Below are 55434 nucleotides of genomic sequence, written 5' to 3' on the forward strand. Positions count from 1 at the left end.
CCGCCGCCGCCGAGCACGGCCGCTCGGTGCGCGGCGCGGTCTACTGCTGGGGCGCCGTGCACGCCGAGGCGGCGACCGCGCGGCAGCAGGCCATCGACGTGGTGAGCGAGGTCTACCAGCAGGACTTCACCCCGCTGGCGGACCGCTACCTGCTGCACGGCGACCCCGCCGGCGTGGTGCGTCGCCTGCGTGAGTACTACGACGCGGGCGCCCGCGACGTCGTGTTCAGCGCCGCCGCGCCGAACGCGCAGGCGCGCACCGAGATGCTCGAACTGTTCGCGTCCGAGGTCTTGCCGCAGGTCAGGACGTGGACTGACTAGTCTCGCAGCGCACCTTGAGGCTGCTCGCCTCCTGCGTGATGTAGCGCCGGGTCATCGACCCGAGCAGCGGGACGAACAGTGGCGCGAGCAATCCGGTGATCTCCGCGCTGAGCGTGATCCGGCACCGTCCGCCGGGCAGCGCTTCGAGCACGTGGTCGGCGATCGTGGCGACCCCCGGCGACCGGGTCACCCACTCGAACCGCCGGTGCGGCTCCCACACGGTGACCCGCCAGACGTTGCGCGGAAGCTTCGGCTGCCGAATCTCGGCAGCGCTGCCCGCGCCGAACAGCCCCGCCTCCAGCAGTCGCACCGACGTGGTGGTGGGACTCCACTCGGGCCACCGCTCGACATCGGTGAGCACCGGCCACACGGCCGCGGGCGAAACGTCGATCTCCTCGACCACCTCATACCTCATGTACCAAATGGTACATGCCTGTGCGACGCGTCTGAGGCGTCTCTCGCCACGACACCGCGCACCTTGCGTCCACACCGCGCTATGTGCACGATGCGCGGTGTGGACGGAGGGTGCGCGGCGTCGCCGGTGTTGATCACCATTCTTGTGGACCTTGTCGAGCATGGACGCAATACCTACTAGTAGGTACAGTGCAGTCATGGACGCCCGAGAACGACTGATCGAGAGCACCCAGGAACTGCTCTGGGACCGAGGCTACGTAGGTACCAGCCCCAAGGCGATCCTGGAGCGGGCCGACGCTGGCCAGGGCAGCATGTACCACCACTTCAAGGGCAAGAGCGACCTCGCGGCCGAGGCGATCCGCCGCAGTGCCGCCGAGGTGCAAGCCGGTGCGGAAGCGTCGCTCGGCAGTCCGGGCACCGCGCTGACGAGGATCTCGAAATACCTCAACCAGCAGCGTGACGTGCTCAAGGGCTGTCGCGTCGGCGGGCTGACCCAGGACCCGGACATCATTGCCGACCCGCTGCTGCGCGCCCCGGTCGACGAGGCCCTCGACTGGCTGCAGAGCCGCATCACCGAGGTGCTGAGAGAGGGCAAGTCGACCGGCGAGTTGCCGTCCAAGCTCAACGCCTCGCACGTCGCGTCCATGATCGTCGCGGTCGTCCAGGGTGGATACGTGCTGGCCAGGGCTGCGCAGTCGAGCGAACCGTTCGACGAGGCGGTGGCCGGCGCGCTTGCCCTGCTGGCACAGGTGGTGCGGTCCTGATGCTCGCGATGCAGTACGAGATCACCCTGCCCGCCGACTACGACATGTCGGTCATCCGCACCAGGATCGCGACCCGGGGTCACCTGCTCGACACCTACCAGGGCCTCGGACTGAAGGCCTACCTGGTCCGGGAGGTGGGCGTGCACGGCTCACCGGTCAACCAGTACGCGCCGTTCTACCTGTGGCGCGACACCGCGGGCACCGCCGGGTTCCTCTGGCGCGGAGACGGTTTCGGCGGCATCGTGCGGGACTTCGGCCGGCCGGTCGTGCGCACCTGGGTCGGCGGACGGTTCGGCTTCGGCACGGCACAGGGCGCCGAGTATGCGACCAAGGTCGTCTGCCCGCTCGAGCCGGATGTCGATCCGGTCGAGGTCGCCACGCGGGCGGACGCGGAGCTCGCCGAGCTCCGCACCCGGCCGGGTGTGTACGCCGCCGCGTTCGCCGTCGATCCGACGACCTGGCAGCTCGTCCGGTTCACGCTGTGGGAGCAGGCGCCCGCCGAGTGGGAGGGCACGCTCTACGACGTCGGACACCTGTCGAGCCCTGAGATCGCTGAGTTGTAGGGAGTGCGTCGAACCACTAGTCGTTGACACTTGTTGACCGATCTGGTCAATTTAGGAGCATGTATGGGCTGCGACTCACCCGGCGACGTCATGTCGACCTCGCCAGGGTCAACTCGCAGGGCTGTCGATCCTAGGTCCGTCCACGCCATCGGTGTGCGACGCAATCCAGCCTGACCCCACATTCTTCGACGATCAAACCCTGGGGGTTTGAAAGCCATGTCAGCGACACCAGGCACGGAACCGATCAAGTTCGCCTATTGGGTGCCCAACGTCAGTGGCGGTCTGGTCACCAGCACGATCGACCAACGCACCGACTGGGGCTACGACTACAACCGTGAGCTGGCCGTGCTCGCGGAGAACAACGGCTTCGAGTACGCGCTCAGCCAGGTCCGCTACATGGCCAGCTACGGCGCCGAGTACCAGCACGAGTCCACCAGCTTCAGTCTCGCGCTGCTGCTGGCGACCCAGCGGCTCAAGGTCATCGCGGCCGTGCACCCCGGGCTGTGGCACCCGGGGGTCCTCGCCAAGCTCGGCGCCACCGCCGATCACCTGTCGCACGGCCGGTTCGCGGTCAACGTCGTGAGCGGCTGGTTCAAGGGCGAGTTCACCGCGCTCGGCGAGCACTGGCTGGAGCACGACGAGCGGTACCGCCGGTCCGAGGAGTTCATCCGGGCGCTGCGCGGCATCTGGACCGAGGACGACTTCAACCTCGCCGGTGATTTTTATCGGATACGTGACTTCACGTTGAAGCCCAAGCCGCTGAACACCCCGAGGCGACCGAACCCGGAGATCTTCCAGGGCGGCAACTCCACCGCCGCCCGCCAGATGGCCGGGCGCGTCTCGGACTGGTACTTCAGCAACGGCAAGGACTACGACGGCGCGGCCGAGCAGCTGCACGACGTCAACAAGTCCGCCGCGGAGAACGGCCGGTCGGTGAACTTCGGGCTCAACGGGTTCATCATCGCCCGGGATACCGAGAAAGAAGCCCGCGAGACGCTGCGGGAGATCATCGCCAAGGCGCACAAGCCGTCCGTCGAGGGCTTCCGGGACGCCGTCACCCAGGCCGGGAAGTCCGCGCAGGACGGCAAGGGCATGTGGGCGGACTCCTCGTTCGAAGACCTCGTCCAGTACAACGACGGGTTCAAGACGCAGCTCATCGGTACGCCCGAGCAGATCGCCGAGCGGATCGTGAAGTACAAGGCGCTGGGCGTCGACCTCATGCTGCTCGGTTTCCTGCACTACCACGAGGAGGTCGAGTACTTCGGCCGCCGCGTGTTGCCGATCGTGCGTGAGCTGGAAGCCGCGCGCGAACCGGCCACCGTCTAGGTAGAACCCGGATCTCCGCGATCCGGGCCCTGCCTCGATCACATTGTTGAGGTTCCTGACCCAGTTCATCAGGAAGAAAGCTGAGTGAGATGAGCATCAAGGCGCACTGGTTCCTGCCGACCTACGGCGACGGACGGCAGCTGGTCGGCGGCGGGCACGGGGTGCCGGTCGGTTCGGCCGGTGGCGTGCGGCCGGCGACGCTGGGCTACCTGACCCAGATCGCCCGCGCCGCCGAGCAGCTCGGCTTCGAGGCCGCGCTGACCCCGACCGGCATGTGGTGCGAGGACGCCTGGCTCACCACCGCGATGCTGTCCCAGACGACCGAGCGGCTGAAGTTCCTGGTCGCGTTCCGGCCGGGCATGCTCACGCCGACGCTCGCGGCGCAGATGGCCGCGACCTTCCAGCGGCACTCGCCGGGACGGCTGCTGCTCAACGTCGTCACCGGTGGTGAGCCGACCGAGCAGCGCGGCTACGGCGACTTCCTGACCAAGGACGAGCGCTACGCGCGCGGCTCGGAGTTCCTGCACGTCGTGCGCGCTCTCTGGCGCGGCGAGACGGTGGACTTCGAAGGCGAGCACGTCCGGGTCCAGGGCGCCGAGCTGGAGCGGGTGCCGGACCCGGTGCCGCCGATCTACTTCGGCGGTTCCTCACCGGCGGCCGGGGACGTGGCCGCCGAGCACGCCGACGTGTACCTGACCTGGGGCGAGCCGCCCGAGCAGGTCGCCGAGAAGATCGCCTGGGTGCGCAAGCTGGCCGCCGACCGGGGCCGCGAGATGCGCTTCGGTATCCGGCTGCACGTGATCGCCCGGGACACCGCGGAGGCGGCGTGGGCGGAGGCGCAGCGCCTGCTCGACGCGCTCGACCCGGCCGCGATCGCCGCCGTGCAGGACGGCCTGGCGCAGAGCGAGTCCGAAGGGCAGCGTCGGATGCGCGAGCTGCACGGCGGTTCGATCGAGCGCCTGGAGGTCTCGCCGAACCTGTGGGCGGGCATCGGCCTGGTCCGGGGCGGTGCCGGCACCGCGCTCGTCGGCAGCCACAACGAGGTCGCCGACCGGATCGCCGAGTACCACGCGCTGGGCATCGACGAGTTCATCCTGTCCGGGCACCCGCACCTCGAGGAGGCCTGGTGGGTCGGCGAGGGCGTGCTGCCGGTCCTGCGCTCGCGCGGCCTGTGGTCCCCGCCCGCCGGCGCCCTGGCCTACGCGGGCTCCGAAACCGCCGCGGTCCCCTTCGCCCGCGCCCGCTAACCACCCGTGAGTGGCGAGTGGTCCTATCGGACCACTCGCCACTCACGGCCTTTGACCTGGGGTAATGCACATGACGACGACAGCTGAGCGGTTATCGCCCGCACCGGCTTCGAACCGAACGATTCTGCTGGCCAGCCTGGTCGGCACGACCGTCGAGTGGTACGACTTCTTCCTCTACGCCACCGCGGCCAGCCTGGTGTTCCCGAAGCTGTTCTTCCCGGCAAACGACGAGGTCATCGGGACGCTGCTGGCGTTCGGCACGTTCGCGGTGGGCTTCGTGGCCCGCCCGATCGGCGGGGTGCTGTTCGGGCACATCGGCGACCGGCTCGGCCGCAAACGGACCCTGGTCGCGACGATGGTGGCGATGGGTGCGGCGACCGCGCTGATCGGGCTGCTGCCGGGGGTGGCGACGATCGGTGTCGCCGCACCGGTACTGCTCGTGCTGCTGCGGATCGTCCAGGGCCTCGCGGTCGGCGGCGAGTGGGGCGGCGCCGTACTGCTGGCCACCGAGAACGCCCCGCCGGGCAAGATCGGCCGGTTCGGCAGCGTCCCGCAGATCGGGCTGGGCCTGGGCCTCGCGCTCGGGACCGGTGTGTTCGCGCTGCTCGGCGAGGCGATGAGCAAGGAGTCCTTCCAGAGCTACGGCTGGCGCATCGCGTTCGTGGCCAGCATCGTGCTGGTCGCGGTCGGTCTGGTGATCCGGCTACGGGTGCTGGAGACGCCGGAGTTCCGGGACCTGGAGTCGCGCGGCGAACTGGTCAAGGTGCCGATCGTCGAGGTGTTCCGCACCCAGCGCCACCGTCGTGGTCTGGGCCTCGGCATGCTCGCGCGCTGGGCCGAAGGCGCCTCCTTCAACACCTGGGGCGTGTTCGCGATCAGCTACGCGACCGCGACCGTCCACCTGAGCAAGATCGCCGTCCTGCTGTCGGTGACGGCCGGCGCGCTGCTCATGGCGGTACTGGTCCCGGTCGCCGGCTGGCTGGCCGACCGGTACAGCAGACGGTTCGTCTTCGGGCTCGGCGTCACCGTGTTCGGGGTGACTGTGCTGCCGTCGTTCTATGCGCTGAGCTCGGGATCGACGGTGCTGATGGCCACCGTGCTGGTGCTGCAGCTGGGTGTGGGCTATGCGCTGATGACCGGCTCGGAGGCCACCCTGTTCGCCGAGCTGTTCGATGCGAAGGTCCGCTACACCGGCATGTCGCTGGTGTTCCAGGGTTCCGGAGTGTGGGCGTCCGGCCTGACCCCGGTGTTCCTCACCGCGCTGCTCGCGTTCGCGGGCGGATCGCCGTGGGCGGCGGGCACCTACCTGACGATCGTGGCCGTGATCAGCCTGCTCGCGGTGTTCGGGATGCATCGCTGGCTTCCGGTCCACCACCCTCAGTAACCTGCCGTGTACAGGGAATGTGCAGTTGCTGTGCGTTCCCTATGAGAGGGCGTTGTGAGTGGTAATGGGCCGGGTTGCGCACCGATACTTGAAACATGGAACTACGGTCGAAGTTCATCCTCGCCTGGGGCGCTGTCGTCGCCACGGTCGTGCTCGCCGTTCACCATGCGACCTGTGGCAACGACTTCCTGTCGCTCGGTGCCGGCCTGGCGATCGTGCTGATCGTCCCGATCATCACGGTGCTCGGGGTGGCGATCGCGATGGCGGTCATGGACGGCATCAACGACGAGAGCGACGGCTTCAGCGACGTCCTCTGACGTCCGCTACAGGTCTCGGGCTCAGCAGCCCGCGACCGCCTCGGTCATCTGGATGTCGATCTTCCGGAGCTGAGCCAGGTTGGGTCGAAGGATGGCTTCGACGTCCTTGAGCTGCCAGTCATCGTCCACATCGGTCTTGGCGATCACGGCCTCGAGGTGATCGTCGAGGACACGCATCTGTAGACCCTGCAGGACGGTGGCGAGCTGGGCGGCCGCTCGGTTGCCCCCTCGGGTTCCGTAGGTGAGGAAGCTGGCCGGTTTGTCGTGCCACTCGTGGTAGAGGAAGTCGAGAGCATTCTTCAGTACCGCGGGGTAGCCCCAGTTGTACTGGGGGAGCACGAACAAAAATCCCGCGAAGGACGTGACGAGACGGCTCCAGGCTCGCGTGTGTTCGTGTTCGTACTGCTGGAGCGAGGCCATGAGCGGCTCGTCGAGGAACGGCAGGCCGACCTCGGCCAGGTCGACCAGCTCGTAGCGCAGGGAGCTGTGTGGCTGGGCGGCCGTCTGCGCCCAGGTGGCGATCTCGCGGCAGATGCGCGTGGGGCGGGTACTGCCGACGACCACGGCGATGCGTGGAGTGCTTGCCATGTTGATCTTTCTTGGTCATTTGTTCGTGCTGCGGACTGTTTGTGTCACGAACTAAAATAGTTGGTGACACGAACTCAGTCAAGCTAGGCTGTCTCGCATGGCGACGCGATCGACCCTGGCGGATCAGCAGTCCAACGACGCCGTCGTCGACCTCGGTGTGGTTGACGGGCTGGTCCAGCTTTCGTTTCTGATCCAGTCACTGCTCGGCCGGGTTGCGGCCAGGCACGGCCTGTCGATCATTCAGCTGAGGCTGCTCGGGGTGCTGCGGGATCGGGAGATCGGCATGCTCGGGCTGTCCCGCATCCTCGAACTGGAGAAGTCGAGCGCGACCGGGCTCGTCGACCGCGCCGAACGACGGGAACTCGTACGGCGTGTCCCCGTCGTCGGCAATCGGCGCGCTGTTCACGTGGCCCTGAGCGAGCAGGGTCAGGCCCTGGCTCGCGCTGTCCATGCCGAGGTCGCCACTGAGATCACCACGCTCACCGCTGACCTCAGTGCGCCCAAGCGGGACCAACTGTCCCGCCTGGCGACCACTCTCGTCCTCGGTGACGCGGCCGCACGCTCGCTCCGCCTCTGACCGACACCGTCGCGGGCCGCGCCCGAAGGTCCCGTCACGCGACCTCGCAGAGCCTGATGTCGCGTCGCAGACGCTGCAGTGTCTGCGACGCGACACGAGGCTCTGCGAAGTGGCGCGGATGTGACCAGTCGTCAGACGGTGGCGCGTTCCGCTTCGCGCTCGGCCTGCTTCGCGGCGCGGTAGGCCTCGTCGTCGAAACCCCTGCGCCAGTAGCCGGAGATGGACAGGGAGTCCAGGGTCAGGCCCCGCTCGTCCAGCAGGTGGCGGCGCAGTTCCTTGACCGCGAGCGCCTCGCCGTGCACGAAGGCGTGCACCTCGCCGTCGCGCCACCGAAGGGCACGCACGGCGTCCGGCAGGGTGTCACCGGAGTCGCGGTGCAGCCAGCGCAGGGTCAGGTCGCCCTCGGTCGTCAGTGGGAGTTCCTCGCTCGCGTCGGCGACCTCGATGATCGCCTCGACGGCCGTCCCTGCCGGCACCTTCGCCAGTGCCGCGGCGATCGCGGGCAGCGCCGCCTCGTCGCCGACCATCAGGTGCCAGTCGGCCGAGGGGTTCGGCGCGTACGCGCCGCCGGGGCCCGCGACCAGGAACTCGGTGCCCGGCTCGACGGTCGCGGCCCACGGGCCGGCGAGGCCGGTGTCGCCGTGGTGCACGAAGTCGATCACGATCTCGCCGGTCTCCCGGCTGACCTCGCGCAGTGTGTAGGTGCGCAGGGCCGGCCACTGCTCGCGGGGCAGCTGACGCGCCGTGGCCATGTCGAAGGGTTCCGGGTAGTCGACGCCGGGCTGCCGGAAGACGACCTTCACGTACGCGTCGGTGTACGGCGTCGTGGCGAAGGGCTCGATGTCCTCGGGTGACACCGGCGTCGAGGTGATGCGGATGAAGTGCGGGGACAGGCGCTCGGTCCGACGTACCACCAGCTTGGTGGTACGCGGCGCCTTCCGTGCTGGTCGGTCCGCCATGGGTGCTCCGTTCCGTGCCACTCAGTATTAGTTAGGTAAGGCTAAGCTTACTCATACTGAGAGGCGGCTGGCTCGTGACCACTTCAGCGTATGCCTGACCGAGCGCCGTCCGTCGCGCACCGTTCTCAGTCGGCGAGGAACTTGACCAGCAGGTCGCTGATCTCGTCGGCGTGCGTCCAGAGCATGCCGTGCGGGGCGCCCTCGATCTCGACGTACTGCGCCCTCGGAAGCCGCTTGGCGAACTCGCGGCCGGTCGCGTCGATCGGCAGGATGCGGTCGTGCGTGCCGTGCACGATCAGTACCGGGACGCCGCTCTCGTCGATCTTCGGCAGGTCGTCGCGGAAGTCGGTCAGCCAGCTGGGCACCACGGCCCAGGACGCCTTCGCTCCGGCACCGGAGGCCACCGCGAAGCTGGCGCGCACGACCTCGTCACTGATCCGCGAGCCCAGGTTCTCGTCCAGGTTGTAGAAGTCGTTGTAGAAGGCGCTGAACCAGGCGTAGCGGTCGGCCTTGGCGGTCGCCTGGATGCCGTCGAAGACCTCGGCGTCCACACCGGTCGGGTTGTCGTCGGTCTTGAGCAGGAAGGGTTCGAGCGAGGCGAGGAACGCGGCCTTGGCGACGCGGGACGAGCCGTGGCGGGCGATGTAGTGGCCGACCTCGCCGGTGCCCATCGAGAAGCCGACCAGTACGACGTTGGTCAGGTCCAGCGTGGTCAGGACGGTGTTCAGGTCGTCGGCGAAGGTGTCGTAGTCGTAGCCCACGCTCGGCTGGCTGGACTGGCCGAAGCCGCGCCGGTCGTAGGTGATGACCCGGTAGCCGGCGTCGAGCAGGGCCTGCTCCTGCTTCTCCCAGGATGCGCCGGACAGCGGGTAGCCGTGGATCAGGACGACGGGCTGGCCGGTGCCCCGGTCGGTGTAGTTCAGGTTGATCTCGACGCTGTTCTCGTGTCCGACGGTGATGTGCGACATGACCGGTCCTTTCGGGTTCGGGGTGCTGCTTGCGATGTGAATGAAGCTATTACCGAACGATCGGTAAAGCAACGTGAGTCAACCGACACTCGGCGGTCTTGCACCTTTACCGTCCGTTCGGTAATAGTGGCGGGATGCCCCGTCCACAGACCGTCATCGGCGAAGAGCTGCTCGGCAGGCTCGCCGAGGTGTTCCGTGCCGCCGGTTTCGAAGGCGCCTCACTCGGCGCGCTCGCCGAAGCGGCCCAGCTGCGCCGCGCGAGCCTCTACCACCGCTTCCCCGACGGGAAGACGCAGATGGCGCTGGCCGTACTCGAGTTCGTCGAGGCCCTGTTCGTCGAGGCTCTCGGGCCGATGCGGACCGAGCCGGACGTCGCGCAGGGAGTCGCGGAGTCGGCCGAGAAGATCAGTGAGCTCTACGGCAGGGGGCTGCTGTCCTGCGTCATGGAGGCGTTGACGCTCGCCGGCACACCGGACGCGGTGCGCAACAGGGCCACGCAGGTCGCCGCGACCTGGATCGGCGCGATGGAGGAGGCGGCGATCCGGGGTGGCACGCCGGCCGACGAGGCTCGCCGGGCCGCCCAGGATGCGTTCGCGCGGGTCGAGGGCGGGCTCGTCTACGGTCGGCTGTTCGGTGACGCGGGGGTCTTCCAGCGGGCGCTTGCCGAGCTGCCTGGGTTGTTGGTCGCGTCTACTACACGTGAGTGCTGAGGCCGCCTATAGCCGGTCTAGCCACTCACGACGGAAAAGCTGTCGTGAGTGGCTAGACCGGCTACGCTTCGCGCCCCTTCGGGGTAGACGGCCTCAGCACTCACGTGGGGCTAGCCGGCTTGGACGTCGCGGAGGATGGGCTGCCAAAAGCCGTCGGGCATGGGGTACGGGGCGTAGAAGCCGGTGCGGGTGAAGATGTCGCCGTAGCGGGCCAGCAGCTCGGCGGCCACCTTGTTCGGCGGGGTGACGATGGCGAACGCGTTGAGCACGTCGTCGTCGATCCGGCGGCCCATCTCGTCCCACTCGCCGCGCTTGGACAGCCCGTTGAGCTCCTCGCCCAGCTCGCCCCAGCCGTGCGCCTCCAGGACCGGCCGGTACGCCGGGGTCGAGCCGTAGAACGCGATCTGTTTGCGGACCGCGGCGTCGGCCGTCGCGACCTGCTCGTCGGTGTCACCGGTGACGATGAGCGGCAGGCCGCTGATCTCGAAGCCGTCCAGGTTCTCCTTGCCGGCGGCCTTGCGGCCGGCCAGCAGCGCGGGCAACGTCGTCTCCCGCAGGTAGCGCTCGGTGGTGAAGCCGTGCACGAAGAAACCGTCGGCGACCTCGCCGGCCACGGCGGTCATCCGAGGGCCGACACCGGCCAGCAGGATCGGCGGGTTGCCGTGCGGGTTCGGGCCCGGGTTGAAGAACGGCGTCATCAACGTGTGCGTGTAGTGCTCGCCGACGAACCGCAGCGACTCGCCGGTCTCCCAGTTCTTCCAGATCGCCCGCATGGCCAGCAGGTACTCACGCATCCGGTCGGCCGGCGCGGACCACGGCATGCCGAACCGCTTCGTGATGTGCGGCTTGATCTGTGAGCCGACGCCGAGGATGAACCGGCCCTCGGAGTACAGCTGCAGGTCGTTCGCCAGCACCGCGAGCGACATCGGGTTGCGCGCGAAGGCCAGCGCGATCGCGGTACCCAGCTCGACCCGCTCGGTGCGCGTCGCCGCGACGGCGAGCGCGGGGAACGGGTCGTGCTTGATCTCGCTCAGCCAGACACCGTCGTAGCCCTCGCCCTCGGCGGCCACGGCGGCGTCCCATTCGCCGGCTGTCCCCTGAAGTGTGAAATCGACCTTCACCCGAACCTCCTGATCCGCACCGACCATCGAGAACGTGACAGTACCGCTGTAACGTACCGTGCGCAGCATTCCTGCCGCTCGTCGACCGTTGAACGGCGTGAAAATGGCCTTCGTCGAGTCATATGCGGCTCACAGCTCCCCGGTTGGGTGCACTCAGTAGACATAAGGCAACCTGGTTACCGGCGTTGCGATAGTTGCGGGCGGCGCGCGGTGCGTCACGATGTGTGAGCAGGGATCGCGACCGGGCTGAACGGCCAGGTCTGTCAGACCGTAGGAGGAGCACGCAGCGATGTCGGTCGGTCATCCTGAGCGCACGTCCGAGGTGTCGGAACGCCCGGTCGACGTGCCCTCGGCTCAGGCGGCTGTAGCTGCGATGCCCACCACGACGGAGTCGTCGAAGGGCCGGATGCGGCAAATCGATGCGCTCCGGGTTCTGAGCTGCTTCTCCGTCGTCACCGTGCACGCCATCGGCGCCCCGTTCCCGCCGGACGACGTCGGCATCGGCGTGGCGAGCTTCCTGCTGCACTACAGCAGGGAGATCTTCTTCTTCGTCTCCGCGCTGGTGCTGGTGCGCACGTACCTGCCCCGCGTCGGGGAGAACGGCAGGCTGCCCGACGAGTCGGCGTTCCGGCGCAGGCGGCTCCGTCTGATCGGCATGCCGTACCTGTGGTGGACGACGCTGTACTTCGCGGTGTCGATCGTGCACAACCGCAATGTCGACCCGTGGGGCCAGGTCCTTGACGACCTGCCGCTGCGCTGGCTGTACCTCATGGTCACCGGCAACGGCAGCTACCACATGTACTTCCTGCTGGTCACGCTGCAGTTCGCGGTTGTGTTCCCGCTCGTGCTGCGGGTGCTGCGCAAGACGAAGGGCCACCACGGGCTCGTCCTGCTCGGCTCGCTGCTGCTGCAGGCCGCGACGCTGAGCGTCTACCAGTGGTTCTATCTGCCCGACGACGGCTGGCGCGGCATCCTCGGTGACGCGAGCCTGGTGGCCTACCAGTTCTGGATGGTCCTCGGGGCGGTCGCCGGGCTGCACATGCAGCGTTGGCACCGGATGATGATGACCTACTGGCGCTGGATTCTCGCGGCGTTCCCGGTGGCCACCGCGGTGCTGCTGTGGACGTTCTACGCGCAGCTGCCCACCCATGGCTCGCTCGGCGCGAGCAGCCCGCTGCAGCCGATCATGATCATGTGGTCGCTCGCGTCGCTCGGCGTGCTGTACCTGATCTCGGTCCAGATCATGGAGCGCGGCTCCGCGGCACTACGGACGATCTTCAGCTACGGCGCGCAGCTGTCCTTCGGCGTCTACCTGGCGCACCCGATGGTGCTGGACGTCGTGCTGTCGCTCATGCGCAGGCTCGGGCTGGCCCAGACGCAGTGGTGGTCGTCGCTGCTGGCGCTGGTCTGCACGGTGATCGGCGCGGTCGTGGTGTGCATGGCACTGCACCGGACCCGGTTCAGCCTCGCGTTGATGGGCCGTCCGAAGCTCGACCCGGAGCGCGCGCCCCGGCTGCGGCTGCGGATGCCCCGGCCCAGGATGATCGCGGGCCCCGCGCTGCTGCTGGCGATGAGCGTCGTGGCCGTGCTGCTGGTCGGCGGTGACCAGAGCCCGCCGTCGGAGAGTGGGACGCCGACGCCGGAGGAGATCGTCGAGGCGAGCAACCCGATGCTTCCGGCCGAGGACGACAGCACCGGGGCCGACGCCGGAGTCGATCCGGAGCCCGCGTGCGGCGACGTCTCGGTGGCGCCGCATGCCTGCTCGGTGGGCACTGACACACCACCAGGGGCCGTGACCCGCTGATCGGCCGTGTAGGCTGGTTGCTGAGCGCAACGGTAGATCTCTGCATCGCAGGCGGTGCTGAGACGAGGCTGACACTGGGCTGATACGCCGGGACGCTTCGTTGTCTTCAGACAATGGACCTTTGGCGGCGCCCTTTTGTGTGCCCCCGTAACTTCTCGAGAGAACAGAGCGAGACTCACACCTGTGACCATTGATGTCGCGTCCGAGTCGGCAACCGAAGCACCTGTTGCCGATGCTACTGAAACAACAGCCGTAACGACTTTCGCCGACCTCCCGCTGGACCCGGCCCTGCAGGCCGCCGTCGCGGAGCTCGGCTACGAGCGCCCCAGCCCGATCCAGGCCGAGGCGATCATTCCGGTGCTCGAAGGGCATGACCTGCTCGGGCAAGCAGCGACCGGTACCGGCAAGACGGCGGCGTTCATGCTGCCGATGCTCCAGCGTCTCGCCGACCGCCGCGCCGAGGCGCCCGGTCGCCGGGGCGTGTTCGGCCTGGTCCTGGCCCCCACCCGGGAGCTGGCGATGCAGGTCAACACCGCCGCCGCCCGCTACGGCGAGGGCCTCGGGGTCCGCACGCTCGCGGTCTACGGCGGTGCGCCGATCGGACCGCAGCTGGGTGCGCTGCGCAAGGGCGTCGACGTCGTCGTCGCCACCCCCGGCCGCGCGATCGACCTGATCAACCGCGGCGGGCTCAAGCTCGACGAGCTGGAGATCGCCGTCCTCGACGAGGCCGACGAGATGCTCGACATGGGCTTCGTCGAGGACATCGAGACCATCCTGGACGCGACCCCGGACACGCGTCAGGTGGTGCTGTTCTCGGCCACCATGCCGCGCCGGATCGAGAAGCTCGCGCAGAGCTACCTGCGTGAGCCGGTCACCGTCCGGATCAAGCGCGAAGAGGTCGCCGAGGGCACCGCGCCTCAGGTCAGGCAGAACGCCTACCTGGTTCCTCGGTCGCACACCACGGCCGCGCTCGGTCGAGTGCTGGAGCTGGAGCGGCCCCGGTCGGCGATCGTGTTCTGCCGCACCCGCGCGGATGTCGACGCCGTCACCGAGGCGCTGACCGGTCGCGGCCTGCGCGCCGAGGCGCTGCACGGCGGCATGGACCAGGAGCACCGGGGTCGTGTCGTCGAGCGGCTGCGCAGCGGTCGCACCGAGCTGCTGGTGGCGACCGACGTCGCCGCTCGCGGGCTCGACATCGACCTGCTGACGCACGTGGTCAACCACGACGTCCCGCAGACCGCCGAGGCCTACGTGCACCGCATCGGTCGCGTCGGGCGCGCCGGCCGTGAGGGTGTCGCGATCACGCTGGTCCCGCCGTCGAAGCGCTACATGCTGGGCGCCGTCGAGCGGCTGACCGGGCAGAAGATCACCGTGGCCTCGGTCCCGTCGCTGGGCAACCTGCGCACGGCCCGCCTGGCCAGGACCCGCGCCGAGCTGGTCGCGCACCTGACCCGCGCGGAGGAGGCGACCGCCGAGGCGGCTGCCGAGGCTCCGTCCGACGAGGTCCGCGCGATGATCAGCGAGCTCGCGCACGAGTACGACCCGCTGGCCGTCGCGGCGGCCGCTGTCCGATTGGCGCAGGACGCCGCGGGGGCGCCCGCCGACGAGGAAGAGATTCCGGTCATCAGCCCGAACCCGACGTCACGCGGCGGAGCCTCCGTTCGCGGCCCGCGTGGCTCGCGGCCGGAGCGTGGCCCTGGCCGGGAGCGCGGCGCGGGTGACCGTCCGCCGAAGGCCGGTACCGCTCGGCTGTTCGTCGCGGCAGGTCGCTCGGCCGGTATCCGCCCGCAGGACATCGTGGGTGCGCTGGCCAACGAGTCCCAGCTGTCCGGCAGGGACATCGGCACGATCCAGATCCACGAGCGGCACGCGCTGGTCGAGGTTCCGGAGTCGGCCGCGGACGAGGTGCTGCGCGAGCTGCGCGGCTCCACGATGCTGAAGGGCCGCCGCGCCAACGTGCGCCGCGACCGCGACCGCATCCGCTAGGTCTCGTTCCACACACCGTGAGTGCCGCGGCCGCCTATAGGTGGCCGCGGCACTCACGGTTTTCTGCTGTTCTAGGGTCGGGGTATGGCTATGGCTGAGTCGTTGCCGGAGGACTGGGACCGCTGGAAGGGCCAGGTCGATCTGACCGGCTACGACGAGCGTTGGCAGCGGATGGCGGAGGCGGGGGAGAACCCGCACGGCGAGGCCGATCTGGTCAGCAGCTTCCGGCCGTCCTCGGTGCTCGACGCGGGCTGCGGCACCGGCCGGGTCGGCATCGAGCTGGCGCAGCGTGGCATGCGGGTGGTCGGGGTGGACGCGGATGCGGACATGATCGCCGCCGCCCGCGCGAAGGCGCCCGACCTGGACTGGCGGCACGTCGATCTCGCCGCGCTGGATCTGACCGAGCAGTTCGACGTCGTCGTGCTGGCCGGCAACGTCGTGCCCTATGTCGCGGCCGACGACCGCCCGGCGGCGGTGGTGGCCTGCGCCCGCGCGTTGGCCCCCGGCGGACGGCTGATCGCCGGTTTCAGCCTGCGTCCCGACTGGCCCACCGCCGGTGACTACGACGCCTGGTGCGTCGACGCGGGCCTCGAGCTGGAGGACCGCTTCGCCACCTGGGCGGGCAGCGAGCGCTTCACCGACCAGCACGACTACCTCGTCGCGATCTACCGGGCGGCCTGAGGTGGCCGATCTCGAACAGCTGATCACGCCCGGCATGCGGATCGCGCTCGCCGACGGAACCGGCAGCCCGCGTTCGCTGCACGAGGCACTGAACCGCTCCGCCGCCCGCCACGGCGACCTGCGGCTGCTGCTCGGCTGGACCCCGTTCGCCGAACCTGGGCTCGACCTGACGCAGTTCGCCGACGTGCGCACCGTCATGTCCGGCTGGGGGCTGCGCGGCGCGGTCACCGCGGGCACGGTCACCCCGATCCCGGCTCGGATGTCCGCAGTCCCGGGGCTGCTCGCCGGCCCGTTGCGCCCCGATCTCCTCGTCGCGACGGTGGTCCGGACAGCCGACGGGCTGCGGTTCGGCTCCGAGGTGTCCTGGATGCGTGCCGCGATCGACGCGGGCATTCCGGTGGCCGCGGTGGTCAGCCGCACCACGGGGTGCGCCGACGCCGGTCCGCCACTGCGGGCGGACGCCGTCACGCTGCTCGGCGAGACCGACGACGCGCCGCGCGAGCTGACCTTCGCCACGCCCAGCCCAGAGCAGCTGCGGATCTGCGAGCACGCCGCCGGGCTGGTTCCCGAGGGCGCCCGTCTGCAGGTTGGCCCTGGACAGCTGGGCGCCGCGATGCTGAGGGCCGTGCGGGTCCCGGTCCGGATCGACTCCGGGCTCCTACCCGAGCAGGTCGTCGAGCTGGACGAACGCGGCCTGCTGATCGGCGAGCCGATGGCCGCGTACCTGGTGGGCAGCTCGCGGCTGTACGAATGGGCGGCCGGCCGCCCGGTGCTGCACGGCCTGGAGATCACGCACGACCTGGGACGGTTGTCGGGCGGCGAGCCGTTCATCGCGTTCAACACCGCGATCGAGGTCGACGTGGCCGGCCAGGTCAACGTGGAGGGCACCTCGTCTGCCATCGTCGGCGGCATCGGCGGACACGCCGACTACGCGGTCGCCGCGACCCGCTCGGTCGGCGGCCTGAGCATCATCGCGGTCGCCACCAGCCACAAGGGCCGCTCGACCCTGGTCCGCACGCTGTCCCGTCCGGTGTCCACCCCGTCTCAGGACGTGGACGTCGTGGTGACCGAGCGAGGCTGGGTGGACCTACGAGGCTGCACCCGCCCCGAACGCGCCAAGGCCCTCCTGGACCTCTGGGGCGAAGCCGGAGTCCGCGAGCCCTGACCATCCCGCGAGTCGGGACATTCCGCGGCGCGAGTCGCTGGATTCTGCCGCGCGAGTCGGGATATTCGTCAGGGTGAGTCGCGGAATTCGTCAGTAGGTTGGAGGCATGACCGCATTGCAGCTGCGCCCGGTGAGTTCGCTGTCCCAGACCCATCAGCTACTGGTCGGCCAGCAGCTCGACGGCTGGCCGGAGGTCGAGGTCGCCGACGACAAGGGCGTGACGGTCCGCGACGCCGCTGTCCGCTACACGGTCGAGGGCGACGCGGCCCGGTTCGCCGCCGAGGCGGGCCGGACGGACACGATCGACCGCAGCACCGGTGTCCGGGGCCGCGTGACAGCGATGAACCTCTACGGGGTCAGCGCCGGAACGGCGGTCGTCGTGGTCACGTTGCCCGACGCTCCGGACGCGGGCTCGCTGCGCTACGAGGTCAACGTACCCAGCTAGCGCTCGCTGGTGCGGGACATGCGCGGGCCGCGCCAGTACGCCCGTCGCACGACCTCGCAGACCTTGACGTCGTGTCGCAGACACTGCAGCGTCTGCGACACGACATAAGGCTCTGCGAAGTGGTGCCGGTGTGACCAACGGGAGGCGGCGCATGGCTCAGGCGGCGAGACCGGTCATGGTCGCGCTCTCCCGCCACAGCAGGTCACGTGCGTTGTCGTCGAGCGCCAGCTCCGAGGGGGCGGGGAAGGTGACCTGAGCTCTGACGAGCGAGACGTACACCCGCGGCGTGGGCGGGGACGTCGTGCCCAGCGTGAGCTCGGCGAGCACCTGGCCCGCACGTTCGACCGTCCCCGGGTAGAAGGCGGGCCTGAACCGGCTGACCAGGCGGAGCACCGGGAGAACGGCCACGCGCAGAGCGGTGCGGGCGGCGGCAGGTACATCGCCGGCGAGCCCGGTGTCCGGGGTCAGGCCGGGGTTGTACGCGACGACGGTGATCCCGCGTTCGGTGACGTCGTCCAGCACGGCCAGGGATCGCGCGGTCAGTACGTTGCACAGCTTGGACGCGGCGTAGGCCCGCATGCGGCCGGGTTTGGCGCTCGGGTGGGCCAGTGCCTCCGGGTCGAGCGTCGTGGGTCCCACCACCGGAATGATCTTCGGGTCGTGGGTGTCGCTGGCGGTGATGATCAGCCGGCCGCCGTCCGCGATGACCGGCAGCAGCAGCCGGGCGAGCAGGTAGTGCGCGAGGTGGTTGACCGCGAAGGTCACCCCGAAGCCGTCCTCGGTTCGCCGGGCGGGGTCCGGGCTGTTCAGTCCGGCGTTGAGCACCAGCGTGTCGATCCTGCGCTCGCCCAGACGCTGTGTCACCGCGTCGGCGAAGGAGCGGACGCTGTCGAGCGAGGCGAGATCGAGCGGAAGCACCTCGCTGCCCTCGGGCACCTGACGTCCGGTTCCTCTGGCGCCGATGATCAGGTGGGTGTCCGGCTCCTCGGCGAGCAGGCGCGCGGCGGCCTGGCCGATCCCGGCGGTGGCGCCGGTCATGACGATGATGCGGTTCGGGGGCATCGGGACTCCTCGTGGCGGTGACGGCTGATCTAAGATGCTCACGTGCATCTTAGCAGTTAAGATGCAGTCGTGTATCTTGAAGGGTGTTGTGGTGACCAGGCCGACTCGCCGCCGAGGCGCGGAACTCGACAACGCACTGCTCGCCGCCACGTGGGAGGAGCTGCTCGACCGCGGGTACGAGAACCTCACGATGGAGGCGGTGGCCGTCCGCGCCGGGACCAGTAGGCCGGTGATCGCGCGCCGATGGCCTGATCGGGCATCGCTGGCCATCGCGGCGATCCGGCACTCGTTCGAGCGCAATCCGCTCCCGGACGTGGACACCGGGACGCTGCGCGGCGACCTGCTGGCCATCCTCGAGGTCAAGGCGGCCACCCGGGCGAGCCTGATGACGACGCTGCCGCTGCGGATCGCAGCGCTCATTCAGGAGTCCGGCGTCGGGCCGCTGCAGTTCTTCGAGCAGCTGGGGATGGACCTGGCGGCCGGGCTCGAGCCGATCTGGGAACGAGCGGCACAGCGCGGCGAAGTCGACCTCGCCGCACTGCACCCGCGGATCCGCATCCTGCCGTTCGCGCTGGTCACGGTCGAGCTGTCCTACTCGCGGGGGCCGCTTCAGCCTGGCGCCATCGCCGAGATCCTCGACGTCGTCGTCCTGCCCCTGGTTCCCAGGAAATGAACTTTCAGCCGTCCAGCTCGGGATCGGTGAGCGCCGCGAGTGCCATGCGGCGCAGCATGCCGGTCGCGCGGTCCGGGCTGCCCTTCGACGTGCTGTGCGGCGTCGAGTTGAGCAGGCCGAACGCGCCGTGCGCGGCGACCCTCGCCGACTCGACGCTCAGGCCGGGGCTCAGCCGCCGCAGCGCGTCCACCCAGATTTCGACGTAGGCGCGCTGCAGCGTGCGCACCTGGCGGCGGTCCGGCGTCGGCAGGTTGGCCAGGTCGCGGTCCTGCACGGTGATCAGCTCCGGCTCGCGTACGGAGAAGTCGAGCTGGAAGTCGACCAGCGCGGCGAGCAGCTCACCCGGGTCGTCGATGTCGGTGGCGAGCGCCGTCCCGCCGGCCAGCAGGCGCTCGCTGATCCCGACCAGCATGCGCGCCAGTAGGGCTTCCTTGCTGGGGAAATGCCGGTACAGGGCCGGTCCGCTGATGCCGACGGCGGCCCCGAGCTCGACGATGCTGACCCCGTGGAACCCGTGCCGGGCGAACAGCAGCGCCGCTTCTCGCAGGATCTGCTCTTTGCGCGAGGTGATCGGCTGCGAAGTAGTGGGCTGCACCGCGCCAAGACTAGCGCTCGACGTTAATGAACGCTAACCTAGTTAACGAACGCTAACACCGGCAACGCCACGGGAGCCTGACCCACGATGGAAACACCGCCGCTGTCCAGCAGCGTCGACCCGTCGAGCGACGGGTACGCACGCAACGAGGCCTCGCACGAGAAGCTCGTCGGCGAGCTGGCGGACCGGCTGGGCACCGCCCGGCTCGGTGGCCCCGAGCGGGCCCGTACCCGGCACGTCGACCGGGGCAAGCTGCTGCCACGCGACCGTGTCGACTCGCTGGTCGACCCGTCGAGCCCGTTCCTGGAGCTGTCCCCGCTCGCCGCGAACGGCATGTACCGCGACGAGGCGCCCGGCGCCGGGATCATCACCGGCGTCGGCCGGGTCTCCGGACGCGAGTGCGTGATCGTCGCCAACGACGCCACGGTCAAGGGCGGCACCTACTTCCCGATCACGGTCAAGAAGCACCTGCGCGCCCAGGAGGTCGCGCTGCACAACAACCTGCCGTGCATCTACCTGGTCGACTCCGGCGGCGCGTTCCTGCCCGAGCAGGACGACGTGTTCCCGGACCGCGAGCACTTCGGCCGCATCTTCTACAACCAGGCGACGATGTCCTCGCGTGGCATCCCGCAGATCGCCGCCGTGCTCGGCTCGTGCACCGCGGGCGGCGCGTACGTGCCCGCGATGAGCGACCAGGCGGTGATCGTCCGCAACCAGGGCACGATCTTCCTGGGTGGCCCGCCGCTGGTGAAGGCCGCGACCGGCGAGGAGGTCACCGCCGAGGAGCTGGGCGGCGGTGACCTGCACTCCCGGACCTCCGGCGTGACCGACCACCTGGCCGACGACGACGCGCACGCGCTGCAGGTCGTCCGGTCGATCGTCTCGACCCTCGGCCCGCGCACGCCGGTTCCGTGGACGGTCCACCCGACCGTCGAGCCTGCCGTGGACCCCGCGCAGCTGTACGGCGCGGTCCCGACCGACTCGCGCACCAGCTACGACGTGCACGAGGTGATCTCCCGGATCGTCGACGGCAGCGAGTTCGCCGAGTTCAAGGCTGAGTACGGCTCGACGCTGGTCACCGGGTTCGCCCGGATCCACGGTCACCCGGTGGGCATCGTGGCGAACAACGGCGTGCTGTTCTCCGAGTCGGCGATGAAGGGCGCGCACTTCATCGAGCTGTGCGACCAGCGTTCGATCCCGCTGGTCTACCTGCAGAACATCACCGGCTTCATGGTCGGGCGCGAGTACGAGGCGGGCGGTATCGCCAAGCACGGCGCGAAGCTGGTCACCGCGACCGCGTGTGCCCGGGTCCCGAAGTTCACCGTTGTCATCGGCGGGTCGTTCGGCGCCGGCAACTACGCGATGTGCGGGCGCGCGTACTCGCCGAGGTTCCTGTGGATGTGGCCCAACGCCCGGATCTCGGTCATGGGCGGCGAGCAGGCCGCGACGGTGCTGTCGATGGTGCGCCGCGCCGACGACCCGGTGCCGGAGGACGAGTTCAAGGCCGGCATCCGCGACCAGTACGAGCGGCAGGGCAACCCGTACTACTCGACGGCCCGGCTGTGGGACGACGGCGTCATCGATCCCGCCGACACCCGCAGGGTCCTCGGCCTGGCCCTCGGCGCGGCGGCGAACGCCCCGCTGGAGCCGGTCCGCTACGGCGTCTTCCGGATGTGACCGCCGTGGCCAAGCAAGGAGCCGTGAGTGGCGAGTGGTCTCCTGGGACCACTCGGCACTCACGGGCGGTGACCTGGTCTTTTGTGGCTGTGAGGGGTATGTCGTGTTCGACACTGTTCTGATCGCCAATCGGGGCGAGATCGCGGTGCGGGTCATCCGCACGCTGCGTTCGCTAGGGGTTCGCAGCGTGGCGGTGTTCAGCGACGCGGACGCCGGTGCCCGGCACGTCGCCGAGGCCGACGTCGCGGTGCACATCGGGCCGACACCCGCCGGGCAGAGCTACCTCAACGTGCGTGCCGTGGTGGACGCCGCCGTGCGCACCGGCGCGCAGGCCGTGCACCCCGGTTACGGCTTCCTGTCCGAGAACGCCGAGTTCGCGCACGCCTGCGCCGACGCCGGACTGGTGTTCATCGGTCCGCCGGTCTCGGCGATCGAGGCGATGGGCGACAAGATCCGTGCCAAGGCGACCGTGTCGGCGGCCGGTGTCCCGGTGGTCCCGGGCGGCGGTGAGGCGGGCCAGTCGGATGACGAGCTGGCTCGGATCGCGCGGGAGACCGGCTTCCCGGTGCTGCTCAAGCCCTCGGCGGGCGGCGGCGGCAAGGGTATGCGGCTGGTGCACGCCGAGGCGGAGCTGACCGACGCGATCACCGGCGCCCGCCGCGAGGCCCGGAGCAGCTTCGGCGACGACACACTGCTGGTCGAGCGGTTCATCAGCGACCCGAGGCACATCGAGATCCAAGTGCTCGCCGACCAGCACGGCACGGTCCTGCATCTCGGCGAGCGTGAGTGCAGCCTGCAGCGCCGCCACCAAAAGATCATCGAGGAGGCGCCGTCGCCGCTGCTCACACCGGAGCAGCGCGAGGCCATGGGCTCTGCCGCGGTCGAAGCGGCGCGGGCCTGCGGGTACAGCGGGGCCGGGACCGTCGAGTTCATCGTCTCGGGGCACCCGAGTATCAATTCAGCCGGCGGCCCGGTTTATGACTACTTCTTCATGGAGATGAACACCCGGCTGCAGGTTGAGCACCCGGTCACCGAGATGGTCACCGGCCTGGACCTGGTCGAGCTGCAGCTGCGCGTCGCCGCGGGGGAGAAGCTGGGCCTGACTCAGAGCGACATCGTCCTCGACGGGCACGCCGTCGAGGCGCGGGTCTACGCCGAGGACCCGGCGCGCGGGTTCCTGCCCACCGGCGGCACGGTGCTGCGGCTGCACGAGCCGTCCGGGCCGGGCCTGCGCGTCGACTCGGCGTTGCGGCCCGACCTGGAGGTCGGCGGCGCCTACGACCCGATGCTCGCCAAGGTCATCGCGCACGGACCGGACCGGGAGACCGCGCTGCGCCGACTCGACGGCGCACTGGCGGACACCTCGATCCTGGGTGTGTCCACCAACGTCGCGTTCCTGCGGGCGCTGCTGCGGCACCCGTCGGTGGTCGCCGGCGAGCTGGACACCGGTCTGGTGGAGCGCGCACTGGACGACCTGGTCGACGACCGGATCCCGGACCCGGTGTACGCGGTCGCCGCGCTGCAACGGGTGCTGGAACTGGAGCCGGCCGGTCCGCTGACCGACCCGTGGGCCATCCCCGGCGGCTGGCGGCTCGGCGAGCCTGCGTGGAGCACCTGGCGGTTCGAGCTGTCCGGCCACGACCCGGTGGACGTCCGGGTCAGGGGCAGGGCCGACGCCGCCGAGGTGGCCGTCGGCGATGCCGAACCCACGCACTGCGCACTGCGCGCCGAGGGCCCCGACCTGGTGCTCAGCTATTCCGGCGCGACCCAGCGCTACGCCACTGCCGGTGTGAACGGCCAACGCTGGCTGGGGCGCAGGGGCCGTAGCTGGGCGCTGTCCGAGACCGGACCTCTCGCGGCGGCCCGAGGCGGCGCCGCTGGCGAAGCGGGCGGCACGGTGCGCAGCCCGATGCCCGGGACCGTGCTGACCGTGTCGGTCGCCGACGGCGACGCCGTCACGGCCGGCCAGCCGCTGCTGGTCATCGAGGCGATGAAGATGGAACACACCCTGGCGGCACCCACCGACGGCGTGGTGTCCGACCTCGTGGTCAAGCCCGGCCAGCAGGTCGCCGTCGACCAAGCACTGATCACCGTAGTAGCCGACACCGCTGGAGAGCAGTCATGATCGACCACAGGTTGTCCGAGGAGTACTCGGACCTGCGCAAGACCGTCGAGGAGTTCGCCCACGAGCAGGTCGCGCCGGTGATCGGGGAGTTCTACGAGAAGGAGGAGTTCCCCTACGAGCTGGTCGACCAGATGGGCAAGATGGGCCTGTTCGGCCTGCCCTTCCCCGAGGAGCACGGCGGCATGGGTGGTGACTACTTCGCGCTGTGCCTCGCGCTGGAGGAGCTGGCCAGGGTCGACTCGTCGGTGGCGATCACCCTGGAAGCCGGGGTCTCGCTGGGCGCGATGCCGATCTACCGCTTCGGCTCGGACGAGCAGAAGCAGCGTTGGCTGCCCGAGCTGTGCTCAGGTGAGAAGCTCGCCGGTTTCGGGCTGACCGAGCCCGGCGGCGGCTCGGACGCCGGCGCCACCCGCACGACCGCCGTTCTCGACGGAGACGAGTGGGTGATCAACGGCTCGAAGTCGTTCATCACCAACTCCGGCACCGACATCACCTCGGCCGTCACCGTCACCTGCGTGACCGGAAACCACGACGGCCGCAAGGAGATCTCGGCGATCATCGTCCCGGCAGGTACGCCGGGCTTCAGCGTCGCGCCGAAGTACTCGAAGGTCGGCTGGAACGCCTCCGACACCCACGAGCTGTCCTTCGACGACTGCCGGGTGCCCGCGTCGAACCTGCTCGGTGAGCGCGGCAAGGGCTACGCCCAGTTCCTGCGCATCCTCGACGAGGGCCGCATCGCCATCGCGGCGGTGTCGGTCGGACTGGCTCAGGGCTGTGTCGACGAGTGCCTGCGCTACACCCGTGAGCGCGAGGCGTTCGGCCACACGATCGGCACCTACCAGGTCATCCAGTTCAAGATCGCCGACATGGAGGCCCGCACGCACACCGCGCGGCTGGCCTACTACCACGCGGCGAGCAAGATGCTGTGCGGCGAACCGTTCAAGAAGGAAGCGGCGATCGCCAAGCTCGTCGCGTCCAATGCCGCGATGGACAACGCGCGCGACGCCACCCAGATCTTCGGCGGCTACGGCTTCATGAACGAGTTCCCGGTCGGCCGCTTCTACCGGGACGCCAAGATCCTGGAGATCGGCGAGGGCACCTCGGAGGTCCAGCGCATGCTGATCGCCCGCGAGCTGGGCGCTACCGGCTAGGCCGCAGCACGACGATCTCTCGCACGACTTCGCAGAGCTTCACGTCGCGTCGCAGACGCTGCAGTATCTGCGATGCGACACCAGGCTCTGCAAAGTGCTACCGGCTATGCCGTAGCGCGACCATCCCGAAGGTCGCGGCGGCCGCCAGCGCGCCGGCCGCCATGCCGATGAACGTCGCCCAGTGCCAGCCGGACAGGGAACCGGCGGCAAGGCCGATCACGACACCGGTCACGGCGCCCGCCGCGATGCTCAGCAGCAGCGACGTGGCCGGTTGCGGCTGGCTGTGTACGAACGCCATGAGCAGCGGCAACCCCATCGGCGCGATCATCGACCAGACCAGCAGCGGCGTCGGCTCGCCGAAGACCAGCTTGACCGTCACGATCACCGCCGCGATGCCGATGCCCAGCACCGTCCAGATCACCAGGACACCGGGACTGATCCGCCTCGGCAGGTCGTCTGCGTCGGACGGGCCCGACGCAGGGTCGAGCCACAGCGCCATCATGGCCGCCGCCATGGCGCCGAGCCCGTCCTTCCAGCTGCCCCGACTCATGGCATGGAACGCTAGCGGGGAGCTGGGCGACGGCCGAGAGATTTAGCGAGCGACCTCGGCGAGGAAGGTAGCGAAGGCGGGGCGGGTCAGTTCCAGGACCGGGCTGGACGAGCCGAGCTTCGAGTCCCGCACGCCGACGGTGGTCCCGAAGATGCCGATCTCGACGCAGTCGCCGCCGTCGTCGTGGCTGTAGGACGACTTGATGAACCGGGTATGTGTCCACTCAACGTTGGAGTCGGTCATCCGCAGCTCAGCCCTCCTGACGCAACTTCACTCGATCTGGCCTGCCAAATTGAGTATAAAGCTACGAGATTCGACCGGACCGAGAGCGACGCGATAGAGCTGGTTGACGAGGTTGGTGTAGCGCACGACCTCCGACGGTTTGTCGAGATAGAGGGCGTCTCCGTAGATACCGATGTAGACGATGTCGGTGCTGGTGTCGGTGTCAAAGCGGAAGATCGTGAAGCCGAAGCCCAGTGCCGCGTAGGACTGGGTGTCGAACGGGATGATCTGGACAGTGACGTTCGGCAGCAGCGCAAGCTCGGCCACGTGCCGCAGCTGCGCCGCCATGACGTCCGGGGTTCCGATCTGCCGCCGCAGGGCCGACTCGCTGAGTACGAACGAGAACTCCGGTGGGTTCTCCCTGGTCAGGATCGCTTGGCGTTCCTGGCGGAGCCGGATGTGTTCGTCGACGTCGGAGTTGTTGGGATCGTTCCCGCCGCCGGCGAAGATGCCCCGGATGTAGTCGGGAGTCTGCATGTTGCCGGGGATCACCTCGGACCCGACGACCATCACCTCGGTCGCGCTGCGCTCGAAGTCCTGGAACGCGCGGAACCATTGCGGTCCTCGGTAGAGCGCGGCTTCGCTCCGGGGCCGGCCTCGGCGTCGCGCGCCCTTCTGGAGTTCGCGGCACCACACCTTGTCCTTCTCCGACGCCTTGTACAGCGACAGGAGGGTCTCCAGCTCCAGGGTGGTGACGCTGACCTTGCCGTTCTCCAGTCGGCTGATCTTGTTCGGGTTCCTGCCGAGGTGCTCGGCGGCCTCGTCCTGGCGCAGTCCGACCGCGTCACGCAGCTTCCGCAGCTCATTGCCCAGCTGGCGCTTCTGCATGGTGACCGTCTTGGTCGGGTCCGTCATCCAGGTCTCCGATGCCGTAGATGTATCTACATTTTGGATCTACTGCTAGGCTTGCGAAGCGAATATACAATATCAGCTTGAGGGGAGCTGTGGTGAATCTGATCGTCTACGCCGTGCATGCGGTGCGGGCCGAGGAGATTTCGACGACCGCGCTGGTGACGTCCAGCCTGCCGCCCGCCGAGCGGTACGCGGAGGTGCTGAGCAGCGATCCTGGAGTGCTCGCGGCGGGGGTGACCAGGTTCGAGCTCGACGTCACCGGCCGACGCACCGCCGTGGCGCTGTACGTCGCGGGGGCTCGTCAGCAGGCGCCGTACGTGTCCGACGACCGGAGGATCTACGCGAACGGTCGTTGAGAAGGAAAGTTTCCCGCCCGGTCACCGATGACTTGCCCGGTTCTCGCGGGTCAGTACAGGCAAGGGGGATCCGCGAGCAGAGGAGCAGGTCATGAGTTTGCCTCAGGTTGTGTCCCGCGAGCAGTGGCTGGTGGCGCGCAAGGCGTTGCTGGCCAAGGAGAAGGAGCTGACCAGGACACGCGATGCGCTGAACACCCGCCGGCGTGAGCTGCCGATGGTCGAGGTCGAGAAGGAGTACCTGTTCGAGGGGTCGGACGGCAAGGCCACGCTGCTGGACCTGTTCGACGGGCATCGCCAGCTGATCGTCAGCCACGTGATGTTCGACCCGAGCTGGGACGACGCCTGCCCGAGCTGTACGGCCGGCATCGAGGAGCGGTCACCGGGCCTGGTCGAGCACCTGTCGACGAGGGACACCGCACTCGTGCACGTCTCGCGCGCCCCGATCGCGAAGATCGAGGACTACCGACGGCGCAAGGGCTGGGACATCACCTGGGTGTCGTCCCACGGCAGCGACTTCAACTACGACTACGCCGTCACGATGGACGACTCGGTCACGCCGGTCATCTACAACTACAAGACCGTCGACGAGCACCGGGACAGCGGCACCGAGTACTACTTCAGCGGTCAGCAGCCGTCCGAACAGCCCGGGATGAGCTGTTTCCTGCGCAACGGCGACGCGATCTTCCACACATATTCGACGTACGGCCGGGGCGCCGAGCAGACCGGTGGCTCCTACTACTACCTGGACCTCACGGCGTTGGGCAGGCAGGAGAAGTGGGAGGAGCCGAGTGGCCGGGCCGACTTCTCCCGCGAACCGGTACCCGACTTCCACGAATGAACCCGGCTGCCGGATCATATTTGTGCCGCTAGGGTCATGCAGCGGCCCCCACCACGCCGCATGACACGAAGCCAGTCTGGGTTGATCACGTGAAGGTACTTCTGCTCGAGGGCATCCATCCGGTCGCGGTGGAAGCGTTCACCCGCGCCGGGTTCGAGGTCGACGCTCGTCCTCGCTCACTGACCGAGGACGAGCTGGTCGACGAGTTGCCCGGGGTGTCGCTGCTCGGCATCCGCTCCAACACCAGGATCACGCCGCGCGTTCTCGAAGCGGCGAAGGACCTGCAGGCGTTGGGCTGCTTCTGCATCGGCACCAACCAGGTCGACCTCGCGGACGCCGCCGAGCGCGGTATCGCGGTGTTCAACGCGCCGTTCTCCAACACCCGCAGCGTCGTCGAGCTGGTGCTCGGCGAGATCATCGCGCTGGCGCGGCGGCTGCCGGAGAAGACGCAGAAGATGCACGAGGGCATCTGGGACAAGTCGGCGAAGGGAAGCCACGAGGTCCGGGGGCGCACCCTCGGCATCGTCGGGTACGGCAACATCGGCACACAGCTGTCGAACGTCGCGGAGGCCTTCGGGCTGCGGGTGATCTTCTACGACACCGCCGACCGGCTGGCGCACGGCAATGCCCGGCGCGTCGGTTCGCTGGACGCGCTGCTCGCCGAGGCGGACATCGTGAGCCTGCACGTCGACGGCAGGCCCGGCAACGCGGGGCTGTTCGGCGCGGACCAGTTCGACCGGATGAAGCCGGGCTCGGTGTTCATCAACGCCTCGCGCGGGATGGTCGTCGACGAGGTCGCGCTGCGGGACAACATCCAGTCCGGGCACGTGTCCGGCGCGGCGATCGACGTGTTCCCGATCGAGCCGAAGGCGCAGGGCGAGCAGTTCGACTCGCCGCTGCGCGGGCTCGACAACGTCATCCTCACGCCGCACGTCGGTGGGTCGACGCAGGAGGCGCAGGAGGAGATCGGCTACTTCGTCGCGAACAAGCTGCTGGGCTTCGTCAACTCGGGTGCGACCGCGCTGTCGGTCAACCTGCCCGAGGTGGCCGCGCCGCAGCCGTCCGGTGCGTTCCGCATGGGCTACCTGCACGTGAGCGTCCCCGGCGTGCTGGCAGGCATCAACCACCTGCTCGCCGACACCGGCGTCAACGTGATCGGCCAGTCGCTGTCCACCCGGGGCGAGCAGGGCTACGTGGTGACGGACACCGACAGCGTCCTGACCGATGCGGCGCTGGCGGGCCTCCTGCAGTCCCCCCACACCATCTGGCTCCGCTCCTGGCAGCTCTAAAGTCTTTTTTTGCCGCTCACTGCGCGACTGAAATGACAGATGCCCTCTCCCGGAAATCCGGGAGAGGGCATCTGTCATTTACGGTATTAGCCTGAAGTGTATTTTGCTCCAATCGTCGAGTTTTCTTCGTTCCTGTCTATCGCTACGTGATTTCCTGGAAGACTGTGGGCGCCCAGTCTGGGTGGCGATACGACTGACACGACGTGAGCGACACGGGGGCTTGCGTCGCCGGCGACAGGGGAGAACGTGACCGCGGTACGTCTCACGGTGGAAATAGCAGGTAACCCGCTCCGAGCGGAGCGACTGACTCGTCAGCTCCGCGAGCATCTCGATGATTTCGGTGGCGTCGAGGCAAATCTTGAAGTCGCCCAACTGGATGCGATCGGGGCTAAAGGGGTAACGGAGATACTGAGTGTCACAGTTACTGTGGGTTGGGCGTTGAAATTCGCCGAGCCCGCGCTACGGGCTTGGTTCGAACGGAACAAGAACAACCACGTCGTGATAGAGAAAGACGGAATTCGTATTGTGCTCGACGGTCAGTCTTCGGTCGCGCAGCTGCGAATGCTGGAAGGCACACTCCTGGCAGAGCCGGAAACCGACAACACTGATGCCCGATGACCTATCGGCCACGCCATGCCCTGTTGGTCGGTACCTCTCGGTACCAGTACGAGGAGCTGCCCGACCTGCCGTCCTGCGCGGTCGATGTGTCGGCACTGGCCGAGGTGCTCCGGGATCGTGAGATCGGGGCCTATACCGATGTCCGGATCGTCCTCGACCAGTCGGCGGCTCAGATCGGCAACGAGATCGGGCAGTTCCTTGATTCGGTCGGCCCGGACGGGCTGGCACTCGTGTACTTCACCGGACACGGGCTACGCGCATCTCGGACCACCGGAGAGTTCTTCTTCGCGGCCACCGATACCGATCCGAAGCGGCCGGAATCCAGCGGCGTCCGAGCCAGCTTCGTGAACGAACTGTTAGAGGTGTGCCGGGCGACCCAGAAGGTGGCCATTCTCGACTGCTGTCTGAGCGGCGGCTTCGTACACGGCTTCCGGGTGCGCGAGGAACTGCCGGGCGAAGGCCAGCCTGTGGCGAAGGGCGTGAATGGCGCGGCGTCGAGTGGTGTCTTCGTGCTGTCTTCATCCGGTCCGACGGAGCTGTCCTTCAGCGGTGTCCAAGGCCCTGACGGGCAGCGTCCTTCGCGGTTCACCGAGGTGATCGTTGATGCGTTGTGGACCGGGCTCGGCGGGACGGCGCAACGGGGTGGGCAGGTCAGCGTGACTCAGCTGCAGGAACACGTCCAGACACAGATGCAGCGGCTGCAGCCACCGCAGACGCCGCTCTACTGTGCATTCGCGGTCGACGGCAGGATGACGATAGCGGAGGCGCCCCGTGGGCCTCGGCCGTCCGATCGTCCGACGAGTGTCGAGCCGGTCGAGCCCATCGCTCGCCCCACGGCGCTGCCAGGGACGCCTGACTGGCGGCGACTGCTGGCCTACTTCCAGGACCACGTGTTGGCGGAGAGTAGCGAGCGCCGCTTACTCGATGCCCGTGATGGCGGTGGGGCGTTCGTCTGTCTGACCGGCGAGGAACGGCTGATCAGCGGGGCCCTCGACGACGGGGAGATGCCGGTTCCCAGCTACCTGGAAGGCTGGTTGGCCGGGCGCGACCCCAATGCGGAGCTGTGGACGGGTTATCCGGCTGTTGTCCTGAACGAGAGCGCGGGTGCCGGAGGACAGCGGTTCGCGCCGCTGTTCGTCCGGCGGGTGGAAGTCACCGACCGACAGCGGTTGCGTCCTTTCGGCCCGGTACTGCCCAACGCGGAGTTGGCTCGTGAGTTGCTGGATGCCGAGACCGCGGATCAGCTCATCGACAGCTACGAGCCGGCCTGGCTGGCCGGCGAGCATGGCAGGCTGGGCCTCGAGGCTCGCGCGATCTTGGCCACGGACTTCGGTATGCCCTGCGTCGAAGAACTCGAGCCGGAACGGTTGTCCTCCAGGCTCGACCTCAACAGCCCAGGTCAGGGAGCCCGGAACGCCGCAGTGCTGTTCACCGCGGTCGATAACGACAAATTCACCAAAGGTCTGCGCGAAGATCTGGCCGTCATCACGGGGAAAGCGGCGCAGATCGATGGGACTGCGCTCGGTCTACTCGCCCGGCCTCGCTCGGAATGGCCGCGTCCTGAGGTGCCCGAGCCTCGTATGGTCACCCCGCACTCGGCCAATGACACGCAGCGCACGGTGCTCCGTCTGGCGATGACCCAACCGTTGACGGTTGCCACCGGTCCGCCGGGCACGGGTAAGAGCCAGCTGGTCACCAATGTGATCGCCACCGCGATCGCCAACGGCCAGAAGGTGCTTCTCGCGTCGAACAACCACGCGGCGGTCAACGAGGTCTGTGCCAAGTTCGCCGAGTTCGCCCCGGGCGGGCTGGTGCGTACCAGGGACAAGGACCGACCCGATATCGAGAAGGAAGCTCTCGAGTCGTTGTGCACCCTCGCCGCGCCGCCGCAGGGCAGCGTCGACACGGCGAGAGCAAAGCTGCATCAGGCAACCGAAACGATGGCCGAACTGGATCGGGAGCTGGCCGAAGGAGCATGGGCGGAGGTGGCGCTTGCCCGAACGGCGACCGAGCTGCTCGAGCGGGCGAGCCAGCTGAGGGTCGACCTGGCGAGTCTGCGGCAGAGGATCGAGCCCGACCCTGGCCGATGGGTGCGTCGGGCGCGTCGAGCCGCCGACGCATCGTGGTTCGCGGCCTGGCGTCGGCGTCGGCTCATGCGACAGGCCGGCGTGGACGAACGGCAGGCCGACGAGAACGGATGCCAGGCCCTCCTGGTCGTTGCCGAAGCGCTGCACGAGCAGGCCGGTGCCAGGGCCGTGGCGATGGCACAGCGTCCTGATCGGGAAGCAGCGATCGCCGTCGACGCAGCGGCACTAGGGGTCCAACTCACGTCCACGGAGCTGGTCCGCGCCCAGGTGCGCGCATCGGCGCACTCGGGACGCGGGGCAATCGACGAGCTGCTTCGAATGATGGTCAGACGCAAACCTGACTGGCCTCTGGTGCGGAAGGTTCTCGATCGAGTTCCTGCCTGGGCGGTGACGACCTTGTCCGTCCGACGCTTTCCGCCCGATCCCCAGCTGTTCGACCTGGTGGTGATCGACGAGGCCAGCCAGTGCTCGCTCTCGAACGCGCTGCCCTTGTTGTTCCGGGCGCGTCGGGCGTTGATCATCGGAGACCCGATGCAGCTCAGCGCGATCACCAAGGTCGACGCGGTCGAAGCGGCGCGGATTCGCCGTCGGCACCGTCTGTCGGCCTCTTGGCTGGAGGAACGCGGGCTGCTGGCGACGAACTCGGCTTATGATGCCGCCGCGCGCGCGTACGGCGACCCGGTGCTGTTGGACGAGCATTTCCGTTGCCACCCGGACATCGCGGACGCTGCCAGCCGGCTGTTCTACGGTGGCCGTTGGACCGTGCTGACCGATATTCGCGGTCGGCCGTCGGTCGAGGGCCCGGCGGTGCGGGGATCGGACGTGTGCGGCGAGGCTCGGCGTGGATCGGGCAGAAAGTCGTGGACCAACGCGGTGGAAGCGGAACGGGTCGTGGATGAGGTATCGAAGCTCCTCGACGCGCTTCCGCCCGAGGCGAGTATCGGTGTGGTCACGCCGTTCACCGCTCAGGCCAAGTTGATCGCGGCACGGGTCGAGCAGCGGTGTGGCCCGCTCGAGGAGAATCGGTTTCTCTCGGCGACCGTGCATACCTTCCAAGGCGGTCAACGTGACGTCATGCTGTTGTCCCTGACGGCTCGAGGTGAGCATGCGTCCGGTGCCATGAACTGGATGAACAAGCAATACGAACTGTGGAATGTCGCCATCACCCGAGCGCGTTCTAACCTCTTCGTGGTGGGTGATCTGGAGCTGTGGCGGAGCCGTTCCGAGGTTGTCAGGGTCCTGCTTGACGGTGCCTCCGAATCGGCGAGCGCCGGCGGCTGGGCCAACCAGCTCTACGGCGCACTCCTCCGCCAGACGGGGCTCGACGTACGGCTCGGAGTGTCACGCCGGGGACACCGGGTCGACGCGATGGTCCCGATGGAGGGAGCCGAGGTCGCCGTGGTGGTTGACGACGGCGCCGCGAGCGATCTTGCTCTCGAAGCACATCGACGTCGCATCTTGCGGCGCTGCGCGCTGCTCGGGGACGACGTCGGGCCGGCCGTCCGCGTACCGACCTGGAAGCTGATCGAGGGCGCGGACCTCGACCTGGGCCGCTGAGGCGATGGCTCGCATAGCCTGATGCAGGGCGACTTCGCAGACTCTGATGTTGCGTCGCAGATACTGCAGCGTCTGCGACGCAACACGAAGCTCTGCGAAGTCGCCCTGTCCGGGCGGTGGGGGTCACGGGAGTTGGTCGTCTAGTGCCTTGTAGATGCGTTTTTCGCTCACCGGGTAGCGGGTGCCCAGGGTTTGGGCGAAGAAGCTCACCCTCAGCTCCTCGATCATCCAGCGGATCTCGGTGACCGAGGGCGGTGGCGGTGTGCCGGCCGGTTGCGCGTCCAGGAGCTCCTGGTAGGCCACCTGGACCTCCTGCACCCTGGCCATCCAGTCCCGATCGCGGGTCGGCTCGCGGGGCAGCGTCTCCAGACGACGGGACGTCGCGCGCAGGTAGCGCGCCACGTCGGCGAGGCGGTCCGCGCCGGTCGCCGCCACGAAACCGGGGTACACCAGCGCGGACAGCTGGGCGCGCACGTCCGCCAGCGAGGACTCCACCCCCGGCGACCGGACGTCGGCCAGCCGGGCCTCCGCCTCCGTGTGGGCCGCGAGCACCGACACCACACCGGCGACCACGTCGACGAGCGCGCCGGTCAGCCCGGTGCGCATCGCCGTGAGCAACCGCTCGAAGCCGCTGGAGGTCCAGGACGGACCTCCGGCGCGGGCCAGCACCGCATCGGTCGCCGCGTCCAGACAGTCCGCCAGCAGCGCGTCCAACGAACCGTGCGGGCCCCGGCTCAGCGCCAGCGAGTCGGTGTTGCTCAGCCTCCGGCGGACCTGCCGGACCGGCGACTGCGAGTTCAGCAGCAGCAACCGTCGGGTGCCCCGGCTCATCGCGGTCTGCTGCTCGACCTCGGAGGCCATCACCCGCACCGACACCGACTCACCCGCGTCGACCAGCGCCGGGTAGCCGACCAGCTGGTAGCCGTCGCGCTCCCGGCGGACCGTGCGCGGCAGCTCCGCGCCCAGGTCGGACCAGGCGCGCACCCCGGTCCGCTCCACCTCGGCACCCGCCGCCTCGGACAGCGCCGCCCTGGTCCTGCGCGCCAACCGGTCACGCAGCTGCGCCAAGTCCTTGCCGGTTCCGACGACGGCACCATCTTCACCGATCACCCGGAAGGTGATCCGCAGGTGATCCGGCACGTGGTCCCAGCGCCACGCGTCCGGCGGCACCGTCACCCCGGCCAGCTGCCGCAACACCCTGCTCAGCTCGGACAGCAGTGAACCCCGCGCCGGGTCGATCATCGTCAGCGCCGCCCGCACCGTGTCCGGCACCGGCACGAAGTTGCGCCGCAGGTCCTTGCGCAGCGACCGGATCAGCGCGGTGACCAGCTCCTCCCGGTGCCCGGGCACCTGCCAGCTGAACGCCGCCTCGTCGACCCGGTGCAGCAGCGCCAGCGGGATGTCGACGCTGACCCCGTCGTCCGGCGTCCCCGGCTCGAACTCGTAGTTCAGGGCCAGCCGCGCGGGCTGTTCTGCCCCGGGCGTCGAGGTCGACCAGAACGACGGGTAGTCGTTCTCCGACACCCCGTCGTGGTGGGTGATCTCCTCCAACGTCATGGTGAGCAGATCGGGGTTGTCCCGGCTCGCGGTCTTCCACCAGCGGTCGAAATGCCGTGTCGACGCGACCCGCTCAGGGATGCGTTTGTCGTAGAACTCGAACAGCGTCTGCTCGTCGATGCCGATGTCCCGGCGCCGGGCCCGCTGCTCCCATTCGCCGACCTCGTCGAGCAGCTCGCGGTTGCGATGGAAGAACGGGTGGTGGGTGCGCCACTCACCGGCGACCAGCGCGTGCCGGATGAACAGCTCCCGGCACAGCTCCGGGTCGACCGAGGTGTAGGTGGTCAGCCGGTCAACCACGATCGGCACCCCGTACAGGGTGACCCGCTCGTGCGCCATGACCGCGCCCCGCTTCGCCGACCAGGCGGGCTCGGAGAACGTGCTCCGCACCAGGTGCGTGGCCAGCGGCTCGATCCACTCCGGTTCGATGCGGGCGACCGTGCGGCCCCACAGCCGGGACGTCTCGACCAGCTCGGCCGCCATGACCCACCGGGGCGGTCGCCGGAACAGCGCCGAACCGGGGAAGATCGCGAACGACGCACTGCGCGCACCCAGGTAGGTGTTGCGCTGGCGCTGCTGCGCACGCTGCCGGTTGCGGTTCTGTTGCTGGTTGTTGGTCGACGTCGGAGGTTCGGTCTGCAGACCGATGTGCGACAGCAACCCGGCGAGCAGCGACTGGTGCATCGCCTTCGGATCGGTCGTCTCGTCGTCCGACTCGGTCGTCGAGATGTCCAGCTCGCGCAACACCCGGCGCAGCTGCCCGTGCAGGTCCTGCCACTCCCGGATACGCAGGTAGTGCAGGTACTCCTGTCGGCACATGCGGCGGAACTGGTTGCTGCTCAGCTCCGCGCGCCGTTGCTTCAGGTAGCGCCACAGGTTCAGGTAGCCCATGAAGTCCGAGCGCGGGTCGGCGAACCGGGCGTGGCTGGCGTCGGCCGCCTGCTGGTTGTCGGCCGGACGTTCGCGCGGGTCCTGGATGGACAGCGCCGCGACGATCACCAGCACGTCCGCGGCGCAACCGTTGCGTCCGGCTTCCAGCAGCATGCGGGCGAACCGGGGGTCGATCGGCAGCCGGTCCAGCGAACGGCCGATCTCGGTGATCTTGCGCTGCGGGCCGGCATCCGTGCCGGTGACCGCGCCGAGCTCGTGCAGCAGGTTGACGCCGTCGGTGACGGCGCGTTTGTCCGGCGGATCGACGAACGGGAAGTCCGCGACCTCGCCCAGCCCGAGCGAGATCATCCGCAGCATGACCGAGGCCAGGTTGGTGCGCAGGATCTCGGGGTCGGTGAACTGGTCGCGCGCGTCGTAGTCGTCCTCGGCGTACAGCCGGATGCAGATGCCATCGCTCGTACGGCCGCACCGCCCGGCACGTTGGTTCGCCGAAGCCTGCGACACCTTCTCGATCGGCAGCCGCTGCACCTTGGTGCGGTGGCTGTACCGGGAGATGCGCGCCGTGCCGGTGTCCACGACGTACTTGATGCCCGGCACCGTCAGCGACGTCTCGGCGACGTTCGTGGCCAGCACGATCCGCCGCGACACACCCTGCGAGGGCCGTCCCCACACGCGCTGCTGCTCGGCGCTGGACAACCGGGCGTACAGCGGCAGCAGCTCGGTGTCGCGGAGCAGCCCCCGGGTTCCATCGGCGGTGATCGCACCGGCGAGCGTCTCGGTCGCGTCCCGGATGTCCCGCTCACCCGGCAGGAACACCAGGATGTCGCCCGGGCCCTCGGCGGCGAGCTCGCGGCACGCGGCGACGATCGCCTCCGGCTGGTCCCGCTCGTCGTCGTCCGGCCTGTCCGGGTCGGTCAGCGGCCGGTAGCGCACCTCGACCGGATACGTACGGCCGGACACCTCGATGATCGGCGCGGGTCGACCCGGCTCGCCAAAGTGCTCGGCGAACCGTTCCGGGTCGATCGTCGCCGAGGTGATGATCAGCTTGAGGTCGGGCCGCCGGGGCAGCAGCCGCTTGAGGTAGCCGAGGATGAAGTCGATGTTGAGGCTGCGCTCGTGCGCCTCGTCGATGATCAACGTGTCGTACTGGTTGAGCATCCGGTCCTGGCCCAGCTCGGCGAGCAGGATGCCGTCGGTCATGAGCTTGACCTGGGTCCGGGCCGAGACCTGGTCGGTGAACCGCACCTTCCACCCGACGACCTCGCCGAGCGGGGTGTCCAGCTCCTCGGCGATGCGGGTGGCGATCGTGCGCGCCGCGAGCCTGCGCGGCTGGGTGTGGCCGATCTTGCCGGTGACACCCCGGCCCAGTTCGAGGCAGATCTTGGGCAGCTGGGTGGTCTTACCGGAGCCGGTCTCCCCGGCGACGATCACCACCTGGTTGTTGCTGATGGCGTCGGCGAGGTCGTCGCGCCTGGCCGTGATCGGCAACTCCGGCGGGTAACTGATGTGCATGGTGACCCCATGATCCCAGCTCACCGGCCAAGGCTGCCAATCCGTTTAGCTCACGCGGAAACTCCCGAGGAACCGGTACATCAGATCCGTGCCCCGACGCAGCGCGTCCACCCGGATCCGTTCGTCGTTGCCGTGCATGCGGACCATCGTGTCGTTGTCCACCGCGTACGGGTAGATGCCGTACACCGGGATGCCGCGCTCGCGCCACGGCCCGGCGCTCGTGCCCGCCTCGAACGGGCCCGGCGCGACCGGGATGCCGCCGTAGGTGTCGCGCAGGCTCTGCTCCAGGTGCCGGTAGACGTCGGTGTCGGTGCTCGACGGGCTGTCCGCGAGTCGCTGCTGGTACTGGACGAGCAGCTGGTCAGGGGCCTGCGTGGTGCCCTTCGTGCTGATCCGCAGGTCCAGCTGGGGCTCCGCGCCGAGTACGGCCCGCATCTGGTCGAGCGTCTCGGCGACCGGCTGGCCGCCTGGCAGCAGACGCAGGTTCATCGTCGCGGTCGCCGAGCCCGGCATGACGTTCGTCCGGTAGCCGGCCTGCTGGATGACCTGGGTGACGGTGTGGCGCAGCATCGCGTTGTGCAGCCACGGGTACGGGCTGAGCGACACCACGAGATCGGCTGCTCTGTTGCGCTCGGTCTGGTCGGCGGTGCTCAGCAGGAGCCGTAGCGCGTCGGCGAGCGCGGGGTTGTCGGTGGCGGCGGCCAGCGCCTCGAAGTACGGCCGGGCGACCGGGGCGAGGGTCGCGGGCGGCTGGTAGTCGGCGAGACGGCTGATCGCCCGGTCCAGCCGGATGATCGCGGAGTCCGGCATCGGTTTGGACGAGTGCGTCGTGGTGCCGCGCGCGACCAGCTCCACGTTCGTCGCCGACTTGTCCTGCACGGTGATGCCGGCCAGCATCGGCGTGACGCCGTCGGACCTGGTCAGGATCCAGCCGCCCTCGGTGATCACCGCACCCGCGTCGATCGTCGACCAGTGCGACCGCGCGAGCCACCGCGTGCCGCTCGGACCTGCTTCCTCGTCGCAGTCGGACAGGAAGATGATGTCCCGGTCGAACCGGGTGCCCTCCTGGACGTGCCGCAGCAGCGCGCTGATGAATGCGGCGTTCGCGCCCTTCATGTCGAGGCTGCCCCTGCCGTACAGCCAGCCGTCGACGACCTCACCGCCGAACGGGTCGACCGACCACCGGTCCCGTTCGACCGACACGACGTCGGAGTGCCCCAGCATCAACAGTGGTTTGCCGCCCTGCCCGGTGCCGGTGATGCGCGCGACGAAGTGCGCGTTGTCCGCCTTCGGCACGTTGAGGATCTCGGTCTGCGCGCCCGCCGCGTCGAACATGTCCTTCAACATGTCGGCGTGCGGCCGGGTGATCCCGCCGTCGCCGTTGTGCGACGTGTCGAACCGGATCATCGTGCGAGCCAGCTCGACCGGGTCCAGGTCGACCGGATCCACGCTCGGCGCACCTGAACAACCGGCTAACCCGCCGAATGCCGCGACCCCGGCCGCGGCACCACCGATCCGCAACGCCGTCCGCCTGGAAACCCGACCCGACCGATCCATGACGCCCCCGCTCCGGCGCGCACTGCAGCGGTCAACGGTAACGCGAAGGTGTCATGCGCAAGGATTGATTTATCGGTGATGCAGGGGGCTGACCGCTCAGGCGGGCACGACGGCGCGCCCGTCCGTTCCGGTGTTCACCGGCGGCACGGGCCCACGGGCAGGCATCGACCTGACGTCGAACCGGGTGCTGCACGAGCGTGCCGACTCCACGCCGTGACGCGTTCGAGTTCGTCGAATCGGTCGTCGCCCAGCCACCTCGCCTGCTGATCGGCACGTAACGGTGGCTCAGCGGTCGAAGTAGCGGTCCAGGATTCGCTTGGCCTCGTCGCTCTTGCGGTGGCTGTAGTCACCGAAGTAGTCGTCGAGGACCTCTTTGGCGTTCGCGTGGTCGACGTTGTCGAGGTCGTCCCAGTCCCAGTCATGGTGGTGGTGATGACCCATGAGGTGCGCCGACGGCGTGGCAGCGGCGGCGGTGCCCGCCGACATGAAGAGGGCGATGACAACAGCGGCCGTGGCGCAGGCCACCGAGTGCAGGACGCGAGTCATGAGGGCAATCCTTCCAAGATTGTCTGACGAGCGTAGCCCCGAAAATCGCTGATCCGAATAGCTTTACTCCTGTGATTCCGATCAAGACCGGATCGGGCTATCGCCGCATCCGCTGGACGCGCGGGCGGTAGTGGTCCAGCTCGTCGACCAGCTCGGTGGCGTCCAGCGGGAGCAACGTCAGTGGGATCAGCACCGGCGAGCCCACCAGCGCCGTCGCCGCGCGGTACCGCCAGCGTCGGCTCTCGGGTGCCCTGGCGATGACCGCGCGGGGTTCGCTCACCCGCAGCCGGACCGCGATCGAGCCGAGTGTGCCGCCGGTCAGCCGCGTCAGCCGGCTCGTCCGGTAGTCGACGATCTCCTGCCAGCTCAGCCGCCCGAGCGGGCTGCGCGGGAACACCACCCCCGCACGGTCGATGATCAGCACCGGTTCGTTGCGCACGGCGCGGCGGCCGAGTGCGACACCCGGCTTACCGAACAGCCAGACCAGCAGGCCGCCGAGGACCAGCCCCCACAGCGCGTCCGGTGACTGCGATACGGCGAGGTCCTGGACGCTGGCCCCGACCAGCAGCAGCCCGATGACCCCGACATAGCAGAGGAAAGCTGCCAGCCCGACCTGACGCCACCGCCGGGCGTACACGAGTAATCGTCCGTCCTGCCGAACCAGGTACCTGTCGCGTGCCCTCATCCGGCCGGGCTCGCGCCGAAGCCGGCCTCGGCGAGCACACCGTCGGTGAAGTCGGGCCACGCCGAGGCTGCCCACTCGCCGAAGTTGCGGTCGGTCAGTGCCACACAGGCCAGCCCCGCCGGCGGATCGACCCAGAGGAACGTGCCGGACTGCCCGAAGTGCCCGAACGCCTCCGGCGAACTGGTGTGCCCGGTCCAGTGCGGGGTCTTGTGGTGGCGCAGCTCGAAGCCGAGCCCCCAGTCGTTCGGGTTCTGCCTGCCGAACCCGGGCAGCACCCCGGCCAGGTCGGGGTAGGCGGTCTCGCCGGTCGCCTCGTGCAGGGTCTGCTCGGCGATCAGCTTCGGCGCCTGCAGCTCGGCGGCGAACAACGCCAGGTCCCCGCAGGTGGAGATGCCGCCGGCGCCGGCGGAACCGGTCAGCCGGGAGCTGGTCATGCCGAGCGGGGTGAACACCGCCTCGGTCAGGTAGTCGGCGAACGTGATGCCGCTCGAGCTGGTCACCGTGTCGGCGAGTACCGAGAAGCCGGTGTTGGAGTAGATGCGGCGGGTACCGGGGCGTGCCTGCACCGTGTCGCTGTCGAATGCCAGACCGGAGGTGTGCGAGATCAGGTGCCGCACCGTCGAACCGGGCGGTCCCGCCGGCTGGTCCCACTCGACGGCGCCCTCCTCGACCGCGATCAGCACCGCGTACGCGCTGAGCAGCTTCGTCACCGACGCGAGCCGGAACTCCCGGTCCTGAGGCCCGTGTGTGCCCCGCACCGAACCGTCCGCGCCCACGACGGCAACCGCCACGTGCTCAACCGGCCACTCGTCAACCACACCCAGACTTCGCACGCCCTCGAACGTACTAGGGTCCCGACGTGGGTGACGTGCGGATCGGGACCTCGGGGTGGGTGTACCCGCCGTGGCGGGGAGTGTTCTACCCGCCGGGGCTCGCCCAGCGGCGCGAGCTGGAGTACCTGTCCGGCAAGTTGCGCAGTGTCGAGCTGAACGGCTCGTTCTACTCGTTGCAGCGCCCGAGCAGCTACCGGTCCTGGGCCGCGCAGACACCGGACGACTTCGTCTTCTCGGTCAAGGGACCCCGGTTCATCACCCACATGAAGAAGCTGCGCGACGCCGACACCCTGCTGGCGAACTTCTTCGCATCCGGTGTGCTGGCACTCGGCGCGAAGCTGGGTCCGGTGCTGTGGCAGCTGCCGCCGACGTTTCGCTACGACCCCGATGTGCTCGCGGCGTTCTTCGATGCGCTGCCCCGGGACACGGAGGCCGCGGCCGCGTTGGCCGCCGGACACGACGAACGGCTCGACGGCAGGGCGTTCACCAGCACCGACGCCCGGCGACCACTGCGCTACGCGCTGGAGGTGCGGCACGCCAGCTTCCAGGTCGACGAGTTCACCGAGCTGCTCACCGCGCACGACGTCGCGTGTGTGGTCGCCGACTCGGCGGGCACCTGGCCGTACTTCGAACGGCCGAGCGCCGCCGACCACGTGTACGTCCGGTTGCACGGCGACGCCGAGCTCTACACCAGCGGATACACCGACACCGCACTCGACGGCTGGGCGGAGAAGATCAGCGCGTGGCACGCCGACCGCGACGTCTACGTCTACTTCGACAACGACGTCAAGGTCCGCGCGCCCGCCGACGCGATGTCACTGACCACCAAGCTGGCCGGCTGAGTCAGTCCTCCCGGATGGAGATGGCCGCCTTCGGGCATCCTTCGACGGCGGCTTCCACCTGCGCGCGCTCCGACTCCGGCGGCGTCTCGTCGAGGATGTAGAGGAAGTTGTCCTCCTTCACCTCGAACACGTCCGGCGCCACACCCATGCATACGGCGTTGCTCTCACAACGATCGAAATCCACCACAATCTTCATGAGTAACCATCGTGCACACAAGCCGGGCCCCTGGATAGCCAGCAAAGCCTAACCTGACCTGCGCAAACGCCGGTGGTTCGCACAGAGCGGGTGCACGCCGCACAGAGGCCCCGGCCTCTGTGCGGCGTAGAGAGCCTCTGTGCGAACTTCTGGTCAGCGGCGCAGGACCGGGCGGAGTGCGTCCAGGACGCTGGCGTCGTCGATCGTGGAGGGGACCGCCTCGTCGGCGCCGTCGGCTATGCCCCGCATGGTCTTGCGCAGGATCTTCCCGGAGCGGGTCTTCGGCAGGGCCGCGACCACCGCGACGTCCTTCAGCGACGCGACCGCGCCGACCTGGTCGCGGACCATCTGCACCAGCTCGCCGCGCAGCTGCTCCTCGTCGGTCTCCACTCCGGCCTTCAGCACCACGAAACCGCGCGGGACCTGGCCCTTCATGGCGTCGGCCACGCCGATCACGGCGCATTCCGCGACGTCGGGGTGGCCGGCCAGTACCTCCTCCATGCTGCCGGTCGACAGCCGGTGCCCGGCCACGTTGATCACGTCGTCGGTGCGGCCCATGACGAACACGTAGCCGTCTGCGTCGATGTGCCCGCCGTCGCCGGACAGGTAGTAGCCGTCGTAGGCCGACATGTAGGACGCGACGAACCGCTCGTCGTCGTTCCACAGCGTGGGCAACGCACCGGGCGGCAGCGGCAGCTTGACCACCAGCGCACCGTCCACGTCCGCCTCGGACTGCGAGCCGGACGGGTCGAGCACCTGGATGTTCCAGCCCGGAACCGGCACCGTCGGCGAACCGGGCTTGACCTCCATCGGCTCCAGGCCCATGGGGTTGGCGGCGATCGGCCAGCCGGTCTCGGTCTGCCACCAGTGGTCGATCACCGGGATGCGCAGCAGATCCTGCGCCCAGCGCAGCGTCTCCGGGTCGAGCCGCTCGCCGGCCAGGAACAGGTACTTCAGACCGGACAGGTCGTAGTCCGCGAGGAAGGTGCCCTTCGGGTCCTCCTTCTTGATCGCCCGGAACGCGGTCGGCGCGGTGAACATCGCCTTCGCGCCGTGCTCGGACAGGACCCGCCAGAACTGGCCCGCGTCGGGCGTGCCGACCGGCTTACCCTCGTACAGAACGGTGGTGGCACCCGCCAGCAGCGGCGCGTACACGATGTAGGAGTGCCCGACGACCCAGCCGACGTCGGATGCGGTGAACATCGTCTCGCCGGGGCCGACGTCGTAGATGTTGGTCATGCTCCAGCGCAGCGCGACCGCGTGCCCGCCGTTGTCGCGCACGACGCCCTTGGGCTTACCGGTGGTGCCCGAGGTGTAGAGGATGTATAGCGGGTCGGTCGCGGCGACGGGGGTACAGCCGACCGGCGAGGCCTTGGCGGCGGCGTCGGCCCAGTCGACGTCGCGCTCACCCATCGCGGCCGGCGCCTGCGGGCGCTGCAGGATGACCATGCTGTCCGGCTTGTGCGTCGCCAGCTCGATCGCCCGGTCCAGCAGCGGCTTGTACTCGATGACCCGCTTGCCCTCGATGCCGCAGGATGCGGACACGATCGCCTTCGGCGCAGCGTCGTCGATCCGCACCGCGAGCTCCTTGGCGGCGAAACCACCGAAGACCACCGAGTGCACCGCGCCGATGCGCGCGCAGGCGAGCATCGCAACCGCCGCCTCGGGCACCATCGGCATGTAGACGACGACCCGGTCGCCCTTCTCGACGCCCAGCCCGGTCAGCACCCCGGCGAACGTGGCGACCTCGTCGCGTAGCTGCGAGTAGGTGTAGCTGCGCCGGGTGTCGGTGACCGGGCTGTCGTAGATCAGTGCGGCCTGGTCACCGCGTCCGGCGTCGACGTGGCGGTCCAGCGCGTTGTGGCACGTGTTCAGCACTCCGCCGGTGAACCATCGGTAGAACGGCGGGTTCGACGAGTCCAACACCTGGGTCGGTTGCTCGTACCAGTCGATGTCCGAGGCGGCGGCGCCCCAGAACGCCTCCGGGTCGTCGATGCTGGTGCGGAACGTGTCCCGATAGCCACTCATCCGTGCAATCTCCCACGACGCCGTTGTTCTGTGTCAGATGTGACGCCGAGCCTAGTGTTGTGACGAGGGAGGGGCCATGACGAGCAACGAGCGATCCGCGCAGGGCGGTGACCCGGTCTGCTGGGTGAACCGGGTGTGTCCCGAGTGCGGCCGGTTCGCCGACGACGAGACCGTCGACTCCGATGACCCGCGCTGCGCGGAGTGCGGCGCCGAGCTGTCGGTCTGATCAGGCCCGGACCGGCTCGCCGAGATACCGCCACGGTCGCGCGAGGGTGAGCAGGGCGGCCGTGGCGGCGAGCAGGAAGCCGAGCACGACGACGGCGGTCGAGAGAGCGGTCTGGCCGGGCAGCGGCGCGGCGGCCGAGCCGAACACGAACAGCCCGCAGCCGAGGATGCCGGACGCCGCTCCGGGAGCGTCGTCGCCGAGCGCGAGGATGAGGGAGACCGCGGCTGGCAGCATCATCCCGAGGCCGGACGTCATGACGAACAGACACACCCACGTGGCGGTGAGCGTGCTGATGCCGCAGCCGAGCAGACCGGCCAGGACGATCATCGCGGCGGTGGAGATGCTCGTGCCGGTGACGAGCAACCGGTTGAGCCGCACGCGCCCGGCGAGCCGCCTGAACACCGCGCCCGCGACCAGCATGCCGACGGCGTTCGTGGCGAAGACCAGGCTGTAGCCGGTGGGGGACAGGCGGTAGACGCCTTGGAAGACGAACGACGAGCCGCTGATGTAGGCGAACAGTGCCCCGCCCCAGCAGGCCACGACGAGGAAGTAGCCGGCCAGCGCGGGGCGTCGCAGCAGCCCGCCCATCGCGGCGACGACACCGCCGGTCCTGCGCCGGTGCGCCGGGAGCGACTCGGGGACCCATGCCCAGACCGCGGCCAGCAACAGCAGCCCGGCGACGGCGAGCGCCACGAACACGAGCCGCCACGGGCCGATGGCGAGTACGAGACCGCCGGTGACCGGCGCCAGGATCGGCGCCGCCGAGGTGATGATGCTCAGCAGCCCGATCTGTCGTGCCTGGTCGGGCCCGGCGAACCGGTCGCTGATGACCGCCCTGGCGAGGACTATCCCGGCGCTGCCCGCGGCGCCCTGCAGCACCCGGGCCAGGGTGAACACCGTGACGGACCCGGCGAGGGCGCAGACCAGGGACATCACGGCGAACAGCGCCGAGCCGACCAGCAGCGGGCGCCGCCGTCCCAGTGCATCGCTCATCGGGCCGACCACGATCTGTCCGACGGCGACACCGACGAGACAGCCGGTCAGCGACAGCTGGACGGCGGTGCCCGACGTCCCGAACGAGGCCGCGATCTGGGGGAATCCGGGGACATACATGTCGGTGGAGAACGGGGAGACGGCGGTGAGCGCGGCGAGAGTGACGATCAATCTCAGGTGAGGCATGCCCGAGACGATGGTGTAATAGTCTGGTGGCTTCGAACTCTTACCACCGGAACTTCCTGGTCTTTGTGATCGACCTCATAAACGAGGCCCCGGTCGATCTCGACGACGTCGTGCGTCGCTGGGCTGCCGGCGGGCTGGGCCCGCCGGTGCCGACGAACGACGACGACTTCCGGAGCGTGTGCGCCTTTGTGGAGGAGTGGGCCGAGGTGGTCGACGCGACCACCGAGGACCAGCGGGTGAACCTGCTGAACGCACTGCTGGCGGACTCGGTGGCCTACCCCCGGATCACCCGGCACGACGGGTCCGGCTGGCACGTTCACTACCGCGACGACGGTGTGAGCCTGGCCGTCATCCTGCGATCCGTCACGTCGGTGGCCGCCGCGCAGCACCTGACCTCGACCGGCATGCACCGCCTCGGCCGGTGCGCGGTCGCCGAGTGCCGGCGCGCTTTCGTCGACTTCACCCAGGGCGGAAAGCAGCGCTACTGCTCGCACGCGTGCGTCAACCGGGACGCGGTGCGGCGGCACAGGGCGCGCCGGACGGCAGGACGTTCTAGCGTCGAGGCATGACGGATATCGGGACCGGGGTGGCGATCGTCAACGGCCTGCGGATGCACTATCTGCGCGCCGGGAAAGGATCGCCGGTGGTGTTGCTCCACGGCTGGCCGCAGACCAGCCACTGCTGGCGCAAGGTGCTGCCCCAGCTCGCCCATGAGCACACGGTGATCGCACCTGACCTGCGCGGATACGGTCGGACGGACAAGCCGACCTCCGGCTACGACAAACGCACGATGGCCTCCGACATCGCCGCGCTCGCCGAGTCGCTCGGCTTCGGCCGGGTCGGGGTGGTCGGCCACGACAGGGGTGCCCGGGTCGCGCATCGCTGGGCACTGGACCGGCCGGACCAGGTGGAGCGGTTGGCGGTGCTGGACATCCTGCCGACCAGGGCGACCTGGCAGCGCTGGGACCTGGGCATCGCGCGGCGCTACTGGCACTGGATGTTCCACCTGCAGCCCGACCTGCCCGAGCGGCTCGCCGGCGCCGACGTCGCCGGTTACCTCGGCTACTTCTTCGACAACTGGACACACAACCGGCACGGGCTGGAGCCCGAGGCGATCGCGGAGTACGTGCGTTCCTTCTCGGCGCCCGGCGCGTTGCGGGCAGGGTTCGACGACTATCGCGCGTCGTTCCCGGACGACGCCGAGCTCGACGACGCCGACTTCGACGCCGGACGCAGGCTGGCGATGCCGGTGCTGGCGCTGTGGGGCGGGTCGGCGCTGTTCGGTCAGGTGCCGGTGCTGGATGTGTGGCGCGAGTACGCCGACGACGTGAGCGGCGAGCCGATCCCGGAGTGCGGCCACTTCCTTGCGGAGGAGCGGCCGGACTCGCTGGTTGCGCTGCTGCGGCCGTTCCTGGGTGGTGGTCCGGTCTAGGGAGCTCGTGAGTGGCGAGTGGTCCTATAGCAACCCTGGGCACTCACGACGGAAAAGCTGTCGTGAGTGCCCAGGGTTGCTACGCCTTCGGCGCCCCTTCGGGGTAGGACCACTCGCCACTCACGGGGGGTCAGAACTTGCGGCGGGTGTGGAGGCTGGTGATGGGCTCGGGTGCGCGGTGGCGCGGGCCCTTCTTCGCCGGCTTGTCGTCCGAGTGCGTGGGCGGGTTGCGGAACAGCGGCGTCACCGGCGCCTCCGGGTCGGCCGTCGACACCGGGGTGAGCTCACCGGCGGGCCGCAGCTGGTCGAGCGGCGAGAACGCCGCGACGGGCTCGCTGATGTCGAGCGAGGCGGTCGCGGGCTGGCGGGCCGGTTCGAGCTCCACCGTCGCGGTGGTGGGCGGACGGGACGCGGCGCGTCGACGACCCCCGGCCGGCTTCACGGCCGGCTCGGCCACCGATGCCGGGTTCGACTCCTGACGCGGTGCCGGAGTGGTGGTGGGGCCCGGGTCCTCCTGGTCGAGACGTTCGACGATCCAGTCGAGCACCAGTGCGGTCGGGGCCATGTCTCTCGCCTCGGCGAGGCGGCGCAGCTGTTCGAGACGTAACGAAGGAAGCCGGAGCTGGAACACCTGGGCGGAACCGAAGCGTTCGGTCAGCGCCGACGCGGCGGGCTGTGCGGACTGCGCGGCGTCAGCCTCGGGCGAGATCGCGGCGAGGAAGGAATCCAGCTCATGGTCCGGCATGGCGTCCGACGAGTCGGCGTCAGTGGCACGGTGCCGGGAGTGGCGACGTTCGCGAAACACCATATGCAGCGACCTTAGGGGCGATCGGGGATGGGCTCGGCACTAGATCGTAGTCACATCGGTAAAGCTTCGATGAGGTGACACCCGGGATCGCTAGTCGGTCACTGTGTAGCCGGCTTCGTCGATTGCGGCGCGGATTTCGTCGCCACTCAGCTCTCGATCGCTCATGATGATGACGCTTCCGTCACTCAGTGTGACGTCGACCGAACGGACGCCGTCGAGCTCGGTCAGCTCCTCGGTCACCGAGCTGACGCAGTGCTGGCAGGTCATGCCGGAGACGGTCACGCTGGTGCGAAAAGGTGCCTGGACGGTCATCGAGTCCTCCGGGGAACGGTGTCGGGTGTGATTATTGCGCCGCGATGGGACGGCCCCGTCGACGGGTCAGGAGCGCACGAGGCGGGCGATCGCGTCGGCCGCCTCGCGGACCTTGGCCTCGGCCTGTTCGTCGCCCGCCCGCGCCGCGTCGACGACGCAGCCGGACATGTGCTCGGTGAGCAGCTCCAGCGCGAAGGCCTGCAGCGCACGCGTGGCGGCGGAGACCTGGGTCAGTACGTCGATGCAGTAGACGTCCTCGTTGACCATCCGCTGCAGGCCTCGGACCTGGCCTTCCACCCGCCGCAGGCGTCGCAGGTGGGTGTCCTTCTGATCGACGTAGCCCGGCATCGCCGTCCTCCAGGTCGTGGTGGTCATCCGAGTATACCTCAGGGGGGTAACCGGAAAGGCTGACCAACAGCGTGTCCAAATGGTCACTGATAGTGCATCAGCTCACCCGGGAAGGGGGGTGCATACCACGCTGGTGGTCGGTAACGTGCTGGTCGCGGTGACGGGGGTTACTCGAACATGCCAACGGGGAGGCGCTCGATGAGTGGATCGGCCAGGGTTCCGACACAAGTGACCAATCAGCGATACGGCGGAGAGGTGCCGGCCTCGGCGATCCCCTCCCAGCGGAGCGCGGCGGACGCATACCGGGTGACGGAGGACCAGGTCCACCGCGCTCGCATCGTCGTCGCGCGCAACGCCGAGGACTCGGAGGACTGCCGGCAGCTGCTCGACATGCTCGGGCTCATCGGAACCTCGGCGGACAGTCTCCCGCCGGTGCGCCGCTGAAACCACGCCGAAAACGGCGGAAACCGCAGGTCGGGCGAGGAGTGGGGGGTCGGTTGATCGGGCTCCGACCCCCTGTCATATGCTTCTCCTCGCTCCCAGCGGTAAGCCGTTGGAGGCCACGGCCCACAGAGGGTTTGGGTCCCCATCGTCTAGCGGCCTAGGACTCCGCCCTTTCAAGGCGGCAGCGCGGGTTCGAATCCCGTTGGGGGCACGTAGTGCAGCACGACAGCAGTACCGTACGATCGGAAGTACAGCAGTAAAGAAGTGGTTACACGCAAGGCCCAGTGGCGCAGTTGGTTAGCGCGTCGCCCTGTCACGGCGAAGGTCGCGGGTTCGAGTCCCGTCTGGGTCGCTTTGTTCTGCGTGCAGTTCGATGAGCTGCACGTGCCCGGCCAGGTAGCTCAGTTGGTACGAGCGACCGCCTGAAAAGCGGTAGGTCGGCGGTTCGACCCCGCCCCTGGCCACCAGCTTTGACCAGCGCCGGACGGCCCGACCATGATCGGCCGGACCGCCCTGGCGCTCAATTTGGGGCTCATTCGCTCCAGAGGAACCCATTCAGCTGCCGTGCGATGTCGTTGCGCAGCACCGCTGTCACATGCTGGTAGCGCTTCGCCATCGCCGGGTTGGACCAGCCCATGAACTCCATCACGGCACGCTCCGGGATGCCCAGGAGCAGCAGCACCGTTGCCGCCGTGTGCCTGGCATCGTGCAGTCGGGCATTACGCACGCCAGCGTCGGCTAGCAGTTGCTTCCACTCCCGCAAGTCCTGCTCGGGGCTGATCGGCCGGCCGTTCAGTTGGGCGAACATCCAGTCACCGTCCTCCCACGCGGTACCGGCGTGTGCCCGTTCCTTCTCTTGCGCCTCCTTGTGCTGCTTGAGCAGGGTGAAGAGCTGGTCCGGCAGGACGATGCCACGTCGACCCGCACTCGACTTCACCTCGGCGTCCACAAGGCCACCGTTCTTGCGCTGAGGACACCACCGAGCGTGGCTCGTGCAGTCCGGCGGGCACGGCGGCGGGCACGGCCGGCGCTTGTGCCGCTTGCACGTCTCCTCGTTACACGGCTTGACCTTGTGGTACTTCTCGCCGCACTTGTGCGGATTCTCGCACCCGTGTTCCCAGGTCCGGCGCTGTAGCTGCCGAGCAATCATCAGAACCTTGGTCTTGCTGTTCAACCGTCGCCACTTCAGTCCGATGCTCTCGCCCTGCCGTGTACCGAGGGCCAGCGCGACTACGAAACGCACACCATTGCGCCGGCTCAAAGCGGTCTTGATGAGGCGCTGGATTTCCTCGGCCTCGAACGGCTCCACCTCGTCTTCTTCGATTCGAGGCGCTTTCGCCAACTTGGCTGGGTTCCTGGCGACGTAGCCGCGCCGTAGCGCTTCGCCCCACGCAGTCACCGCTGTCCGGTGCACCTGGTGTGCATAGGCGGGCTTGAGGCCCTTCGCCAGCATTCCGGCGTACAGCTTCTCGAAGCGTTCCGGCTCGACCTTGTCCAACCAATGCTGGCCGAGCCCTGGCACCAAGTGTCGATGGATGGCGGTTCGATAAGCCTGGTACGCCTTGTACTTCACCGACGGCCTGGAGATGTTCTCCAACCAGTGGATGAGCCACTTCTCCACCCGCCATTTGCTGCCGGGCTTCGGCACCGTGCCGGCCTCTCGCTTCTGCTCCAGCTTGCGTACGGCGTCTATCACCTCACTCTCGGTCTGGCGCTTGATGGTGCGTCTGTCCGGGCGTCCATCGTCACGGAGACCGACCGTGACGCGGCCGACCCAGCATTGCTCGTACTTACCGAAGTAGATGGAACTCGCCCCGTTGGGCGCCCGGGTTCCCTCTTCCCGTTGCTTGCGTGGCATTGCGGTCTCCTCTCGGTCAGGCGGCCTGCTGGTCGGCGGTCAGGGCTCGGACGAAGTCCCGTAGGGCGTCGTCGGGGATGCGGCGCAGCCGTCCTATCCGGACGCTGAAGATCTCGCCGTTCTTGATCAGTTCGTAGACACGGGTGCGGCTGATGCTGAGCAGCTGGGCTGCTGACTCGACGGTGTGCATGACGCGCGGCCGGGTGGTCGGGATGATGTTGCTCTGGCTGTCCATCAGGACGGATCTCCTCGGTGTGGTTGGGCGGGATGACGAGCTGGGTGGGCGTCGGGCACGGCAAATACCGCCCTCCTGCGACAGGCGCGGGCGTGATGACGGTCAGCGGGATGTGGCGCAAGCGGGCGCCGGTTACGAAGTAAACGAAGTTACGAAGTTAGGGGCTGACCTGCGGTTTTGTTCGGACCTAACTTCGTAGGTTACGAAGTTAGGTCTGAGTGTTTGTGCTGGTCAGGGGCTAAGTTCGTAACTTCGTTAACTTCGTTGGGTCGCTCAGCCGGCGATGTAGATCGCTGTCGGGCGGCCGGGTTTGCCGTCAGCGCGTGGGCGTTGGGCGTGGGTGATGGCGCCGGTGGTGATGAGCCGGTTGAGCAGGGTGTTGATGTCGCCGGCCTTCTTGTTGCCGCCGTAGTGCCCGCTGGTGATGTCCTGCTTGGTGCGGCCGGCCGGGCCGGCGTCGGTGATGTAGGCGAGCAGCTGCGCGACGTCTTCGTTGTTCTCGAACACGGTGCGGACCGAGGCGATGGAGTACCGGACGAGCCCGGCGGCGGCGTGCAGGTGCTCGGTGGTGATGTGGGTGGTGTGATCGATCGCGGCGTGGATGGCGGCGATGCGCAGGGTGTTAGGCGCGGTGCGGGCGAGGAACTGCTCAACAGGTCCGGTGTCGCCGTGGTCGATGCCGAATTCGACGTAGAGCTCTCGCCAGAGCTGGGTGGCGGTGGGTGTGAGGTTGATGGTGTCGAGTTGGGCTCCTTCGGTAAGCCGGCGGCCGAAGTCGATGCCGTGTTCGGCGATGACGTTGTCGGATGCGCCGGTGGATAGCGGCAGGAACTGGCTACGTGCCACGGCCAGCGGTAGGAATCGGTTGTAGGTGCCCCCGGCCAGATCAGATGCGGAGACTTTCGCTCGGAATTCGTCGGGTGTGATGTGGGTGAGGAGTCCGACGTGGCTGTTGGGTGCGACTCGGGCGGTGACGTTGAGGGTGGACAGGTCCCCGCCTTCCCACGCGGCGCGCAGGGTGGCGGAGAGGGTGTTTCCTTCGCGGCGCATGCGGGCCATGACGGCGGCCCATTCGGGCTCGAACACCATGAGCCGGCGGTCGCCGGGCGGGAGCAGCCCGCCGGCCTTCGGTTGGTCCTTGCGGTTACCTGCTTTCGAGTCGTCGGTGGGGTCGTCGTCTTCGGCGAAGATGATCGCCAGGCCTTCCCCGGAGGTGAGTCCGGATCGGATGTTGGTGGCGGCGAATTCTGGGTCAGCGCTGGTGATGAGCCGGCGTGCGGCCGACCAGCCGGCGCCTTTTCGTCCAGCGCCGGACCGGCCGACGATCAGCGGCCACACGAGCAGCGGGTGGCGGTCGTCGCCGGCTTGGACGCGGGGTTTTTGGCCGAGGTGGACACCGGCCGCGCAGAGCAGTGAGGCGTAGATGTTGATGGGGTCGGCTTCGCTGGTGGGTGCGATGCGGGCGGTGAGGTCTCCGAGGTAGCAGTTCCAGACGGCGTCATCGACGCGTGGGAGTTCTCGGCGGGCTCGGGCGACCTCGGCGCGTGCGGCCAGCTCCGCCGGCCCAGCCTCATCGCTATGGCCGCTGATCGCGGTCGCGGTGGTTGTGGTGGGTTGGTGGGTGGGGATGGCGCGTAGGTGGGCGGTGTTCACCCGGGTTCCTCCTCCCTGAAAGTGGCTGGTGTGGTGGGTGCCGGGCGCTGGGCAGCGGCCGGCGGGGTCAGCGTGTGTGGGCGTGGTGTTGGTGATGGCCGGGCAGGTTGGTGCGGGGGTTGCGGGCGCCGGTGCGTAGGCCTGAGGTGATGGTTGCTTCGATTTCGGGTTCGGTGCATCGACAGTTCGCGGTGATCAGGTGCGCCGAAAACTGCTTGAGCATGTGGTGGGCGGTGACGGGGTTGAGCGCGCCGGCTCCGACGAGTTCACCGAGGCGGCAGGCGGCGACGAACAGGGTCTTGTTGTGTGCTCCTGGTGCGGCGGTGGCGATGCGGTGGGCTTGGTCGGCGGTGATGGTGGCGATGTAGGCGGCGAGCCGGTCTGAGGGCACCTCGGGGCCGCCGGAGAGCGTCGGTGGCGGCTTGGGGGTGAGGGCTTGGTGCAGCCAGGTGGGCAGTTCGGCGGGGTCTTGGTCGTCGAGCAGTTCGTAGGCGCCGGTGGGTGTGGTGGAGCCGGCGGCGACGACGTATCCGCCGTGCGCGCGGGTGTCGACGAGGCGGCCGAGCGCGCCGGCGGTGGAGCGCAGCCGGCTCCCGGCGGGTGTCCGGTAGTAGAGGTGGGTTCCGCCGGATGGTGTGGTGACGGTGTGGGTGTCCGGGATCGTGGCGCCGGTGTGGCGGGCGAGCTGGGTCAGGGTGTGGGCACCGGAGGTGGCGCCCCCCATGCTCAAGCCGTCTTTTCCTCGCACCCGGCCGGACGTGCGTTCGCGGTTGGGGTCGCCGGCCGGGTGGGTGTTGTGGTCGGGGTGATCGAGGTCGATCACGACCAGTTGTGAGGGGCCGGTGGCGATGGCGGTGTTGTGGTCGGGATGAGCACGCCAGTAGGCGGTGATGTGGTCGGGGTTGGTGGTGGCGCGCTGTTCCCATTGCCGGATCGCGGGTTGCTTACTGCCCGGTAGCAGTGGGAAGACCCGCCACCCGCGTTCAGCGGCGAGCAGAGCAGCGGCGAGGCGGGCGCGCTGGACAAGGTTGAGCGTGGGCGTGGTCATGCGGGTGTCCTCCAAAGACAAGCCAGGGCGAGAGCGGGGTCCGAGCCGGTGGGGCCGCGCGGATTCGGCGGCCCCACCGACACAGCGCGGTGGTGGTGTGTCAGAACGGCGGTTCGTCCGAGCTGGCGGCCGGCGCCGCACCCCACGGGTCCTCGGCCTTCGGCGCACCGGCGGTGGTGTTGGTGCGGGTTGCCTTATTGACGGTGGCGGTGGCCCATTTCAGCGACGGCCCGATCTCGGTGACGTCGAGTTCGAACACGGTGCGCTTCTCGCCCTCGGCGGTGTCGTAGGTGCGCTGCTTGAGACGGCCGGTGACGATGACCCGGTTGCCCTTGTTCAGCGAGTTGGTGACGTTCTCAGCGGCCTCACGCCAGATCGAGCAGCGCAGGAACGTCGCATCACCATCGGCCCACTGGCCGGTGTTCTTGTCGTATCGGCGTTCGTTCGCCGCGACGGTGAAATTGGCAACCGCATGCCCACTGGGGGTGAAACGCAGCTCGGGCGTAGCGGTCAGAGTGCCGGTCACGGTGACTTCAGGAAGACCAGTCATGACAGGTAGTGCTCCTTCGAATTACTCGATTGCCGGGATGGCTCGGACGGGTCAGTGATGGGTTCGGTAGGCGGTCGGGTTGGTGGTCACCTCCGGTGGGTGGATGTGCCAGCGGCGCAACCGGGCGCGCGCGGTCGCGGTGAGCAGCACCGATGTGGCGGCGGTTTCGTGGCGGCCGTGCCGGACCGGCCGCACCGCGCCGAGCGCGAGGAAGCCCCGGTCGAGAAGCTGATGCACAGCGTTGGCCTCGACCACCGGTGCTCGGTCGACGTGTGGGCCGCCTCGAACACGGCGCCGCCACACCTGCTGGTGCTCGCCGATGAGGACGTAGCCGAACCCCTCGGCTCTCTCGAGCACGTCACGGACCAGCACGAGATCGTTGGTTGGCACGTAGCCGGCCCCCGTGCTCGGACCGGGTTGAGTAGCCGGCGGAGCGTCGTGGGGGCGCTGGTGCGGGATCGGTAGGTCGAACAGCCCGGCGTCGGCACCGGGGTCCGCGTGGTGGGCGGGCGGGGTCACAGCGCGGGCGCCGAGGGCGTGGTGTGGCGGGGTTGGGCGACTGTTCGGTCGCCACCGCCGAGCCGGATCAACGGCCGTTCCGAGGTGGGCCTGACCGTGCACACCGTGGTCGGGTCCTGGCGCCGGTAGAACGCGCAGGTCTGCTCACCCTCAGCGGGATTGTCGTCGTAGACCACGACATCCCGGCCCGCGAGGACCGATCCCGTCGTGCCGGGTTCAGCGGCGACGGCGAGCGAGGCAACGGTGACGGCGAGTGTGGCCAGCGCCAGTAGGGATGCCTGGCTGGTGCGTGATTTGGGCATGGGGGCTCCTGGTGTTGTCGTCTGGTGGTTGGGAAGAGCTGGCGTGCCCGGCCCGGTGGGGCGTCTGGTGGAGGGACCACCGGGCCGGGGTGTGCGCCGCGTACGGCGGGTGGGGCTGGTTAGGAGTTGGTGGGCATGCTCGGTTGGTAGCCCGTGGAGGTCAGCTCAGGGCACATCGCTTCGCCGTCGACGTGTGACCAGCTCAGGCGTCGTGGTTCGACGTTGGCTGCCCATCCGCGCGTGCCGGTCTTGGGTGCGCGGTTGATGGCTCGTTCGCCGCATACTGTGCAGAAGTGCCTGGTCATGGTGGGGTTCTCCCGTGATGCTCGATGGTGGTTGGTGCAGACCTCGGCCTGGCGGGTGTCTGGTGGAGGGACCACTAGGCCGGGGGAATGTGGGGGCGGGCGCCGGAATCGGTTCCGGGCAGGAGGCCTATTCGCCGGCCGCCTCCGACTACCGGCGGCTTAACGCAGCTCGGTGACTGTCGACTCCAGTACTTCCCAGCCGCCTGTGAGCCTCGCGCCGAGCTTGATTTCGGCGTCGTTTGGTAGGTGCTGGTCGCAGTAGAAGTCGTACTGGTAGTCGGTTTCGGTGCCGGTTCGAGAGTCACCTCGACCGATGATCAGTTCCACGTACCAGTTGGCCTTTGACGGTGTCCCGCATGTGCATTTGCTCATCTCGATCTCCTTGGAATTCCTGTGCTGGGTGCCGGTTGCTGGTGGTTGGGAGGGGCCCGACTCGGTGCGCTGGCTGGTGGAGGGACCACCGGGCCGGGGTGTGCTGGTCTACTGGTCGCGGACGTCGAAGTAGCGGACGCGTAGT

The 55434-nt window shown here is 68.7% G+C and carries 58 protein-coding genes and 3 tRNA genes (2 of these 61 cut by a window edge); 31 read left to right on the top strand and 30 right to left on the bottom strand.

All coding sequences use genetic code 11. The features are described 5' to 3' along the window. On the top strand, positions 1-320 hold the final stretch of the coding sequence (locus G406_RS52790; RefSeq protein ID WP_051343320.1) for an LLM class flavin-dependent oxidoreductase. 595 nt of this gene lie to the left of the window's left edge; only the last 320 of its 915 coding nucleotides appear in the window; the start codon falls outside the window, past its left edge; it ends in the stop codon at positions 318-320. Here the strand turns inward: G406_RS52790 and G406_RS0139910 are convergent. Next, the gene (locus tag G406_RS0139910) at positions 301-735 is read right to left on the bottom strand and encodes an SRPBCC family protein (protein WP_028938202.1); all 435 of its coding nucleotides are present in this window, start codon (positions 733-735) and stop codon (positions 301-303) included. The genes G406_RS52790 and G406_RS0139910 overlap by 20 nt on opposite strands. Positions 736-931: 196 nt before the next feature. On the opposite strand from G406_RS0139910, the gene G406_RS0139915 reads away from it, so the two are divergent. From G406_RS0139915 to G406_RS0139940, 6 genes are all read left to right on the top strand, one after another. Continuing rightward, positions 932-1498: a TetR/AcrR family transcriptional regulator gene (locus G406_RS0139915; RefSeq protein WP_028938203.1), complete on the top strand. Its 567-nt coding sequence runs from the start codon at positions 932-934 to the stop codon at positions 1496-1498. Next, on the top strand, positions 1498-2061 hold the full coding sequence (locus G406_RS0139920) for a DUF4865 family protein (protein ID WP_028938204.1): 564 nt from the start codon (positions 1498-1500) through the stop codon (positions 2059-2061). Before G406_RS0139915 ends, G406_RS0139920 begins: the two co-directional genes overlap by 1 nt. A gap of 216 nt (positions 2062-2277) precedes the next feature. After that, entirely contained in the window at positions 2278-3387 is a 1110-nt protein-coding gene (sfnG, locus tag G406_RS0139925) for a dimethylsulfone monooxygenase SfnG (protein WP_028938205.1), read from the top strand. Between the two features lie 89 nt (positions 3388-3476). After that, on the top strand, positions 3477-4634 hold the full coding sequence (locus G406_RS0139930; RefSeq protein WP_028938206.1) for an LLM class flavin-dependent oxidoreductase: 1158 nt from the start codon (positions 3477-3479) through the stop codon (positions 4632-4634). 70 nt (positions 4635-4704) lie between these two features. Continuing rightward, entirely contained in the window at positions 4705-6018 is a 1314-nt protein-coding gene (locus tag G406_RS52795; protein ID WP_051343347.1) for an MFS transporter, read from the top strand. Positions 6019-6113: 95 nt separating this feature from the next. Beyond that, positions 6114-6335 (top strand): hypothetical protein, encoded by a 222-nt coding sequence (locus G406_RS0139940; RefSeq protein ID WP_028938207.1) that lies wholly within the window; start codon positions 6114-6116, stop codon positions 6333-6335. A 21-nt stretch (positions 6336-6356) separates the two neighbouring features. Here the strand turns inward: G406_RS0139940 and G406_RS0139945 are convergent, their stop codons facing one another. Then, positions 6357-6923, bottom strand: a complete 567-nt coding sequence (locus G406_RS0139945; RefSeq protein WP_028938208.1) for an NADPH-dependent FMN reductase — start codon at positions 6921-6923, stop codon at positions 6357-6359. 97 nt (positions 6924-7020) lie between these two features. Between G406_RS0139945 and G406_RS0139950 the strand changes: the two genes are divergently transcribed. Further along, complete coding sequence (locus tag G406_RS0139950) at positions 7021-7500, top strand: MarR family winged helix-turn-helix transcriptional regulator (RefSeq protein WP_028938209.1); 480 nt, start codon at positions 7021-7023, stop codon at positions 7498-7500. A 131-nt stretch (positions 7501-7631) separates the two neighbouring features. Here G406_RS0139950 and G406_RS0139955 read toward each other — a convergent pair whose 3' ends face one another. Both G406_RS0139955 and G406_RS0139960 read right to left on the bottom strand, forming a co-directional pair. Continuing rightward, positions 7632-8459, bottom strand: a complete 828-nt coding sequence (locus tag G406_RS0139955) for a siderophore-interacting protein (protein ID WP_028938210.1) — start codon at positions 8457-8459, stop codon at positions 7632-7634. Positions 8460-8584: 125 nt separating this feature from the next. Continuing rightward, the gene (locus G406_RS0139960; protein WP_028938211.1) at positions 8585-9427 is read right to left on the bottom strand and encodes an alpha/beta fold hydrolase; all 843 of its coding nucleotides are present in this window, start codon (positions 9425-9427) and stop codon (positions 8585-8587) included. Positions 9428-9561: 134 nt separating this feature from the next. Here G406_RS0139960 and G406_RS0139965 point away from each other — a divergent pair, with 134 nt between their 5' ends. Beyond that, a complete protein-coding gene (locus G406_RS0139965) occupies positions 9562-10137 on the top strand; it encodes a TetR/AcrR family transcriptional regulator (RefSeq protein WP_028938212.1) in 576 nt (191 codons plus the stop codon). A 110-nt stretch (positions 10138-10247) separates the two neighbouring features. On the opposite strand, the gene G406_RS0139970 is transcribed toward G406_RS0139965, so the two are convergent. Further along, positions 10248-11258 carry a TIGR03617 family F420-dependent LLM class oxidoreductase gene (locus G406_RS0139970; RefSeq protein WP_028938213.1) on the bottom strand — a complete coding sequence of 337 codons (1011 nt, stop codon included), beginning with the start codon at positions 11256-11258 and terminating at the stop codon, positions 10248-10250. A 289-nt stretch (positions 11259-11547) separates the two neighbouring features. On the opposite strand from G406_RS0139970, the gene G406_RS0139975 reads away from it, so the two are divergent. The 5 genes from G406_RS0139975 to G406_RS0139995 all read left to right on the top strand — a co-directional run bounded on the left by G406_RS0139975 (position 11548) and on the right by G406_RS0139995 (position 17339). Continuing rightward, the gene (locus G406_RS0139975; protein WP_028938214.1) at positions 11548-13062 is read left to right on the top strand and encodes an acyltransferase; all 1515 of its coding nucleotides are present in this window, start codon (positions 11548-11550) and stop codon (positions 13060-13062) included. A 183-nt stretch (positions 13063-13245) separates the two neighbouring features. Beyond that, positions 13246-15048, top strand: a complete 1803-nt coding sequence (locus G406_RS0139980; RefSeq protein ID WP_028938215.1) for a DEAD/DEAH box helicase — start codon at positions 13246-13248, stop codon at positions 15046-15048. 84 nt (positions 15049-15132) lie between these two features. Then, positions 15133-15729 (top strand): class I SAM-dependent methyltransferase, encoded by a 597-nt coding sequence (locus tag G406_RS0139985; RefSeq protein WP_245607389.1) that lies wholly within the window; start codon positions 15133-15135, stop codon positions 15727-15729. A 1-nt stretch (position 15730) separates the two neighbouring features. Further along, positions 15731-16894, top strand: a complete 1164-nt coding sequence (locus G406_RS0139990; protein ID WP_028938217.1) for an acetyl-CoA hydrolase/transferase C-terminal domain-containing protein — start codon at positions 15731-15733, stop codon at positions 16892-16894. 106 nt (positions 16895-17000) lie between these two features. After that, positions 17001-17339 carry a hypothetical protein gene (locus G406_RS0139995; protein WP_028938218.1) on the top strand — a complete coding sequence of 113 codons (339 nt, stop codon included), beginning with the start codon at positions 17001-17003 and terminating at the stop codon, positions 17337-17339. Positions 17340-17495: 156 nt separating this feature from the next. Here the strand turns inward: G406_RS0139995 and G406_RS0140000 are convergent, their stop codons facing one another. Beyond that, complete coding sequence (locus G406_RS0140000) at positions 17496-18401, bottom strand: SDR family NAD(P)-dependent oxidoreductase (RefSeq protein WP_028938219.1); 906 nt, start codon at positions 18399-18401, stop codon at positions 17496-17498. A 91-nt stretch (positions 18402-18492) separates the two neighbouring features. On the opposite strand from G406_RS0140000, the gene G406_RS0140005 reads away from it, so the two are divergent. Continuing rightward, positions 18493-19074 (top strand): TetR/AcrR family transcriptional regulator, encoded by a 582-nt coding sequence (locus G406_RS0140005; RefSeq protein ID WP_169736879.1) that lies wholly within the window; start codon positions 18493-18495, stop codon positions 19072-19074. 4 nt (positions 19075-19078) lie between these two features. Here the strand turns inward: G406_RS0140005 and G406_RS0140010 are convergent, their stop codons facing one another. Further along, positions 19079-19669: an SACE_7040 family transcriptional regulator gene (locus G406_RS0140010; RefSeq protein WP_028938221.1), complete on the bottom strand. Its 591-nt coding sequence runs from the start codon at positions 19667-19669 to the stop codon at positions 19079-19081. A gap of 87 nt (positions 19670-19756) precedes the next feature. Here G406_RS0140010 and G406_RS0140015 point away from each other — a divergent pair, with 87 nt between their 5' ends. The 3 genes from G406_RS0140015 to G406_RS0140025 all read left to right on the top strand — a co-directional run bounded on the left by G406_RS0140015 (position 19757) and on the right by G406_RS0140025 (position 24622). Beyond that, positions 19757-21346: a carboxyl transferase domain-containing protein gene (locus G406_RS0140015; protein ID WP_028938222.1), complete on the top strand. Its 1590-nt coding sequence runs from the start codon at positions 19757-19759 to the stop codon at positions 21344-21346. 103 nt (positions 21347-21449) lie between these two features. Continuing rightward, the gene (locus G406_RS0140020) at positions 21450-23471 is read left to right on the top strand and encodes an acetyl/propionyl/methylcrotonyl-CoA carboxylase subunit alpha (protein WP_028938223.1); all 2022 of its coding nucleotides are present in this window, start codon (positions 21450-21452) and stop codon (positions 23469-23471) included. Further along, complete coding sequence (locus G406_RS0140025; RefSeq protein WP_028938224.1) at positions 23468-24622, top strand: acyl-CoA dehydrogenase family protein; 1155 nt, start codon at positions 23468-23470, stop codon at positions 24620-24622. The genes G406_RS0140020 and G406_RS0140025 overlap by 4 nt, the downstream gene beginning before the upstream one ends. A 97-nt stretch (positions 24623-24719) precedes the next feature. Here G406_RS0140025 and G406_RS0140030 read toward each other — a convergent pair whose 3' ends face one another. Genes G406_RS0140030 through G406_RS0140040 form a run of 3 tightly spaced genes read right to left on the bottom strand, consistent with a single transcriptional unit; the run spans position 24720 to position 26309 of the window. Beyond that, entirely contained in the window at positions 24720-25172 is a 453-nt protein-coding gene (locus tag G406_RS0140030) for a hypothetical protein (RefSeq protein ID WP_037080997.1), read from the bottom strand. Between the two features lie 42 nt (positions 25173-25214). After that, a complete protein-coding gene (locus tag G406_RS0140035) occupies positions 25215-25415 on the bottom strand; it encodes a DUF397 domain-containing protein (RefSeq protein ID WP_028938226.1) in 201 nt (66 codons plus the stop codon). 27 nt (positions 25416-25442) lie between these two features. Further along, a complete protein-coding gene (locus tag G406_RS0140040) occupies positions 25443-26309 on the bottom strand; it encodes a helix-turn-helix domain-containing protein (protein ID WP_028938227.1) in 867 nt (288 codons plus the stop codon). 92 nt (positions 26310-26401) lie between these two features. Here G406_RS0140040 and G406_RS0140045 point away from each other — a divergent pair, with 92 nt between their 5' ends. From G406_RS0140045 to G406_RS0140060, 5 genes are all read left to right on the top strand, one after another. Then, on the top strand, positions 26402-26662 hold the full coding sequence (locus G406_RS0140045; RefSeq protein ID WP_156935401.1) for a hypothetical protein: 261 nt from the start codon (positions 26402-26404) through the stop codon (positions 26660-26662). Positions 26663-26753: 91 nt separating this feature from the next. Beyond that, entirely contained in the window at positions 26754-27500 is a 747-nt protein-coding gene (locus tag G406_RS0140050) for a DUF899 domain-containing protein (RefSeq protein ID WP_028938229.1), read from the top strand. An 89-nt stretch (positions 27501-27589) separates the two neighbouring features. After that, positions 27590-28789, top strand: a complete 1200-nt coding sequence (gene serA / locus G406_RS0140055) for a phosphoglycerate dehydrogenase (RefSeq protein ID WP_028938230.1) — start codon at positions 27590-27592, stop codon at positions 28787-28789. Between the two features lie 246 nt (positions 28790-29035). Continuing rightward, positions 29036-29407 carry a hypothetical protein gene (locus G406_RS57585; protein ID WP_156935402.1) on the top strand — a complete coding sequence of 124 codons (372 nt, stop codon included), beginning with the start codon at positions 29036-29038 and terminating at the stop codon, positions 29405-29407. Next, positions 29404-33051: a caspase, EACC1-associated type gene (locus G406_RS0140060; RefSeq protein ID WP_028938231.1), complete on the top strand. Its 3648-nt coding sequence runs from the start codon at positions 29404-29406 to the stop codon at positions 33049-33051. The genes G406_RS57585 and G406_RS0140060 overlap by 4 nt, the downstream gene beginning before the upstream one ends. A gap of 123 nt (positions 33052-33174) precedes the next feature. Here G406_RS0140060 and hrpA read toward each other — a convergent pair whose 3' ends face one another. The 5 genes from hrpA to G406_RS0140095 form a co-directional block, all read right to left on the bottom strand. Then, positions 33175-37011: an ATP-dependent RNA helicase HrpA gene (gene hrpA / locus G406_RS52800; protein WP_051343323.1), complete on the bottom strand. Its 3837-nt coding sequence runs from the start codon at positions 37009-37011 to the stop codon at positions 33175-33177. Between the two features lie 45 nt (positions 37012-37056). Then, positions 37057-38460 carry a M20/M25/M40 family metallo-hydrolase gene (locus tag G406_RS52805; RefSeq protein WP_211241413.1) on the bottom strand — a complete coding sequence of 468 codons (1404 nt, stop codon included), beginning with the start codon at positions 38458-38460 and terminating at the stop codon, positions 37057-37059. Between the two features lie 393 nt (positions 38461-38853). Then, positions 38854-39114: a hypothetical protein gene (locus tag G406_RS0140085; RefSeq protein WP_028938232.1), complete on the bottom strand. Its 261-nt coding sequence runs from the start codon at positions 39112-39114 to the stop codon at positions 38854-38856. 97 nt (positions 39115-39211) lie between these two features. Further along, positions 39212-39799, bottom strand: a complete 588-nt coding sequence (locus tag G406_RS0140090) for an STM3941 family protein (RefSeq protein ID WP_156935403.1) — start codon at positions 39797-39799, stop codon at positions 39212-39214. Then, on the bottom strand, positions 39796-40632 hold the full coding sequence (locus G406_RS0140095; RefSeq protein ID WP_028938234.1) for a serine hydrolase domain-containing protein: 837 nt from the start codon (positions 40630-40632) through the stop codon (positions 39796-39798). The genes G406_RS0140090 and G406_RS0140095 overlap by 4 nt, the downstream gene beginning before the upstream one ends. Before the next feature lie 26 nt (positions 40633-40658). Between G406_RS0140095 and G406_RS0140100 the strand changes: the two genes are divergently transcribed. Then, on the top strand, positions 40659-41474 hold the full coding sequence (locus G406_RS0140100) for a DUF72 domain-containing protein (RefSeq protein WP_245607390.1): 816 nt from the start codon (positions 40659-40661) through the stop codon (positions 41472-41474). A gap of 1 nt (position 41475) precedes the next feature. Here G406_RS0140100 and G406_RS0140105 read toward each other — a convergent pair whose 3' ends face one another. Both G406_RS0140105 and G406_RS0140110 read right to left on the bottom strand, forming a co-directional pair. After that, complete coding sequence (locus tag G406_RS0140105) at positions 41476-41670, bottom strand: ferredoxin (protein ID WP_028938236.1); 195 nt, start codon at positions 41668-41670, stop codon at positions 41476-41478. Between the two features lie 153 nt (positions 41671-41823). Then, positions 41824-43698 carry a propionyl-CoA synthetase gene (locus G406_RS0140110; protein WP_028938237.1) on the bottom strand — a complete coding sequence of 625 codons (1875 nt, stop codon included), beginning with the start codon at positions 43696-43698 and terminating at the stop codon, positions 41824-41826. Between the two features lie 76 nt (positions 43699-43774). On the opposite strand from G406_RS0140110, the gene G406_RS57590 reads away from it, so the two are divergent. Then, complete coding sequence (locus G406_RS57590) at positions 43775-43924, top strand: hypothetical protein (protein WP_156935404.1); 150 nt, start codon at positions 43775-43777, stop codon at positions 43922-43924. Here G406_RS57590 and G406_RS0140120 read toward each other — a convergent pair whose 3' ends face one another. Continuing rightward, positions 43925-45103: a multidrug effflux MFS transporter gene (locus tag G406_RS0140120; RefSeq protein WP_037081002.1), complete on the bottom strand. Its 1179-nt coding sequence runs from the start codon at positions 45101-45103 to the stop codon at positions 43925-43927. 65 nt (positions 45104-45168) lie between these two features. Here G406_RS0140120 and G406_RS0140125 point away from each other — a divergent pair, with 65 nt between their 5' ends. Both G406_RS0140125 and G406_RS0140130 read left to right on the top strand, forming a co-directional pair. Then, entirely contained in the window at positions 45169-45672 is a 504-nt protein-coding gene (locus G406_RS0140125) for a CGNR zinc finger domain-containing protein (protein ID WP_051343350.1), read from the top strand. After that, entirely contained in the window at positions 45669-46535 is an 867-nt protein-coding gene (locus tag G406_RS0140130; protein ID WP_037081005.1) for an alpha/beta fold hydrolase, read from the top strand. Before G406_RS0140125 ends, G406_RS0140130 begins: the two co-directional genes overlap by 4 nt. 130 nt (positions 46536-46665) lie before the next feature. Here the strand turns inward: G406_RS0140130 and G406_RS55050 are convergent, their stop codons facing one another. From G406_RS55050 to G406_RS0140145, 3 genes are all read right to left on the bottom strand, one after another. Beyond that, positions 46666-47343: a hypothetical protein gene (locus G406_RS55050; RefSeq protein ID WP_051343324.1), complete on the bottom strand. Its 678-nt coding sequence runs from the start codon at positions 47341-47343 to the stop codon at positions 46666-46668. A 90-nt stretch (positions 47344-47433) separates the two neighbouring features. Next, positions 47434-47655: a heavy-metal-associated domain-containing protein gene (locus G406_RS0140140; RefSeq protein WP_028938241.1), complete on the bottom strand. Its 222-nt coding sequence runs from the start codon at positions 47653-47655 to the stop codon at positions 47434-47436. A 66-nt stretch (positions 47656-47721) separates the two neighbouring features. Continuing rightward, positions 47722-48003, bottom strand: coding sequence for a metal-sensitive transcriptional regulator (locus G406_RS0140145; protein WP_028938242.1), 282 nt, complete (start codon positions 48001-48003; stop codon positions 47722-47724). A gap of 228 nt (positions 48004-48231) precedes the next feature. Here G406_RS0140145 and G406_RS0140150 point away from each other — a divergent pair, with 228 nt between their 5' ends. From G406_RS0140150 to G406_RS0140165, 4 genes are all read left to right on the top strand, one after another. Then, the gene (locus tag G406_RS0140150; protein ID WP_425414680.1) at positions 48232-48447 is read left to right on the top strand and encodes a hypothetical protein; all 216 of its coding nucleotides are present in this window, start codon (positions 48232-48234) and stop codon (positions 48445-48447) included. 138 nt (positions 48448-48585) lie between these two features. After that, positions 48586-48658: transfer RNA gene (locus G406_RS0140155), tRNA-Glu, on the top strand. Positions 48659-48725: 67 nt separating this feature from the next. Next, positions 48726-48799 (top strand) — tRNA-Asp (locus G406_RS0140160). Positions 48800-48837: 38 nt separating this feature from the next. Next, a tRNA-Phe gene (locus tag G406_RS0140165) sits at positions 48838-48914 on the top strand. 65 nt (positions 48915-48979) lie between these two features. Here G406_RS0140165 and G406_RS0140170 read toward each other — a convergent pair. From G406_RS0140170 to G406_RS0140210, 9 genes are all read right to left on the bottom strand, one after another. Next, complete coding sequence (locus G406_RS0140170) at positions 48980-50305, bottom strand: tyrosine-type recombinase/integrase (RefSeq protein WP_028938244.1); 1326 nt, start codon at positions 50303-50305, stop codon at positions 48980-48982. Positions 50306-50321: 16 nt separating this feature from the next. Then, positions 50322-50540 (bottom strand): excisionase family DNA-binding protein, encoded by a 219-nt coding sequence (locus G406_RS0140175; protein ID WP_037081007.1) that lies wholly within the window; start codon positions 50538-50540, stop codon positions 50322-50324. A gap of 273 nt (positions 50541-50813) precedes the next feature. Beyond that, entirely contained in the window at positions 50814-52193 is a 1380-nt protein-coding gene (locus G406_RS0140180) for a DUF3987 domain-containing protein (protein WP_245607391.1), read from the bottom strand. 67 nt (positions 52194-52260) lie between these two features. Continuing rightward, positions 52261-53241, bottom strand: coding sequence for a bifunctional DNA primase/polymerase (locus tag G406_RS52815; protein WP_051343325.1), 981 nt, complete (start codon positions 53239-53241; stop codon positions 52261-52263). Positions 53242-53341: 100 nt separating this feature from the next. Then, complete coding sequence (locus G406_RS0140190; RefSeq protein ID WP_028938247.1) at positions 53342-53791, bottom strand: single-stranded DNA-binding protein; 450 nt, start codon at positions 53789-53791, stop codon at positions 53342-53344. A 51-nt stretch (positions 53792-53842) separates the two neighbouring features. Next, a complete protein-coding gene (locus tag G406_RS0140195; protein ID WP_156935405.1) occupies positions 53843-54310 on the bottom strand; it encodes a hypothetical protein in 468 nt (155 codons plus the stop codon). Further along, positions 54307-54612, bottom strand: a complete 306-nt coding sequence (locus tag G406_RS0140200) for a hypothetical protein (RefSeq protein ID WP_028938249.1) — start codon at positions 54610-54612, stop codon at positions 54307-54309. Before G406_RS0140200 ends, G406_RS0140195 begins: the two co-directional genes overlap by 4 nt. A gap of 464 nt (positions 54613-55076) precedes the next feature. Next, a complete protein-coding gene (locus tag G406_RS57595) occupies positions 55077-55289 on the bottom strand; it encodes a hypothetical protein (RefSeq protein ID WP_156935406.1) in 213 nt (70 codons plus the stop codon). A 108-nt stretch (positions 55290-55397) separates the two neighbouring features. Beyond that, on the bottom strand, positions 55398-55434 hold the 3' portion of the coding sequence (locus tag G406_RS0140210; RefSeq protein ID WP_028938250.1) for a hypothetical protein. 308 nt of this gene lie beyond the right edge of the window; 37 of the gene's 345 nt are visible here — the last part of the coding sequence; its start codon lies off the right edge, out of view — the gene reads right to left on this strand; it ends in the stop codon at positions 55398-55400.

Source organism: Actinospineispora spinosispora DSM 44797 (genome assembly GCF_000429025.1).
Lineage (GTDB): Bacteria > Actinomycetota > Actinomycetes > Mycobacteriales > Pseudonocardiaceae > Pseudonocardia > Pseudonocardia spinosispora.

What these genes read in the sequence shown, in the direction of transcription:
- G406_RS0140120 (WP_037081002.1), bottom strand. Translation starts at nt 45,103, where the DNA reads ATGCCTCACCTGAGATTGATCGTCACTCTCGCCGCGCTCACCGCCGTC.
- G406_RS0140090 (WP_156935403.1), bottom strand. Translation starts at nt 39,799, where the DNA reads ATGAGGGCACGCGACAGGTACCTGGTTCGGCAGGACGGACGATTACTC.
- G406_RS55050 (WP_051343324.1), bottom strand. Translation starts at nt 47,343, where the DNA reads ATGGTGTTTCGCGAACGTCGCCACTCCCGGCACCGTGCCACTGACGCC.
- G406_RS0139920 (WP_028938204.1), top strand. Translation starts at nt 1,498, where the DNA reads ATGCTCGCGATGCAGTACGAGATCACCCTGCCCGCCGACTACGACATG.
- sfnG (WP_028938205.1), top strand. Translation starts at nt 2,278, where the DNA reads ATGTCAGCGACACCAGGCACGGAACCGATCAAGTTCGCCTATTGGGTG.
- G406_RS0139975 (WP_028938214.1), top strand. Translation starts at nt 11,548, where the DNA reads ATGTCGGTCGGTCATCCTGAGCGCACGTCCGAGGTGTCGGAACGCCCG.
- G406_RS0139915 (WP_028938203.1), top strand. Translation starts at nt 932, where the DNA reads ATGGACGCCCGAGAACGACTGATCGAGAGCACCCAGGAACTGCTCTGG.
- G406_RS52815 (WP_051343325.1), bottom strand. Translation starts at nt 53,241, where the DNA reads ATGACCACGCCCACGCTCAACCTTGTCCAGCGCGCCCGCCTCGCCGCT.
- G406_RS0140000 (WP_028938219.1), bottom strand. Translation starts at nt 18,401, where the DNA reads ATGCCCCCGAACCGCATCATCGTCATGACCGGCGCCACCGCCGGGATC.
- G406_RS57590 (WP_156935404.1), top strand. Translation starts at nt 43,775, where the DNA reads ATGACGAGCAACGAGCGATCCGCGCAGGGCGGTGACCCGGTCTGCTGG.
- G406_RS0140085 (WP_028938232.1), bottom strand. Translation starts at nt 39,114, where the DNA reads ATGACTCGCGTCCTGCACTCGGTGGCCTGCGCCACGGCCGCTGTTGTC.
- G406_RS0140170 (WP_028938244.1), bottom strand. Translation starts at nt 50,305, where the DNA reads ATGCCACGCAAGCAACGGGAAGAGGGAACCCGGGCGCCCAACGGGGCG.
- G406_RS0140015 (WP_028938222.1), top strand. Translation starts at nt 19,757, where the DNA reads ATGGAAACACCGCCGCTGTCCAGCAGCGTCGACCCGTCGAGCGACGGG.
- G406_RS0139995 (WP_028938218.1), top strand. Translation starts at nt 17,001, where the DNA reads ATGACCGCATTGCAGCTGCGCCCGGTGAGTTCGCTGTCCCAGACCCAT.
- G406_RS0139965 (WP_028938212.1), top strand. Translation starts at nt 9,562, where the DNA reads ATGCCCCGTCCACAGACCGTCATCGGCGAAGAGCTGCTCGGCAGGCTC.
- G406_RS0140130 (WP_037081005.1), top strand. Translation starts at nt 45,669, where the DNA reads ATGACGGATATCGGGACCGGGGTGGCGATCGTCAACGGCCTGCGGATG.
- G406_RS0140140 (WP_028938241.1), bottom strand. Translation starts at nt 47,655, where the DNA reads ATGACCGTCCAGGCACCTTTTCGCACCAGCGTGACCGTCTCCGGCATG.
- hrpA (WP_051343323.1), bottom strand. Translation starts at nt 37,011, where the DNA reads ATGCACATCAGTTACCCGCCGGAGTTGCCGATCACGGCCAGGCGCGAC.
- G406_RS0139960 (WP_028938211.1), bottom strand. Translation starts at nt 9,427, where the DNA reads ATGTCGCACATCACCGTCGGACACGAGAACAGCGTCGAGATCAACCTG.
- G406_RS0139945 (WP_028938208.1), bottom strand. Translation starts at nt 6,923, where the DNA reads ATGGCAAGCACTCCACGCATCGCCGTGGTCGTCGGCAGTACCCGCCCC.
- G406_RS0139950 (WP_028938209.1), top strand. Translation starts at nt 7,021, where the DNA reads ATGGCGACGCGATCGACCCTGGCGGATCAGCAGTCCAACGACGCCGTC.
- G406_RS0139985 (WP_245607389.1), top strand. Translation starts at nt 15,133, where the DNA reads ATGGCTATGGCTGAGTCGTTGCCGGAGGACTGGGACCGCTGGAAGGGC.
- G406_RS0140030 (WP_037080997.1), bottom strand. Translation starts at nt 25,172, where the DNA reads ATGAGTCGGGGCAGCTGGAAGGACGGGCTCGGCGCCATGGCGGCGGCC.
- G406_RS0140110 (WP_028938237.1), bottom strand. Translation starts at nt 43,698, where the DNA reads ATGAGTGGCTATCGGGACACGTTCCGCACCAGCATCGACGACCCGGAG.
- G406_RS0140050 (WP_028938229.1), top strand. Translation starts at nt 26,754, where the DNA reads ATGAGTTTGCCTCAGGTTGTGTCCCGCGAGCAGTGGCTGGTGGCGCGC.
- G406_RS0140040 (WP_028938227.1), bottom strand. Translation starts at nt 26,309, where the DNA reads ATGACGGACCCGACCAAGACGGTCACCATGCAGAAGCGCCAGCTGGGC.
- G406_RS57595 (WP_156935406.1), bottom strand. Translation starts at nt 55,289, where the DNA reads ATGAGCAAATGCACATGCGGGACACCGTCAAAGGCCAACTGGTACGTG.
- G406_RS52795 (WP_051343347.1), top strand. Translation starts at nt 4,705, where the DNA reads ATGACGACGACAGCTGAGCGGTTATCGCCCGCACCGGCTTCGAACCGA.
- G406_RS0140035 (WP_028938226.1), bottom strand. Translation starts at nt 25,415, where the DNA reads ATGACCGACTCCAACGTTGAGTGGACACATACCCGGTTCATCAAGTCG.
- G406_RS0140145 (WP_028938242.1), bottom strand. Translation starts at nt 48,003, where the DNA reads ATGCCGGGCTACGTCGATCAGAAGGACACCCACCTGCGACGCCTGCGG.
- G406_RS0139955 (WP_028938210.1), bottom strand. Translation starts at nt 8,459, where the DNA reads ATGGCGGACCGACCAGCACGGAAGGCGCCGCGTACCACCAAGCTGGTG.
- G406_RS0140200 (WP_028938249.1), bottom strand. Translation starts at nt 54,612, where the DNA reads ATGCCCAAATCACGCACCAGCCAGGCATCCCTACTGGCGCTGGCCACA.
- G406_RS0139940 (WP_028938207.1), top strand. Translation starts at nt 6,114, where the DNA reads ATGGAACTACGGTCGAAGTTCATCCTCGCCTGGGGCGCTGTCGTCGCC.
- G406_RS0139910 (WP_028938202.1), bottom strand. Translation starts at nt 735, where the DNA reads ATGAGGTATGAGGTGGTCGAGGAGATCGACGTTTCGCCCGCGGCCGTG.
- G406_RS0139930 (WP_028938206.1), top strand. Translation starts at nt 3,477, where the DNA reads ATGAGCATCAAGGCGCACTGGTTCCTGCCGACCTACGGCGACGGACGG.
- G406_RS0140105 (WP_028938236.1), bottom strand. Translation starts at nt 41,670, where the DNA reads ATGAAGATTGTGGTGGATTTCGATCGTTGTGAGAGCAACGCCGTATGC.
- G406_RS0140060 (WP_028938231.1), top strand. Translation starts at nt 29,404, where the DNA reads ATGACCTATCGGCCACGCCATGCCCTGTTGGTCGGTACCTCTCGGTAC.
- G406_RS0140025 (WP_028938224.1), top strand. Translation starts at nt 23,468, where the DNA reads ATGATCGACCACAGGTTGTCCGAGGAGTACTCGGACCTGCGCAAGACC.
- G406_RS0140175 (WP_037081007.1), bottom strand. Translation starts at nt 50,540, where the DNA reads ATGGACAGCCAGAGCAACATCATCCCGACCACCCGGCCGCGCGTCATG.
- G406_RS0140190 (WP_028938247.1), bottom strand. Translation starts at nt 53,791, where the DNA reads ATGACTGGTCTTCCTGAAGTCACCGTGACCGGCACTCTGACCGCTACG.